Genomic DNA, 57,671 nt, shown 5'->3' with positions numbered 1-57,671 from the left:
CGGATCTTGCCGCGCGGCCAGCGCCAGTCATTGGCCCGCTCATTGACTGCGGCATCGAACCCGGCCGAGACCACGCCCGCAAACAAGCGGGAGGATCCTCCGGCGGTGATCCTGCCGGCGTCAATCATCCGGCCGCCGCCGGCCAAAGACTCCAGGGCCCGTTCACAGGCCGCCGGGAGGTCGTGCAGCGGCAGGCCCAGCGAACGGGCCGTGTCGTTGCCCGTCCCGGCGGGAATGATGCCCAGTGGAACCCGCCGGCGGGCACCGGCACCTGCTCCGGCACCTTCACCTGCTATCGCGTTAAGCCCGAGGTGGACCATGCCGTCGCCGCCCACCACCACGAGGGCATCCACGCCCGACTCCAGCGCAGCCTCAACTGCCTGCGCGAGCCCGGCATAACTGTCCGCGCACAGCAGCAGGACCTCCGCCCCGGCTGCACGGAAGTACGCCGCCGCGTCCTTGCCGGCGTGCCGCGCCCGGCCAAAGGATGCGTGCGGGTTGACGGCGACGGCGATCAGCATGCGCTGAATTATGCCAGCCGCCGGGAACCATCCCTGTGCACGCAGTCGTTATTCCTCCAGCCGGTTAAACTGGGCACGCCGGACGCCCACGAACGGTCCGGCATTCCCACCGCCGGCACCATCAACGAAAAGGATCTCTGTTTGACGCAGGGCAGCAGCTCGCATTACCAGGTCCTCGGGATCCCCGTGACGGCGACGGAGAAGGACATCAAAGTCGCGTACCGCAAGGCCGCCCGGACCGCCCACCCGGACCATGGCGGCGACCCTGCAGCGTTTCGGCGCGTCACGCTCGCGTACGAGACCCTCATCGACACCAAGCGCCGCGCGGACTACGACCGCTCCTACGGCAGCGCATCCGGCGGCGCGTATTCGTCTCCCGCCGGCGATGAGGGCGCCCACTTCGACGCGCCCGCCGCGGGCAGCCGGGCCTCCGCCAACGTGCGCCGGCCGAACACGCCGCGGAATACGGCCGCAGATCCACCCGTCTATGTTCCACCGTTCGAGCAGTTTGACGGCGGGTCAGCGGTGCCGCTGATTCCCGCCAGCGTGGCCCGGCAGCAGGTCCACGGCATGCCCCGCAAGCGCGGCATCTTCGGCGCCGAAGCCCGGATCCAACGCGAGATGCGCACCGTGCAGCTCATCAGCAGGCAGATCCTGACCACCATCCCGGCGGCGCGTCTTGTCAACGGGCTGCAGTCCCCGGCGGACAACAGCCACATCGACCACGCGGTCCTTGCCGGGTACCGTCTCGCGATCGTCGGATCCATGCTCCTGCCGCCGGGTGCCTATGCATGGAACGGCAGCACGTTGACCCACGGCGGACGCTCCGTCGCCCCGCCCCAGCTGGGCCACATCGTGCGCCGGATGCAGGACATATTTCCCGAGCTCAATGTCACCGGCTGGATTGTCGTCCACAGCACGGACGGCAATCTGCATCAACCGGTCATCGACCGGCACCGCCGCGCCCCCGGCGGCCAGGGAAGCGGGTACGGGGAAGGCTCGGGCCTTGTCGAGGTGGTCAACGCCGCGGGCCTGGCCCGCGGCCTGAAGTTGTTCCTCGGCTCGGGACCGGCGCCCAACACCGTCAACGTTCCCGTGCTGGCCCGCCTGCTGCGCGGAATGCACTAGATTCCGCCCAGGCGCTCCCCTGCGCCCCGGGGTAGGGAAGGCCCGAGGCGCGTTCGACGCCGGCGGCTCGCTAGGATGGGACGGTGTTCCGCATCCTCTTCCACACCCCAGAAATCCCCGGCAATACGGGAAACGCCATCAGGCTGGCTGCCATTACGGGGGCCGAACTGCATCTGGTGGAGCCCCTGGGCTTTGACTTCTCCGACGCCAAACTCCGGCGGGCGGGCCTTGATTACCACGACCTCGCCGTCGTGACCGTCCACCCGGACATCGACGCGGCGTGGGCCGCTCTCGAGCCGGAACGGGTATTTGCCTTCACCTCCGACGGCGAGACCACGTACACAGACATCCGCTACCGTGCCGGCGACGTCCTCCTGTTTGGTCCTGAATCCGTAGGCCTGCCCGAGGAAGTCAAACACAGTCCCCGGGTGACGTCCCGGGTGCGCCTGCCGATGCTCCCAGCCCTCCGGTCACTGAACCTGGCCAACGCGGCATCCATCGCCGTCTACGAGGCGTGGCGCCAGAACGGATTTGCAGGGGCCAAGTTGTAGCGGTCCGCCGCGAAGGCCCGCCAGGACGTGCGGCGGCCCCCCGGGCGGCCCGCGGGAAAGAATTCCCGCGCAGCACGCCCATCCAGATGCCGGGGCGCACCGAATCACTTCTGAAGGCGGACACCAATCCGCCCACTCACATTGTGTCTACCGGGCATAGTGCGGAGAAACGGAAGGGAGCGAGGAGCGGCAGGTGAGAACAGTACATCTGGACAGATCCTCTGCCCACGTGGCAGGGGACGGCCCCTCGCCGCATGCCGCACCGATTGGCCCGCGTTGGGCTGCAAGCGCCCTATGCTTGGGAGTGATGGAAACTCCGAATGCCCCGAACCCCGAGGCCGCCGCACCGGCGGACACCTCAGCCGACATCAACGGCCGGCTCAGCAGCCTGCTGGCACTGATTGCCCAGGGCGACCAGACGGCGTTTGCGGAATTTTACAGCCTCACCTCCAGGCGCGTCTTCGGCATGGCACGCCGGGTCCTGATCGATACCGAACTCAGTGAGGACACCACCCAGGAAGTCTTCCTGCAGGTCTGGCAGAACGCTGCCAAATTCAATCCCGCCGCCGGCAGTCCGCTCGCCTGGCTCATGACGATCTCGCACCGACGCGCCGTTGACAAGGTCCGGTCCTCGCAGTCCGCCACCGACCGCGAAGCCAGATACGGTGCCAGCAGCCAGGAGATCGACCACGATTCCGTCTCGGACGAAGTCGGCAGCCGGCTCGAGGCCGAGGCCGTGGTCCGGTGCATGGAGACGCTGACCGATACGCAGCAGGAGTCCGTCCGGCTGGCGTACTACGGCGGCCTCACCTACCGGGAAGTGGCCGAGCGGCTGAATGCCGCGGTACCTACCATCAAGTCCCGCATCCGCGATGGACTCATCCGACTGAAGACCTGCTTGGGGGTGAGCTGAATTGACCGATATGAACGCACATGAGAACAACAACCGCCTCCCCGGCGGCTTCACCGCCGAGATCGCCACCGACCTGTCGTCCGGCCGCGTGGTGGACCTTGCCGAGGTCTATGCCCTCAACGCCGTGGACGACGCCGAACGCGCCGCAATCGAGCAGTTCCTCGCCTCCGCACCGGCAGCAGACAGGGCTGCCTTTAACGAGCGGGTCCGGCAGGCCCGGGAGACCCTGGCCACCAGCTTCACCGCAGAGGAAGAGCCTCCGCCCGGGCTGCTGGACCGGATCATGTCATCCTTGCCTGCGCAGACGGCAGAGCAGGCCGCAGCGCAGTCCCCCGCCGCAGTGCCGCTTCCCGGCACGGGTCCGCAAGCGACGCCGGTGCTGCCGCATCCGGTACGTGACGGCTCCGCGCTGCCCGCCACCGACGAACTCGGTGCGGCCCGCCAGCGCAGGGAAGAGCGCCGCCGCCCGCAGGGCATGCGGAACTGGCTTATCGGCGTCGCCGCAGCAGCCGTGATCGCCCTGGGCGGTGTGGGCGTCGGAGCCTACGTGGCCAACCAGAACGATCCCCTAAATCAGGTGATGCAGGCCAGCGACGTCCGCCAGGCTACTGTCGACGTCAACGGCGGCGGCACCGCCACCGTGTCGATTTCCCCGTCCAAGGATGCCGCCGTCGTCAAAATGAACGGCGTCCCGGCCCCGCCCGTGGGCAAGGTCTACCAGATGTGGCTGATCCCCAAGGACGGCTCGGCCCCGGTCTCGCAGGGCCTCATGGACGCTGAAGCCCTGTCCAAGCCCGCGGTGGTCAAGGGCATCGGTTCCGCGGCCGCGCTGGGCATCACCGTGGAGCCCGAAGGCGGATCCGCGTCGCCTACCCTGCCGACCGTCGCCGCCGCACCGCTGGACGCCTAGCCACCCGCAGGAGACAGCAAGCCACCCGCACACACAAAGCCGCCCGGGCCTTGACTCCTTCCGTAGAAGGACTCAAGGCCCGGGCGGCTTTGTGCTGTGGCCGGCGGACGTCCCGGCAAGCCGGCTTCCCGCCCGGCTAAATGACCAGCGAGAGCAGCATGACCAGGCCGAAGCTCACCACGGAGATCAGGGTTTCCATGACGGACCAGGTCTTGAAGGTCTGGCCCACAGTGAGTCCGAACAGCTCCTTGACGAGCCAGAACCCGGCGTCATTCACGTGCGAGAAGAACAGCGAGCCCGCGCCGATCGCGAGGGCCAGGAGGGCGGCGTGCGTCGGCGACAGCGAGCTGGCCAGCGGTGCCACGATGCCGGCGGCCGTCACGGTGGCGACGGTGGCTGAGCCTGTCGCCAGGCGCAGGGCAACGGCCACGATGAAGCCGAGCACCAGCACGGACATGTTGGTCCCCTCGGCCCAGGCCTTCACCGAGTCACCCACGCCGGCACCAATCAGCGTCTGCTTGAAGCCGCCGCCTGCGCCGACAATCAGGATGATCCCCGCGATCGGGCCCAGGCTGGCAGCGATCTTGCTCGTAATCTTGGCGCCGTTGAGGCCCACGGCGTAGCCGAAGGTCACCATGGCCAGCAGGACGGCCAGGGTCATCGCCACCAGCGGCTGCCCGACGAAGTCGAAGAACATCCGGATCGCGGGGGCCGTCTTGGGGTCCGGCCAGATGATGTCCACAACGGCCCTGAGCAGCATGAGGACCACCGGGAAGATGATGGTCAACAGCGTGACGGTGAAGTTCGGCGGGCGCTTGACGCCCTCCATGTCCGCGCCGTGCACGGTATCGACGCCGCCGGCCACGGCGGGGGCACCCACCGGGACCCACCGGGCCGCCAGGCGGGAGAAGAGCGGGCCGCAGATAATCACCGTGGGGACGGCGATGAGGATGCCGAGGGCCAGGGTGGTGCCCAGTTCAGCCTTGACGGCGCTGATCGCGATCAGCGGTCCCGGGTGCGGCGGCACCAGCCCGTGCAGCACGGACAGGCCGGCCAGCGCCGGGATGGCGATGCGCATCAGGGGCATCTTGGAGCGCTGCGTGACCAGGACGATCACCGGCAGCAGCAGGACGAGCCCGATCTCGAAGAACATCGGCAGGCCGATGATCACGGCTACGAGCGTGATGGACCAGACCAGCTTGTTTCCGGTGGCCTTTGCCAGGAGGGTGTCGACCACCCGGTTCGCGCCGCCGGAGTCCGCTAGCAGCTTGCCCAGCATCGCGCCGAGGGCGACCAACAGACCGACTTCCTTCAGGACGCCGCCCACGCCGTCCTCGAAGTTGATGATCACCTTGGCCGGTTCCACACCGGCAGCGAGGCCGACGAATCCTGACCCCAGAATCAGGGCCAGGAAGGGATGGAACTTGAATTTGGCGATCAGGACCACGAGCAGGGCGATGCCCAGACCCGCGATGATCAGTAGTTGGGTATTGACGCCGGTCCCGGCCTCAACGGCAGCCGGAAGCTGCATTGCTATCAGTGATTTCACAAAAAATTCCTTGGTCGCGGCGAAACGCGGGAAGGCTCAGGGCCTGGCGTCGGCGGCGTCGAGATTAAGTCGGGTGATGATTTCCTGCGCTTCTTCCGCCGGCGTTGCGGAGACGGACAGGGAGATGAAGTTTTCGTCTGCCGTGGGGGCTTCGAGCGCGTCGAACTGGGACTCCAGCAGGGCCGGGGGCATGAAGTGCCCGTGGCGGGAGGCCAGCCGGTCGGAGATCTTGTCCCGTGATCCCTCGAGGAACACGAAAACCACCCCTTCGCCGCGCAGAACGTCCCGGTAGCGCTTCTTCAGCGCCGAACAGGTCACGACGCCGGGATTCCCGGCGCCGGTGTGGGCCCGGATCCAGTCCGCAATGCTTTCGAGCCAGGGCCACCGGTCCTCGTCGGTCAGCGGCTGTCCTGCGTGCATCTTTGCCACGTTTGATTCGGGGTGCAGGTCGTCGCCCTCGGCCAGGTCCCAGCCCAGCCTGCCGGCCAGAAGTCCCGCGACAGTTGATTTGCCGGATCCGGAGACGCCCATGATCACAAGAACGGGGTGTTGCGCAGTCTTCGCCATCAAAGTCTGCCTTCCATCAATAAATATGATTTAAACAGAGGCCAGCATATGGCAGAGGTTGTGCTGCAGCAACACTAGAAACCGGCGATGGTCCCCTGGCCGTTGACTGTTACGACATGGAAGGCCTCGGCGCTGCGCCCGGCGGGAAGTCCGGCCCGGGCCCCGGTGCCGAGCATGAGGGCGCGGACCGTGCGCTCCATGGCGTCGACGTCGGGGTGCTGGCTGACGTGGATGTGGATGGCGGCCAGCTTGCTCTCCACATGCCCGGTGACGTCCACGAAGTGGTTTTCGCGCTCTTCCGGCCCGGCGAAGAGCCACAGCCAGGGCAATTTGTAGGCCTCCAGCCCGGACTCGGCCAGTTCCGGGTATGCGAACGGGTTTTCCAGCGCGGGGTACACGGCGCGGGTCACCGCCTCCCCCACGGCGAGATGATCCGGATGGCTCTTCTGGATCCGGTTCCAGTTGCGTTCCGGATGCATGGAGAGCACGACGTCGGGCCGGAGCTGCCGGATCAGGCGCACCACCTCGCGCATCACCTCATGCGAGGGTTCGAGGTAGCCGTCACGCTGGTGCAGGTAATGGATGTCCGTGACGCCGACCAGGGCGGCGGCGCGCTGCTGCTCCGCAACGCGCAGCCGCACAATTTCCTCGCGCTGCTCCGGATCAAAGCCGCCGGCGTCGCCGTCGGTCATGATGCAGTAGCTGACCTGGACTCCGGCGGCGGTCCAGGCTGCAACCGTGCCGGCTGCGCCGAAATCGATGTCGTCCGGGTGGGCCGTGAAACAAAGCACCCGCTCAATCCGGGTGGTCTCCGGGTCGAACGGGCTTTGTGCCGGGACGGCGGTGGTGCTCATGCGGTCAGCCTCTGCGCTTCTTGATTTCGGCGGTGGCCTGCGGCAGGACCTGGAAGAGGTCGCCCACAATGCCGAAGTCCGCGATCTCGAAAACCGGCGATTCGGCGTCCTTGTTCACGGCCACGATCACCTTCGCGGTCTGCATGCCTGCCTTCTGCTGGATGGCTCCGGAAATGCCCGCGGAGATGTAGAGCTGCGGTGCGACGGTCTTGCCGGTCTGGCCGATCTGCGCGTCGTGGCCGATCCAGCCGGCGTCCGTGGCAGCCCGCGAGGCTCCGATGGCTGCGCCGAGGGCGTCGGCGAGTTCCTCCAGCGGACCAAAGTTGCCGTCCACGCCACGGCCGCCGGCCACGACGATCCGTGCCTCGGACAGATCGGGGCGTCCGCTGGCAGGCTTGTCGGTGCGCGCCGTAACCCGCGCGGCAGCCGCAGTCACGTCAGGAACCTGGACAGTGATGCTCTCCGGCGCCGTGCCGGTGACTGCGGGCTCGGGCGTGATGCTGTTGGGCTTCACGGTCAGCACGGAAACGGGTGTCACCGCCTTCGCGGCGCTGGTGTAGGACCCGGCCAGGACCGACTTGTGCGCCGTTCCGTCGGGATCCACGGCTACGACGTCGGTGATGACGCCGGCGCCGAGCCTGATGCCGAGCCGGGCGGCGATTTCCTTGCCCTCGGCCGAGTTCTCGGCCAGGACCACGCCCGCACCGGCGGCGGCGGCGGCCGCGGCCAGGAATGCCGCCTTGGGTCCGACGAGGTAGTCGTCGAGGTCCGTGGCGGACGGGCGGTACAGTGCCTGGGCGCCGTACGCGGCCAGGGTCGAGGCGGCGTCGTCGTGCAGTTCGCCGTTGACGGCGGCGACGGTCTCGCCCAGGGACCGGGCGATGGTGAGCAGTTCCAGGCTCGACTTCTTCAGCGCCGCACCGGGGTTGTCGATGAAAACGAGTACTTTTGCCATGTTCGGATAATCCCCTTTAGAGCAGCTTCTGGGCGGCCAGGAACTCGACCAGCTGGATGCCGGCGTCGCCTTCGTCGGTAATGATGGTGCCGGCCGTCCGCGGTGGGCGGGCCTCTGCGGTCTCGACTGCGGTCCAGGAACCGGTCTGGCCCACCTGGGCGGCGTCCACGCCGATGTCGGCAAGGCTCAAGGTGGTGATGGTTTTCTTCTTCGCCGCCATGATGCCCTTGAAGTTCGGGTACCGCGGATCATTGATCTGGTCGGTGACGGAAACGACGGCCGGGAGAGTGGCCTCGATGGTGTCCGCGTGGGTGTCGCCGTCGCGGCGGGCGGTGAGCTTGCCGGCGTCGAGCTCGAGGGACGCGGCGAAGGTGACCTGCGGGAGGCCCAGCCGCTCAGCGAGCTGTGCCGGGACCAGCGAGGTCTCGCCGTCCGTGGAGGCCATTCCGGTGAGGATGAGGTCCGCGGGGACATCCGCGCCCAGGTGGCGGATCGCGGCGGCCAGCGCCAGCGACGTGGCCGCGGCATCCGAGCCGGCCAGGGCCTCATCGCTGAGGTGCACGCCTTCCGTGGCGCCGATCTGGAGGGACTTCTTCACCGCATTGACTGCCCCGGCCGGGCCCATGCTCAGCGCAATGACCTTATTGCCGGCCGCTTCTCCGCCGCGGGCCTCGGTCAGCTGCAGCGCAGCTTCCAGGGCGTATTCATCCAGTTCGGACAGGATGCTTTCGGAGCGGTCCACTGTGTTGGCCTCACCTGTGAGGTGGCGGTCGAACTGCGTATCCGGGACGTGCTTGACCAGCACAATGATTTTCAGAGTTTCTTCCACTGTGTCTACAGCAGCCTTCCATGCGGGTGGACAGCCGCCCCTGACGGGGTCATGGCCACGGAATGCCCGGCAGCCGGGCTGTTCCTAGCTAACCATATAGCCGCCGGGCAGCGCGGCCAGGGTTAAGGTCTGTGTCAGTGAACTGGCCCGGGACGGCAAAGGCCGGGCCGCACCTTTTCGGTGCCGCCCGGCCTGTTTGCTGCTGCCTTGATTTACAGCTGCGCTGTTTGCTTTCGCCCAGCTCTACTGCTCGGCTGCGGCGCCGAGCGTCACGTCGACGTCCTTGAACTGGCCACCGCGCAGCACCGTCACCTTGACCGTGGCCCCGGCGGCCTGTTCCCGCACCGCCGCGGTGAGCTGGTTGGGATCGCTGATGGTCAGGTTCTGGAACTTCGTCACGACGTCGCCGACCTTGATGCCGGCCTTGTCTGCGGCCGAGCCGGACTCGACGGTCGCGACCTCCGCGCCCACCGAGAACCCGGAGGAGGACGAGCCTGCGGCCTTGGGCTTCACGCTGACCCCGAACTGCCCGTGGGTGGCTTTGCCGGCGCTGATGATCTCCTGGGCCACGCGCTTGGCGTTGTTGATGGGGATGCTGAAGCCCACGCCGATGTTGCCGCTGCTGCTTCCGCTGGCCGCGTCGCCGCCGGCGGAGGCGATCGCGACGTTGACGCCAATGATTTCGCCCTTGGTGTTCACCAGCGCGCCGCCGGAGTTACCCGGGTTGATGGCCGCGTCCGTCTGGATGACGTTGATCGAGATGGATCCCTGATCCGCGGTGCTCGGAGTCTCGCCGCCGCCGGGGGGCGCGAACTGGAAGCCCTGGTCACCGCCCTGGGAGTTGTCCGCACCGCCCTTCGGCGCAGCCGAGGATGCCACGCTGATGGTCCGGTTCAGGGTTGAGACGATGCCGTCCGTGACTGTGCCGGTAAGTCCCAGCGGCGATCCAATGGCGACGGCGGTGTCACCGACGTTCAGCTTGCCCGAGTCACCGAGAGTTGCCGGGACCAGTCCCGAGGGGTTGTCGATCTTGATCACGGCGAGGTCGGAAAGCGGGTCGGTACCGACGATCTTCGCGGAGTAGACCTTGCCGTCGCTCGTCCGGACCTCCATGGTGGCGTTCGCGGCCTTGCCGTCGAGCGTCACCACGTGGGTGTTGGTCAGCACATGGCCCTGGGTGTCGAGGATGATCCCGCTGCCGGTGCCGCCGTCGCTGCCGCTGGTCGCTTTGATGGTCACCACACTGGGGGAAGCCTTGAGCGCGGCGGCGCTGATAGCGTTGACGTCTTCCCTGTTGTTGACGATCACCGGACCGGCCTGGCTCGTGTTGCTCGCGGCGGACGGGGAAAGGCGATCGCCCAGCAGGGCGTTGCTGCCGGCCACCACGCCGCCGCCGATCAGGCCGGCGGCCACGATGCTGGCCACGAGGGTGGGGACGCCGAATGCCGCCTTGCGTTTGGGGGCGTGCGCCGGGTCGTTCGCAAAGCCGGGGCCGGAAGGGTAGGACGGACCCGGCTGCGGCTGGCCGCCGTAAGGGTTGGCGCCGTAGTGGGCCTGGCCGTACTGGGTTTGCGGCGACTGCCCGTACGGGGTTTGCTGGGACTGGCCGTAGGGCGGGTGGCCGGGCTGGGCGGGCTGGCCCTGGCCGGACTGGGAGAACCCGCCGTACGGGCCGGTTTGCTGGGCCGGGGCGCCGATCTGCTGGGTATCCGCGGCGGAGGGCTGTTGCTGCTGGTACACCGGACGCGGCGCGCCGTCCTCGGCGCGGTCCAGCCGGAGGGTCGGGTTCTCGGGCGCCGGGCTTCCGACTACTGAGTTTTCGGACGTCGTGCTTTCGGATGCCGGACTTCCCGGTGCCGCCTCAGGCGCGCGGCCGGCATGCGGCTGCTCCGGCGAGCCCTCCCGCACTCCCGCCGGTTCCTGGTTCTGTTGTGTCGGCTCCGGTGACACACCCGGCACTGGGTTCTCAGTCATGAGACTTCCTTTCGTCCTCGTCTGCCTATAACTATGAACGCTCAGGCTGACACTAGAGCGGACATTTGCTGGGAGGTTCCTGAACGGACTGTTTGCGGCCTGCGGGCCCGTGTTTCCCAGTTTAAGCCCGTTTCGCTGGTGGCATATTCCCCTAGGTGGACTGCCTTTTGGGTGCACCATAGAATCAAATGGAAATGCCACAGCGACCTGCGGCTTTACATCTGCGTGGGGGCGCTGCTGCTTTCTGTGACGGCTGGTTCGACCGAACCGGTCCCAGAAGTGCTGAAGGGTTGCACATGCGGTCTAAGTTGAATCGTTTCCTCGCCGTCCTTGGCGTCGCTGGATTGTTGGCGCTCCCCGCCGCTCCGGCCCTGGCCGAAGATCCGGTGACCATTCCGTCCGGGCAGAACATCGTGGACAGTGCGAACGTGCTCGGCAGCCGCAAGGCCGAAGTCCAGGACGCCATCCAGAAGCTCCTCAAGGACCACAAGTACAACCTCTACGTCATCACGGCAAAGACGTTCGAGAATCCGGCCGAACCCAAGGCGTGGGCCCAGGCCGTCGCGACCAACAAGGGCATGGGCAAGGCCGACGTCATCCTGACCATGTCCGACGACGGCAAGTACTACTTCTCCCCCAGCTCGGCCAGCGCCATCTATCCCAAGACGTCCACCATCGTCCAGAACGCCATCGTGCCGAACCTGGCCGGCGGAAAGCGCGACTTCGCCCAGGCAGCCATTGATACGGCCGCTGCGGTGGGCGACGCGGCGGGCGGCGGCAGCGGAACGGTGCCGTCCGGCGCCGGAGCGGGCAGCGCCGTCCTCGTGGGAGTCGGCGTCGTGGCTGTGGGCGGTGCGGGAACGTACCTGTACCTGCGCAGCCGCCGGAAGAAGGCCCTGCAAAGTTCGGGGGCGTCAGCCGGGGCCCAGGGCGGGCAGCCGGACCCGCTGGCGGGGCTCAGCGTGGCCGAGCTGCGCCGGAAGAGCGATTCGCTGCTGATCGAGGCCGATGACGCCATCAAGTCCAGCGAGCAGGAGCTGGGATTCGCCCAGGCCCAATACGGGGACGCCGCGGTGGGCAATTTCACCAAGGCTCTGCAGGAGGCCAAGGGCCACATGACGGAATCGTTCAAGCTGCAGCAGCAGCTTGACGACCACATCCCCGACACCGAGGAGCAGCAACGGAGCTGGCTCGTTGAAATCATAGGCCGCTCCGAAGCCGCGCTGGCATCGCTGCAGGAACAGAAAGCCGATTTCGATTCCCTCCGGGAGCTGGAAAAGAACGCCCCGCAGGCCCTCGCCGCCGTCGGCGCCGGCGCCGCGGACGCCCAGGCAAAGCTTGCCGCCGCCGAACAGTCACTGACCGATCTGCGGGCCAAGTACGCCGAGAGCGCCCTGGTCCAGGTCGCGGACAACATCAAACAGGCCAAGGAACGTCTCGATTTCGTGCAGAACGCCTCCACGGCGGCGCAGGAAAAGCTCGCCGCGGGTGAAAGCAGCCTCGCCGCGGTCGCCGTCCGCGCCGCCGAGGAAAGCCTGCACCAGACGAACGTGCTGATCGGCGCCATCACCAAGGTGGCCGGTAGCCTCGACGGGGCACGCAACAGCCTGGAAGCCGCCGTCGTCGATACCGCGCAGGACCTGGCCCAGGCGAAGGCGATGATCCAGTCCGGCGCCCATCCGGAACTTGCCGGCCCCGTGGCTGCGGCGGAAGCCGCGCTCGCCCAGGTCAAAACGGAAATCCAGGGCGGCAAGATTGATCCGATCGCGACGCTGGAACGGGTCGTCACGGCCCACCAGGCACTCGACCAGTCCCTGGCCGGAATCCGCGACCAGCAGGACCAGGCGCGCCGGGCCCAGGCCTCACTGCAGCAGAGCATCATGTCGGCCCAGGCCCAGATCAGCGCGACGTCGGACTACATCACCGCCCGCCGCGGCGGCGTAGGCACCGACGCGCGCACACGCCTGGCGGAAGCCCAGCGGAACCTGGACTATGCGCTCTCCATTTCCCGCACCGACCCCGTCACGGCCTTGCAGTACGCACAGCAGGCCTACGCGCTGGCGGCACAGGCCGCGCAGCTGGCCCAGTCCGACGTCGACCAATTCGGCGGCTACGCCAACCAGGGCCAAGGCTACGGTCGGGGCGGCATGTTCGGCGGCAGCGGCGGGGGCGGCCTCGGCGGCGCGATCCTCGGCGGAATCCTCATCAACTCGATCCTCCACGGCGGAGGCGGCGGAGGCTGGGGCGGCGGCGGAGGCGGCGATGACTCCGGCGGCGGCTGGGGCGGCGGCGGCGACTTTGGCGGCGGCGGAGACTTCGGTGGCGGGGACTCCGGAAGTTTCTAGCCTGTTCGCCACCCCGCAGGGGACATAGTGGGAAAGCAGTAGCAGGAAACTCGACAGACCACGCGCCGGCCGCAAGGGCCCGGACAGCGGATAGATGCGATACATCATCGATCACTGGAATCAGTGAGACAACGGAGCAGGACGAAAGGTAACACCATGGTTAAGCAGTCCATTTTCGGCCGCATGGCGCAGCTGGCGAAGGCAAACATCAATTCGCTGCTGGACCAGGCCGAAGATCCGCAGAAAATGCTGGACCAGATGGTCCGTGACTACACGAACAACATCGCGGAGGCGGAGTCCGCCGTGGCCCAGACCATCGGCAACCTGCGCATGCTCCAGGACGACTACAACGAGGACGTCCGCAACGCCCAGGACTGGGGCAGAAAGGCCCTCGCAGCCTCGCGCAAGGCCGACGAATACCGGGCGAAGGGCGACGTCGGCGATTCCGAGAAGTTCGACAACCTGGCCAAGGTGGCCCTGCAGCGCCAGATGGGTTCCGAGAACGAGGCCAAGGCCGCCGAGCCGAGCATCGCGTCCCAGACCGAGGTGGTGGACAAGCTCAAGCACGGCCTCGACCAGATGAAGGGCAAGCTCAACGAACTGACCAGCAAGCGCAATGAGCTGGTGGCCCGGTCCAAGACCGTGCAGGCCCAGAGCCAGGTCCACGATGCCCTCAAGAGCATCAACATCATGGACCCCACCTCCGAGGTGGGCCGCTTCGAACAGAAGATCCGCCGCGAGGAAGCCAAGGTCCGCGGCCAGCAGGAGCTCGCCGAGTCGAGCCTGGACGCCCAGTTCAATTCGCTGGAAGATCTTGGCGAGCAGACCGAGATCGAAGCCCGGCTGGCAGCGCTGAAGTCCGGCGGCGCCCCCGCTGCCATCGGCACCGGCGAAAAGAGCGCCGAGTCCGGTTCCACGGTCGAGGAGGCCGACTTCGACAAGCTCTGACCCGCCGGTCCGGCGCTTCCGCAGGACTGCTGCACGCTTCGGGCCCGGGGCCGGGCTCCGGCGGACGAACCTGACACCTCAGGATCGCCCGCCGGGGCCCGGCCCTCGTTGTGCCCTGCATGGCCCCATGTCTCACCGCACAGGCGCCCGCGGCGGCGGGCGCGCGTGTACCGTGGATCCATGTCTGCGACCCTTGTGTGGCTCCGTGATGACCTCCGGCTGGATGACAATCCGGCTCTGGCGGAGGCCGCTGCCCTGCACCAACCCCTGACCGTCGTCTATGTCCTGGATGAGGAGTCACCCGGCATCCGGCCGCTGGGCGGCGCGGTGAAGTGGTGGCTCCACCATTCCCTGGCCGGCCTGGCCGCCGCGCTGGAGGCCACTGGCTCGCGGCTGGTGCTCCGCCGCGGCCCCGCCGCCCGGGTCATCCAGGACCTCGCGGTGGAAACGTCGGCAGACGCCCTGCTGTGGAACCGCCGCTACGGCGGCCCTGAACGCGCCGTCGACGCCGGCCTGAAGAGCTGGGCCGGCGGGGAGGGCCTCAACGCCACGAGCTTCCAAGCGAACCTCATGTTCGAGCCGTGGACCGTGCGCACCGGCGGCGGGGGCCCCTACAAGGTCTTCACGCCGTTCTGGAAGGCCTGCCTGGCCGGTGCCGAGCCCCGGCAGCCGCTGGCGGCTCCGGACCAGCTGCCGGGCCCTGCACGCACCCAGAGCGGCGGCCTGCCGGCGAGCGAACCGCTCGAAAGCTGGGGCCTGCTCCCCCGGAACCCGGACTGGAGCCCGGGGCTGGCCGACACCTGGACGCCGGGAGAAGCCGGCGCCCTCAGCCGCCTCGAGGACTTCGTGGATGGCCCGGCCGCAGAGTACGGCACCGGCCGCGACGTCCCGGGCGTCGAGGGCACCAGCCGGCTCTCCCCGCATCTGCGCTTTGGCGAAATCAGCCCCTTCCGGATCTGGCACACGCTGCGCCACAGCTTTGCGGCGGGGGCGCCGGCCGACGTCGGGATCTTCCGTTCCGAACTTGGCTGGCGGGAATTCTGCTGGCAGCTGCTGTACGAGAATCCGGATCTGGCGACACAGAACTACCGGCCGGAGTTCGACCGCTTTCAATGGCAGCCGGCGTCGGGCGACGAGCTCCAGGCCTGGCAGCAGGGCCGTACGGGCTACCCGATGGTGGACGCGGGCATGCGCCAGCTCTGGCAGACGGGCTGGATGCACAACCGCGTGCGGATGGCGGCCGCGTCCTTCCTGGTAAAGAACCTGCTGGCCGACTGGCGGCTGGGCGAGGCCTGGTTCTGGGACACGCTGGTGGACGCCGATGCCGCGAGCAATCCGGCCAACTGGCAGTGGGTGGCGGGCTCGGGTGCCGACGCGTCACCGTACTTCCGGATCTTCAACCCGGTCACGCAGAGCAAGAAGTTCGACGCCGCCGGTCGTTACCTGCGCGGGTACATTCCCGAGCTCGCCGCGCTGGATGACAAAACCGTCCACGAGCCCTGGAAAGCCGACAGCGCCGCCCCCGGCTACCCCGCACCGATCGTGGACCTTGCCGAGTCCCGGGCGCGGGCGCTGGCAACCTATCAGCGGCTCAAGGACGGCTGAGAGCCGGCACGGGGGCGGCTCAGGGCAGACGCAGCGCAGGCCGCCGCCGCGGACTTAAAACGAAAGGTCCGGAACACTGTTTCCAGTGTTCCGGACCTTTTCTCCAGTTGCGGGGACAGGATTTGAACCTGTGACCTCTGGGTTATGAGCCCAGCGAGCTACCGAACTGCTCCACCCCGCGTCGCTTGATCAACTCTACCCTAGTTTCCGGACCGCCTTGACCACGTGCCCGGCCGCCGTCCAGTCCGGCACATCCAGATCGATGGACTGCGAGGCGATGGTCTGCGGGGCGAGCCGCTCGAGCGGTCGCCCCTTTGTCCTATGACCGGTTTCCCGGTTCCCGGCTTCCGGACCGCCCCCCAGCGGCTTAAAGCAAAAGGTCCGGAACACTGTTTCCAGTGTTCCGGACCTTTTCTCAAGTTGCGGGGACAGGATTTGAACCTGTGACCTCTGGGTTATGAGCCCAGCGAGCTACCGAACTGCTCCACCCCGCGTCGCAAGATCAACTCTACCTGCCGGTGAACTTGAGGCCAAATCGAGGCGACGTGATGTGCATCTCGCCGCCGACCCGGAGCGTCCGCCCCGGTCTCCCGGGCCCGGCCGGCCATGGCCGCACAGGGATCGAATCCGCTCCGTCTACGCCACAGGCCGGGTTTGCCCCTCCGTAGGGGCAAACCCGGCCTGTCGCACCGTTCACAGCCTGCGCCTGGCCCTCTCGCAGCGCGCAAGGACCTGCCAGGGTCAGCTGCGCAGCGTTAGCCGCCCGCCGTCGCCGACGGTGTGGGCGACGGTGTGGCGGTGCCCGCCGGCGCGGCCGGGGTTTCCAGCTTTGCTTCGGCCTCAAGTGCCTTTTGCAAGGCAGCGTTCAGCTTCTTTTGCTGCTCACCGTAGGTCGCGAAGTCGCCCTTCGCGAGGGCGTCCTGGCCGGCCTTGATCGCGGCATTGGCCTCGTCCAGCGCGGCCTTCAGGTCTGCCTTCGCGTCGGTAGTGCCGGGCGGCGGAGTGGCACCACCTGGCGTGGTGGGCGTGGCCGGTGTTTGTCCCTTGTTGGCCGAGTCACCTGCTGCGGCACCCGAATTTCCGCCGAAGAGCTGGTTCAGGGCCTCGTCCAGTGTGGGCGCGAACCCGATCTTGTCGCCGAACGCCACCAGGACCCGCTGCAGCGTCGGGTAGGAGGTCTCCCCCGTGGAGCGAAGATAGACGGGTTGGACGTACGCCATGCCGCCACCGACCGGCAGGGTCAGGAGGTTGCCGTTGAGCACCGCCGACGCACCCTGGCGCAACAGGTTAAGGGCCTGCGAAACGGTGGGGTCGGAGTTGAACTTGTTCTGCGCCTGGCCCGGTCCGGGGACCTGGGTCTCCGGCGGGATCTGCAAGAGCCTCAGCTGGCCGTAGCTGTCCGCTTTGACGCCCTTCTGGTTGCCGGCGTCGGAGTCCGCGGCCAGGAAGCCGTAGAGCACGTTGCGGGCGTTGCCGTTGACCACCTGCGGGATGAACGACGAGGTCAGCTGGAACGCCGGCTTGTCCTGGTCGGGCATCTTCAGCGACATGTAGTACGGCGGCTGTTTGACTTCGTCCTTGACGGTGGGGTCGTTGGGAACGGACCAGGCGTCAATGTTGGTGTAGAAGCTGTCCGGGTTGGTCACGTGGTAGCGGCCCAGAAGCTCGCGCTGGACCTTGAACAGGTCCTCCGGGTAGCGCACGTGGCTCATGAGCGCACCGGACATCTCCGAATACGGCTTCACCGACGTCGGGAAGATCTTCTGCCAGGCTTTCAGGACCGGATCCTGGTCGTCCCAGGCGTACAGCGTCACGGAACCGTCATAGGCGTCCACGGTGGCCTTGACCGAGTTGCGGATGTAGTTCACCGAGCTGTTTGGCAGGGCTACTGTCCGGTTCGCGGCGGTCTGTGAGTCGGCCGTGGCGGCCGAGAGCTGCTCCTGCTGGGAGTACGGGAAGTACGGGCTGGTGGTGTATCCGTCCACGATCCATTTCACCCTGCCGTCGACGACGGCGGGGTACGGATTGCCGTCAACAGTCAGGTAGGGCGCCACCTTTTCGACGCGGTCCCGCGGGTTGCGGTCGTAGAGGATCTGGGACTCGGCGTTCACGCCGTCGGAAAGCAGCAGGTCCGAGGACTGGAACTTGATCGCGTAAAGGATCTTGTTGAAGAAGCTGCCCACGTTCGGGCCGCCGTTGCCGGTGAAGGTGTACTGTGTCTCGCCGTCGCCTTCCTTGGCCGCGGGCCGGTCCTGCTCACGGTGCGGTGCACCGTCCGGGGCGCCCACGATCGAGTAGTCGGGCGAGTCCTGGCCGAAGTAGACGCGGGGCTGGTAGGTCGAATCGTTGCCGAGCGCGCCGGTGGACGGGATGCCCGCCTGCAGGAAGTCCGGCTTGCCGTCCACGGTGAACTTGTTGCCCTTGGCGGCGACGACGCCGTAGCCGTGGGTGTAGACCACGTGCCGGTTCAGCCAGGACTGCTGGTTCGTGGCGAGCCCGTCCGGGTTGAGTTCGCGGACGGCGATGACCGTGTCCTGGATCTTGCCGTCGATCTCGTAGCGGTCCACGTTCAGGGCGCTGGGGAACTGGTAGTAGGGCCGGTACTGTTCGAGCTGCGAGAACGCATCCGAGATCAGGTTCGGATCCAGCAGCCGGATGTTGGCGGTGGTCTGCGCATCGGGGGCCAGCGCGCCGGTGGTGGCGTTGGTGGTGGCGTTGTACCGCTTTTCCTGGACCTTATCCAGGCCGTAGGCGGCACGGGTCATCGCGATGTTCCGCTTGATGTATTCGTTCTCCAGCGTCTGCTCCGAGGGCCGGACCTGGAACTGCTGGATGACCCACGGGTAGACGCCGCCGGCCAGGATGGCCGTGATGATGAGCATGGCGGTGCCGATCACCGGCAGCCGCCACTTGCCGATGACCGCGGCGACGATGAACAGCACGGCGACGATGGCCGCGGCCACGGCCAGGATGGCCTTGGTCGGAATGACGGCGTTCACGTCCGTGTACAGCGCACCGGCCCAGCGCCCGCCGTTATTCTGCACCGTGGAGTAGCGGTCCAGCCAGAAGTTGAGGCCCATCAGCACCAGGAAGGCGGCGCCCGTGACAGCCAGGTGGATCTGTGCGGCGCGGCTGGTGAAGATCCCGCGTTCCATGATCCGGATGCTGCCGTAGAGGTAGTGGGTGAGGATGCCGGCAAGGCCAGCGATCACCGTGACGCTGATGAGGAACCCGGTGACGAAGCCGAGGAAGGGAAGAGTCATGAGGTAGAAGCTGATGTCGAGCCCGAACTGCGGATCGTTCTGGCCGAATGCCTCCTGGTTCAGGAACAGGAGGACTTTCTGCCACTGGCTGGCCGCGGCGCTGCCGGCGAACAGGCCAAAGAGGATGGGAAGCCCCACCATCACGACGCGGCGGATCGGTTCTAGCTGCGCCTGGTAGCGGTTGAGGTTGTCCCGGATTTCCGAATCGGGGGCGTACACCGGCCGCGCATGGTAGGCAATCCTGATGGCGAAGAAGACGGCCAGGAACATGACAGCGAAACCTGTCAGGAAGATCACGATCCTGGCCAGGTTCTCGGTCAGGAACACTTCGAAGTAGCCGAGCTGCTGGTACCAGAGGACATCCGTCCAGACATTGGCGAAGAAGATGAATCCGACCACGATCAGGGCCACGATGATCAGCGTCGGCGTCAGGGCGCCGCGTCGTGTCTGGGGTCTTCCGGGCGGGACAGTGCTGGCGGGACGGGACAAACTCGGTACCTCATAGCTGGTCGTCTACTGCTGGTTTTTAGTTATCAGTCGCTGCTGTGGCTCAGTCTGGCGACCAAGTGCCGGTGTTGCAGGTTGATGCATTCTAACGGCCGTCACCGCCGTTCCGTCAGGGCCCTGCAGCAGGGTCCCGGCGGGACGGCGCGGCCGTCAATTAGTGCCACGAGTGGGGACGGCGCTTAGTTCCGCGGCCAGTCTAGTTGTTGGTGCAGACGGGCAGTCCCGATGTGTCGCCGCCTGACGCGGCCAGTTCAACTGCCTTGCGGGCCTCGGTGAGGTTCTCGACCCGGACCACCTGCAGGCCGTCGGGGATGTGGCCCAGAACGTCTTCGCAGTTGGCCGCCGGGGCCAGGAACAGCGTGGCCCCGCCGGACCGCGCCCCCTGCATCTTCTGGGCGATCCCGCCGATGGGTCCTACGGCGCCGTCCGGGGTGATGGTTCCGGTTCCGGCGATGTGCTTGCCGCCGGTCAGGTCCCCGGGAGTGACGGTGTCAATGATGCCAAGCGCGAACATCATGCCCGCACTGGGGCCACCGACCTTGTCGAGCGAGATGGTGACATCAAACGGGAAGGTGAACTTGTACTGCAGCAAGACGCCCAGGATGTAGCGGCCCGCACTGTTTTTGGCCGGCGTGATGGTGACTGGCACCCGGGCGCCGGCGCGTTCGACAATAACCTTGGCGGGCTTGCCGTTGCCGGCGGCCAGTTCCGCCTGGACCACGCCGAGCGCAGTGATGGGCTTGTCATTGATGGAGACAAGTTCGTCCCCTGCCTGCAGCAGTCCTTTCGAGGCGGAGTCGTCCGGGAGCCCGGCCACCTGCATTTTCTGCCCGAACGGAATCTTCAGTTCCTTCAGTGCCGAGGCGATGGCGTTCTCCTGGGAGGTGGTCATCGCGGTGGCGCTCTCCTGCTGGGACTGTTCCTTGGTGACGCCGGTGGGGAAGAGCAGTTCCTGGGGGTAGACGGCCTTGGTCCCGTTCAGCCATGCCGAGAACGCCTCGAAGACGCTGACCGGACCGTTGGGACCGCCGTCGACATAGACAGTGGTCAGGTCCAGGCTGCCCTTGGCGGGAAACGACTCATGGCCGCTGACGCTGATCACCGGTTTGCCGTTGTCCTGGCCGATGGTGTTGAAGGTGGGGCCGGGAGACTCGATCACGTAGGGCACGGGCAGGCTCACCGCGGTGATGCCCAGTGCGGCGGCAAGCAGCCCCGAGACAAGCATGGCTGAAGACCGGTTGTTGCGCGGGCGCCGCACGCCGGCGCCAGCCAGTCGCGCCCACCTGCCCCGGGCAGGGCCGGCCGCTGGGTCGCTGGCGGGCTGCTCACCGTGGGTGATTGTCATTGAACGACCTCTCCGTGCCGGCACGAGGGCTGCGGCCCTGCCAGGACAAGCCCGAAAGGACACCGCGACCACGCACCAGGGCCGCAGCCTAACCCGAGGCTGCCGCGTGCAAATATTCCAACTTCCAAGCCTACGCGCTTGGGACCCCGGACCGCTCTTTGCCTACAGCGAACGTGGCGCGGTTTCGGCAGACAGCCACTCTTGCACAGGGGTACCGTGAAGTTGAGAAGCAGCCACACCGACGATCGGCGGGATCATGACCTCCAACCCACTCAATCCGTCCAATGGCGACGAGGAGCCCAAGGATCCTTTGGCCGAAATGCTCAAAAACTTGATGGGCGGGCAGGGCATGGGCAATATCGACCCCGCCGAGCTCGCCAAGGCAGCAGGCCTCCCGGACGATCCAAACCTCCTGGCCCAGATGTTCTCCCAGGTGCAGGCGATGATGAGTGCCCCCTCGGAGGGGCCCGTCAATTGGCAGCTGGCACATGACAACGCCCGGCGCGTCGCCGCCAGCGGAACTGACCCCTCGGTCACGGCGCATCAGTCGCGGGAGGTCGATGAGGCCCTTCGGCTGGCCGAACTGTGGCTCGACCAGGTCACCGGGCTTCCGGCCACGGGACTGATCGGCCGGGCGTGGTCCCGCGCCGAATGGGTCGAGGAAACCCTTGGGACGTGGAAGCGGCTGACCGAGCCCGTGGCCAACAGCATTGCCAATGCGCTCTCGGCCGCCATGACCGAGCAGATGCCCGAGGAAATGAAGTCCATGATGGGCGGCGCCTCCTCGATGATCCAGAACATGGGCGGGGCGATCTTCGGCATGCAGCTCGGCCAGGCGATCGGCGCGCTGTCGGCCGAAGTGGTCAGCTCGACGGACATTGGCGTGCCCCTCGCAGACCTCGAAATGGCGCTCCTGCCGGCCAACGTGGCGAAATTCGGTGAGGGCCTCAGCCTGCCGGAAAACGACATCCGCCTGTTCCTGGCCGTGCGCGAAGCGGCACACGCCCGTCTCTTCGTCCAGGTCCCCTGGCTGCGCGGGCACCTGCTCGGCGCGATCGAGGCCTACGCCCGCGGCATCCACATCGACACGTCCAAGATCGAAGAACTGGCACGCGAGATCGATCCCAGCAACCCCGAGGCCATCCAGGAGGCGCTGTCGCAGGGAGTCTTCATGCCGCAACGCACTCCCGCCCAGGAGCAGGCCCTCGAAAAGCTGGAGACCGCGCTGGCCCTGGTGGAAGGCTGGGTGGACGAACTCACCTGGGGTGCAACCGAGAAGATGTTGCCGTCCGCGGCCGCGTTGCGCGAAACCGTCCGGCGGCGCCGGGCCACTGGGGGCCCCGCGGAGCACGCGTTCTCCTCCCTCGTGGGACTCGAACTGCGGCCGCGCCGGCTCCGCGAGGCCGCCACGCTGTGGGCCTTGCTCAAGGAAGAGCGTGGGGTCGACGGCCGCGACGCCGTTTGGCAGCATCCCGACCTGCTTCCCACGGCAGAGGACCTGGAAGATCCGCAAGGCTTCAGCGAACGCCGTAAACTCGCCGAAGCCAGCGACAGCGAAGTGGACGACGCCCTGCAGAAACTGCTTAGCGGAGGGTTCGACGAGCCGGCCGGCGCCGACGCCACGGACACCGAAGGCACGGCGGATTCAGAGGGCACTCCGGATTCAGAGGGCACCACGGACACCGAGGGCACCGCGGATTCAGAAGGCACGGCGGATTCAGAGGGCACGGACGAACCGGCGGCCAAGGACGACGACCGTCAGGACGGCGGACCGGACGACGGCGGCACGCCCAAGGCCTAGCCGAACGCTAGTAGGCCCCGGCCGGGATTTCGGTTCCGTCCGGGGCTTCGTCGTATCCGCCGTCGGGCGCCAGGCCGCGTGAGGTCGCGAACGAGACCCCTTCCAGGAAGGCCTTGGCACGCTCAGTCTCCGGGTACGCCGTCAGCAACCGCCAGAAGGCGGCATCGTGGCCGGCCACCAGGAGGTGGGCCAGTTCGTGAAGCAGCACGTAGTCGATCACCCACTGCGGCATGGGCTGCAGCTTCGCCGAGAGCCGGATGGTCCCTTCGGACGGCGTCGCGGAACCCCAGCGCGAATTCTGGTTGGTGACCCAGCGGACCGAGGAGGGCACCGCCCTGCCGCCCAGGTACTTCGCCGACAGATCCGCGGCGTGGGCGGCAAGGTCGGCATCGCTGCGGGGGCGGCGCCGGCCGGAACCCCGCGCCGCCCGGTCCCCCTGGCGCCGGAGTTTCTCCAGCATGCGATGGACCCACTCCCGTTCCTGCGCCCTGCTGAAGGACGCGGGGATGGCGACGACGGCGGTGCCGTCCTCCCAGAACGCGGCGACCGTGCGGCGTCGGCGCGCAGAGCGGCGGACCACTACCGGGGCGCCGTCGGCGGTGGTCAGCGGTGTGGCCGCCGGAACTGAACCGGACATCACTGAACTGGGCATCACTGAACCGTGCTTTCGGCCAGGACTGTCAGAACGGCCTCGCCGTACTTCTCCAGTTTGGATGGACCCACGCCGGCGAGTTTGGCCAACTGCTCCAGCGACTCGGGGCGCGCCTCGGCGATGGCGGTCAGGGTGGCATCGGTGAACACCACGAATGCCGGGACGTCCGCCTCAAGGGCCACGTCCTTCCGCCACTGCCTGAGCGCGTCGAACGTCTGTTCCTCGTAACTGGGCGGGCACTGGTTGCAGCGGCCCACCTTGCGCTCCGCGCCGCTGGAGAGCATGCTGCCGCAGACCCGGCACGACGCCGGAACGGCCGCCTTCCGGCGCGGCGCCGGGCCCTTGCCCCGCAGGTGGGAGCTGGCCACCGAGTCGGGGCGAAGGCCGTCCAGGAAGCGCGAGGGCTTGCGGTTGGCGCGTCCGCCGGGTGTCCGGGCAGTGGACCAGGACAGGGACAGGTGTTCGCGGGCGCGGGTGATCCCGACGTACAGGAGCCGGCGTTCCTCGTCCACCGCTTCAGGAGTGTCCGCGAACGAGATCGGCACGAGGCCCTCACTCAGCCCGACCAGGAACACGGCGTCCCATTCCAGGCCCTTGGCGGCGTGCAGGGATGCCAGGGTAACGCCCTGCACAGTCGGAGCGTGCTGGGCCAGGGACCGTTCCTGGAGCTCGTTGACAAAGTCCGGGAGCGAGAACTGCGGGCCCCTGCTGATCACGAGTTCGTCGGCCAGCGCCACGAGGGCGGCCAGCGATTCCCAGCGCTCCCGGAGAGCGCCGCCGCTGTGCGGCGCCGCGTCCGTGTAGCCCAGGGAGGCGACGATGTCCCGGACCAGCTGCCCGAGCGGCTCGGGCGTGGCAGTTTCAGCCACCGCCCGGGTCGCGGCCCGGAGCTGCAGGATGGCGTCCCGGACCTCCTTCCGCGCGAAGAACCGCTCACCGCCGCGCAGCTGGTAGCCGATCCCCGCCGAGGCCAGCGCCTGTTCGTAGGCTTCGGACTGCCCGTTGGTGCGGAAGAGCACGGCGACCTGGCTCGCCGGTGTTCCGGCGTCGAGGAGTTCACGGATCCGCGCGGCGACAGTGGCGGCCTCCGCCTCGTCATCCGAGCATTCGGTGAACCGCGGCACCGGGCCCGCCGGCCGCTGCGCCACGAGCTGCAAAGGCGTGGCCCAGGCGGCGTCCGCCACCGGGCCGCCGCTGCGCCGGCCGGCGAGGAGGTCGTTGGCGAGCCTGACGACCTGGGGCGTGGACCGGTAGTCCCGGATCAGCTTAACGACGTGGGCCTCGGGATACATCGCTTTGAACCCGAGCAGGTGCTTCGGGGAGGCGCCGGTGAAGGAGTAGATGGTCTGGCTGGCGTCGCCCACGACGCAGAGCTCGTCGCGTCCGCCGAGCCACAGCTCCAGGAGCCGCTGCTGCAGCGGCGAGACGTCCTGGTACTCGTCGACGACGAAGTGCCGGTACTGTTCCCGGACGGTCGCTGCCACCTTTGGGTCCTCCTGCAGGATCCCCACGGTGATCAGCAGCACGTCCTCGAAGTCGATGACGTTGCGGTCGGTCTTGACGTCCTCATAGGACTGGAAGACCCGTGCCACGGCCGTCAGGTCGAAGCCGCCCGGATTGCCCCGGCCCTGGGCGTTCTCCAGATAGTTCGCCGGGGTCAGCATGGATACCTTGGCCCACTCGATTTCGGAGGCGAGGTCCCGGATGGAGGCGCGGTCCGTGCTGAGCCGGAGCCGCCGCGCGGCCTCGGCAATCATCTGTGCCTTGTGGTCCAGCAGATTGGGCAGGGTGCCGCCGACAGCCTGCGGCCAGAAGAACTGCAACTGGCGCAGCGCCGCGGCGTGGAAGGTACGGGCCTGAACGTTGCCGACGCCGAGGTCACGGAGCCGGCTGCGCATCTCGGCGGCAGCCCGGGCCGTGAAGGTGACAGCGAGGAGCCGTTGCGGGCTGTACACCCCTGAGTGCACGCCGTAGGCGATCCGGTGCGTGATGGCGCGGGTCTTGCCGGTCCCGGCACCGGCCAGGACACACATGGGCCCCTGGAGGGTGCTGGCAACCTCGCGTTGCTCAGCGTCGAGGCCGCCGAGGATCCGTTCCTCCAGCGAACGGCCGTCAGGTTCCGGGGCATCGGCAGGCGGGGCATCGCCCGACGTCGTGCCGCCCGACGGTTCCCCGCCGGGGATGGTGCTGAAGTTCAATTTCTCTGTGGTCACTTTTGCTGCTCAGTCGGTAGTCGGTGTCCTGCGGATAGGGGCAGGCGGTGTCAGCCTGTATGGGGCAGTGTCAGGCGCTGTCCGCGGCGTCCTGAATGATGCCGCCGTACCAGTGTTCAATAAGGGACCGGGCGATGGAGAGCCTGCTGGAAATGACGATCTCGCCGCTGAGGACGGCGTCCTGCAGTTCGCTCCGGCTGAACCACCGTGCCCTGGTGACCTCGACGCCGTCGGGCCGGGCTTCGGTGTCCGGCGTGGTGGCCGTGAAGCCGAGCATCAGGGAGGCGGGAAACGGCCAGGACTGCGATCCAAGGTACTGGGACGCGGTGACGCGGACCCCGACTTCCTCGCTGATTTCGCGCTGCACGGCCTGTTCGAGCGACTCCCCCGGTTCGACGAAGCCGGCGAGGGTCGAATAGTTCCGGGCGTCGAGTGGGCCGCCTCCGCCCAACAGCAGTCTCCCGTCGGGGCCCACCACGGTGACGATGATGGCCGGATCCGTCCGGGGGAAGTGCTCGGAGTTATCGGCCGGGCAGCGCCGGACCCAGCCACCGGCTTCCGGCTGCGTGGGAGTGCCGCAGCGCGGGCAGTGAGTGTGGGTGGAATGCCAGTTGGCGATGGCGCTGGCTTCGATGAACAGCGCAGTGTCCGTGGCGTTCAGGCGTGCCGCGACTTCGCGGAAACCCACCCACTGCGCATCGCTCGGAACGCCGGCCACGTGAGCCTCGAATTCCTCGGCCTGGACTTCGAACTGAAGCGGGAGGACAAAGAGGACAAGCTCGGTGCCGGCGTCGAGGTCCGAACCGGCCAGGGCGGAACCGAGGTAAATCACGTGTTCGGGAGCGTACGGGGTGTTGGCCAGGTGCCCGGAGAGCTCGGCCGCGTTGAGGAGCACGAGGCTGTTGCCGCTGACGAGGGCCTGCCTGCCGGAGAGCACCACGGCCTGCGCCGCGCCTGAACCGACCAGCTCCGCGAGCATTCCGGGTTTCACCCGCGCGGCGGATCCGCGGTCGATCAGGGCCGGGCGCACGGGAAGGACCGTCTCCATGAGGTGGTTTGCCGGCAGGAGATGCAGCGGCGGCGCCGCACCGTCGGATGCCGGGGATTCGGAGGGTGTTTGCTGTGATGCCGATGAAGATGCCGCTGACTCCGCAAGACTCATACACCCACCGTACTGACTCGGGCAGACAATTGACATTTGCCGACCATGCCGCCGGGCGCTCCACAGCATGTGCGGGACAGGCCGCCTGCCCCGGATTCAGCGCCTATTTCCCTCCGATTTGTCCCCGATCTCAAGACTCGCCGGAGTGCATCGCCGACTTGGGCGCCGCTCAATCTACCGTGGAAGGGTGAGAAGGAAACCAATCGAACTGGCAGCTGTAGCAACGGCGGCGGTACCCGGCCTGACCCCGACCGCCGTCAGCTCTGCGCCCGACGATCCGGCGGACTTCGACGCGGCCCTCCTGCTGGATTCTGAGGGCAAGCGTTGGCGCGTCCGCTCCCCCCGGCATGCCGAAGCGAGCGCCCGGCTGGAAACCGAATTCCTGGTGCTGCGTGCGTTCGCTCCCGGCATCCGGGCCGAGCTCCCGTTCCTCATGCCCACAGTGGCGGGAACGGTCCGGCAAGGCCAGCTCAGCACGTTTGTCTATTCGCACCTGGCCGGCGCCACCCGCTCCCTGGACGAGCTCAGCAACGGCTCTCCCGCGCTGGCCCGCGAAATCGGGGCGGCCCTGGCCGCGATCCATGACCTCCCACGGTCAATCGTGAGCAACGCCGATCTGCCCAGCTACACGCCCAACGAATTCCGCCAGCGGCGCCTCAATGAACTGGACCAGGCGGCCACGACCGGAAAAATCCCGCCGCTGCTGCTGCGGCGCTGGGAACACGCCATGGAAGACGTCTCGCTCTGGCGCTTCAATCCCTGCGTCGTTCACGGCGACCTCCACGAGGACAACCTGCTGGTCGAGGGTGAGCGTGTGACCGCAGTGACGGGCTGGACCGACCTGCGCATCGGTGACCCGGCGGACGACATGGCCTGGCTGGTCGCCTCCAACGAACAGGACTTTGTGAATGCGGTCCTGGATCACTACACCTCCAGCCGGCGCGACGCGCCCGATGTGCACCTGTTGCGGCGGGCCGCGCTCTCCGCCGAATTCGCCCTGGCGCAGTATCTGGTCAAGGGCATGGCCGCCGGCAACCAGGAAATGATCGACGAGGCGGAATCCATGCTCGCCACACTGGCCGAGGACGTGGCCGAACACGGCGGCCAGCCGATCAGCGTGGAACCGCTGCCGCAGCCGGTCGCGGCACCCGAACCCGGCACCGAACAAGCCATTGCCGACGCCGGTGCTCATGTCGATGCGCCGACGGTCCCGGCCGCGCCGGCCCCAGCGGCCAACGGGACGGCGCCCGCCGTCAGCAAGGTCACGCTGCTGCCTATGGAGCCGGTCACGGGCAGCGCTCCGGCTGATGATGCCACTGCCGGCATCAGTGCCAGGCCCGCTGTGCACGTCACGCCTATCCCCCGCGAAACGGGGGCTGACGAACCGGCGGCTGTCCCCCAGCCCATCGCAGACACAACCGCAGCCGCAGCCGCAGCCGCTGAAGCAGGCGACCAGGCAAGCGCCGAGCCGGGCGCCGGTAAGGCCGCAGGTGCGTCCGCCGACATCACCGCAATCCCCGGCGCCGCCAAGTCCTCCGAGCCCTCCAGCGCTGATGCCGCGCTGGACGGCGCCCCGCAGGCGGCGGCCCCCGACCCGGACTCCGGGAAGGTCAGTGAGGCCGGTGACAGCGACGCCGGGGCCGCGGTTCCAGCCGGTACCGACACATCGACGCAATCGATCGCCGTCGTCCAGCCCGGGTCCGGTGACAACACGTCAACCGCCGCGATCACGGTGGTCGACTCCGCGTCCCGCTAGCGCCGGCTGCCGGCCGGTTCAGGTGTACTGCCCCGCCCGGATCGTTCGGCGGGCTTTCTCCGGCCGGCTGACATCCGCTAGGCGCCGCTGTGCGTCGCTGTCCTCCCTAGCGCCGCCGACACGATTTCCTCAAGCTTTTCCGCTGATCCGAGGTCATGGGGGCGGACCACCTGGTTGTCGGCCACGTAGTAGAAAGCGGCCCGGACGTCCTCCAACGGGACCCCCTTGAGCCGGGCCCAGGCCAGCCGGTAGACGGCGAGCTGGACTGCCTTGACCTTCAGTTGGGCCGCCGAGGGGCGGCGGCCGGTCTTCCAGTCCACAAGATCCCAGCGGCCGTCGGCGTCGCGGAACACGGCGTCGATCCTGCCCCGGACCACGACGTCGCCGATCCGTGTCTCGACCGGGACCTCGACGTGGGCGGGGGCGCGGTGGGCCCACTCGGACTGACGGAAAGTCTCCACCATGGAATCCAGGCCGTAGGCCTCGTCGATGTGGTCGTCAGCGCCGGCTGCCTCACCCAGGTCCAGCATCCCGGCGGCGCCGAAGTATTCCTCCACCCAGGCGTGGAAGGCCGTGCCCTTGCGCGCCGACATCCCCGGTTCGCGCGGGATCGGCCTGCGCAGGCGGGCCACAACGGAGCCTGGGTCATCTTCCAGGTCCACGAGAGTCGACGCCGAGATGTGCCCGGGCAGATGCACATCCTGGACCACCGAACGCCGGGAGCGGCGTTCCAGCAAAGTGGCCGCCTCCTGCGCCCACCCGGCGGCGGGACCGCGCAGGATGGGACGTTTTCCGGCGTCCGCGCCATCCGGGCCGGATGCCATTGCCTCCAGGACACGGGCCGCTGCGGATTCCATGGCCGCCCGCCGGCCCGGGACAAGCCGCAGCCGTTTTCCCGTCCGGGGGTCATGCGGGCCCTCCAGCGGATCATAGGGCCAGGCGGCGACTTCGAGTTCAGAGGTCAGGGGGCTTTCGGCCGGCAGCGCGTCCTCGCTGACGGACAGCGGATGGATTTCGGCCGCGCCGTCGGCGGTGAGGCCCTCGAGCCCGGCAAGGAAGGGAGACATCTCCGCCAAACCGGCCCGGGACCCCACCCACGCCGCACTCGATAGCCAGAGCACGTGTTTGGCACGGGTGTACGCCACGTAGGCCAGGCGCCGTTCCTCGGCCTCGCCGTGCGCCTGGACGGCAGACTTGAACTCCTTCTCGGCGTCAAGCCAGCCTTTTTGGTCCGGCTGGTCCAGGTCCCACTGGGGCAAATCGGTGCGATCGCCGCGCAACGGCCACGGCAGTGCCGCACTGCCGCTGCTCCACCGCGAGTCACGACTGCTGGGGAACGCCCCGGAATTGAGCCCGGGAACGAACACGACATCCCATTCCAGCCCCTTGGAGGCATGCACGGTCAGCAGCTGGACGGCTTCGTGGTTCACCTCCGGCGCTGCGGCATCCAGACCGTTTTCCTCGGCCGCCGCAGCTTCCAGCCATGCGAGAAACGCCATGACATCTACCCGCTGGGAGGTGTGCAGGAACCCGGCCGCCGCGTCCTGGAAGGCGTCCAGGTTGCGGCGGGCCTGATGGATGCTGATCCCGGGCCGGGCCGCAACTTCGATGTCCAGGAGCATCGCCCGTTCGACCTCCCCGAGCAAAGTGGTGAGGTCGTCCCCCATGTAGCTGCGCAACTGCCGGAGCTCGTCCGAGAGCCGCTGCAGACGGTCCCGGGCCTCCGGGCTCAGTCTGCGTCCGTGCGCCGAGGTCCAGCCGTCGCGGGGCAGCCAGTCCAGGGCCTCGACCAGACTGGCGGCGTCCGTGATGTCGCCTTCGATCACAGCGTCATCCAGCGCGTCCTCGGCGGCACGCCCGTCATCCTCGGCACCCTGTCCGGCGTCGCCGGCCTCCAGGCCGCCGGGGCGACCCCGACGGCGGGCCAGGAAACTCGACCAGTCCCGCAGGGCCATCAGGTCCGCCGGGCCGATCCGCCACCGCGCGCCGGCCAGCAGGCGCATGAGGGAGTCCGAGCGGCCCGGGTCGGCCAGGACCCGGAGCGTAGCGACAAGATCGATGATTTCCGGCGTGTCCAACAGCCCGCCGAGCCCAACGATTTCATAGGGAATGCCCCGGACTTCGAACTCGCGGCGAATGCATTCCATCTGTGCCCGGCGCCGGCACAGCACAGCCATGGCCGGCGGAACCGGGTCGGCGGAGTGCGCGGCGTCGAAGTCCGTCACGCGAAATTTCAGCACGTCGCCTGCGATCGCCGCGGCCTCGGCTTCGTCCGTGGCGAACCGTCCCATCACCACCCTGCCGTCCACCGCGGCCGGGCTGGGCTGCAGTGGCGGGACCTCGACGGCATCGGCGCTTTCCCGGGCCCCGGCGGCCCCGAGGTTCGCCGCCGCTTTGCTCAGCGGCGCCGAAATGAGGTTGGCCGTGGCCAGGATGTTGCGTCCGTTGCGCCACGCTGTAGTCAAGTAGGAGGTGGGCGCCACGGCAAAGCGCCGGGCCTGCCCGCTGCCCCGGTCCCCCTCGCCGCCGTGGGCGGTGCCGGTGCCTTCGCTGCTGACGAGGATCGGGAATTCGCGGACGAAATGGAAGAGTTGCCCGGCGGACGCTCCCCGGAATCCGTAGATGGACTGGTTCGGGTCCCCCACCGCGGTAACCGCATGGCCGTCGCCGAAGAGCCGGGAGAACAGCACCAACTGGGCGTGCGAGGTGTCCTGGAACTCATCGAGAAGCACCACCTTGTAACGCTGGCGCTCTGTTTGGGCGGCGACCGGAATCTCACTGGCCACCCGCGCCGCCAGGGCCACCAGGTCACCGAAGTCCAGGGCGCCGCGGGCGCGCTTCGCCTCGGAATAGCGGCCCACCATGTCCGCGACGCTGGCCCGCGTGCGAAGCATCGCGCTGAGCTCGCCCGCAGCCTGGGTGGGGTTCTTCTTGGCTTCTGCGACATACGGGAGCGACTCGAACGCGGCGACCCGCTCCAAGAGCCAGCCACGGACCTGGGCCGGGTCCTGCAAATGCTCGGAGCACTCTCCCGCCAGCTGGATCACGGCCTTGACGAGCGTTGATTTGGCGGACCGGAAGTGTTCGTAGTCCCCGTCAAAGGCTTCCACCACCTCGCTGGCGAGCTGGAACGACTGGGCGCCGCCGAGCAGCACGACGTCGCGTTCGACGCCGAGGCGGAGACCGTAGTCGGACACAATGCCGCTCGCATACGAGTGGTAGGTGGAGACCTTGGGTTCGAGCGCATCCGCGCTCAGCAGCCCGGCAGGGAAGAGCGTGTTCCCGGTGTCGGCCGCCGCGATGCGCGCCAGCGCGGCCAGCTTGGCCCGGATCCGCGAGGCGAGTTCACCGGCGGCCTTGCGGGTGAAGGTGACGCCGAGGACTTCCTCCGGCCGGACCCAGCCGTTGGCGACGAGCCACACTACCCGATCCGCCATGGTGGCGGTCTTCCCCGAGCCCGCCCCGGCGATCACGAGCCGCGGCGTGAGGGGCGAGGAAATGATCAGGGACTGTTCGGCCGTGGGGCTGTTCCCCTCCCCCAGCAGTGCCGACAGCTCTTCCGGGCTGAACCGCGGCTCAGGAAGGGGCTCGGGGAGGGGAGCCGGAGCCGGATGCGGGTCGGTCGGGCCGCTTGCCGGCGCCTCGGGGCTCATTCAGTAACCTGCTTTCCCCGCACGCACAGCGGGCACACTTCAGGGAGCCGGCAGCCGTGGCCGCCGTGGCCTCCCTTGGACGGATCGTGGCGGGCCTGGAAAACGCTGCCGGACATCACGCGGGCCGCGTCGCCGACCATCTCCAGTGCCCAGTTGTCCTGCGGATCCAGCGGTGCCTGGGCCTGGATGCCGGGGCTCTTGGTGGTGGTGCCCAGCTGGGCCAGGACGGCGCCGCCCGGCAGCGGCGGCGGACCGTCGTCGGGACCCGCGAAGCCGCCGGCCAGCACGGCGGCCTGGTAGGCACCGAGCTGCGGGTGCCGGTCCAGATCCGCTTTGCCGGGCTGGCGTTTGCCGGTTTTGAGGTCGATGATCACCAGCCGGCCCTCGGCGTCGATCTCCAGCCGGTCGACCTGGCCCCTGAGCACGGCGGGCCGCGCCGGACCGGCGCTTCCGCCCTCGCCCGGATCGGATCCGGCCTGTGTGGAAGCGGCCTCCGCCGGAACGTCCGGCAGCTTCACCTCAAAGTCCTGTTCGACGCCGATCAGGCTCCGGCCCTCGCTGCGCATCACGAGGACATACTGGGCGAGCTTGCGGACCATGGACTCGGCTCGCTGGAAGTCCAGTTTGCCTTCCCAGTTGTCCTTCATCCCCAGCGTGGGCCAGCGCCGGACGAGTTCGGCGACATACTCGCTTCCCGAGGCGTCCGGGAGGTCCTGCGCAATGGCGTGGACCAGCGTTCCGAGGCTGCGGGCAAAATCGGTGGCGGCTTCACCGCCGGCGGCTTGGACAAACCAGTCCAGCGGAGATTTCTGCACGGTTTCGACCTTCGAGGGCGACACGAACACGGTACCGCCCGGCGGAACCACCGCCTCCTCCGAGGACAACTCCGCCAGCCCCCACCAGCTCGCGGGGTGCGCGCCCGGAACCGGCGGCTGGGCCGTGGCCAGGCCCCCCAGGACGGCCGCGGCTTCCGCCGATTCGGCCGCCCTCGGGTCGAGCTGGGCGTACTGCCGCAGCTCCGCTACCAGCGCCCGGAGCGTCAGCGGACGCTCGACCGGGGTAAAGCCCCGGCGGTCCTGCCCGGACCGCAACGGCGCCACATAGTCCAGGAACGAGGACGGCTGCTCATCCTCCGAGGACACCGCCGTGCAGATCAGCACCTCCCGGGCGCGGGAGACTGCCGTGGAAAAGCTCCGGAGCTCGTCATAGCGTATTTCGCGCAGCCGGCTCTGCGGATCCAGTCGCAGGGCATACTCCACGCCGTGCTCGACGGCGTCGGCGAACAACGTGCTGCCGAGCAGTTCGCCGCGCAACCGGGTGTTGGGCCACACGCCTTCCTGAAGTCCGGGCACAATGACCACCGGCCATTCGCGGCCGGCCGCGCTGGCAGGGGTCATGAGCTCCACCGCGTCTTCCAGCTGCGCCCGGGCGGCCAGGGTATCCATGGGAAGTTCCTGGCTGAGCAGGTATTCAAGGAACTGCTCCGGGCCGGAACCCGGCAGCTGGTCCACAAAGCGTTCCGCGGTATGGAACAGCGCCATCATGGCATCAAGGTCACGGTCGGCCCGGGCACCGGCTGAGCCTCCGGCGAGGGCGGCGTCGGTCCAGCGGGAGGCCAGGCCGGTGGAATGCCAGAGCGCCCAGAGCACCGTCTCTGCGTTGCCTCCGGCGGCACCGGCGGCGTCCCGGCCCGCTGCGATCATCCGGGCAATCCGGCGGGCCGAGTGACCCTCGATGCCCAGCGTTGCGAGCGCTCCCGGCTCCAGCAGGGCTTCGACCAGGAGCGCGTCGCTGGTGCGCCCGCCGCCGCCCAGGAGTTCCTCCCGGCGCAGCGACTGCCGCAGCCTCCGCAGTTCAATCGCGGTGGCGCCGCCTATCCGGGACGTCAGCAAGGACACCGCTGACTCGGGTGTGAGCACGGCAGGGTCCAGGGCCACCGCATAGGCATCGAGCAGCGGACGGACCGCGACCTCGTCCCGGACGGCGGATTCGGCGACGGGAATCCGGACCGGGATCCCCTGGCCGGCCAGGTACCGCTGCAACTGGCTGAGCTGGCCGCCGTTGCGCACGATCACGGCGATGTCCCCGAGTTCCCGGGCGTCGTTCAGCTGGGCTTCGAGGATCCGCTGGGCCACATACCGCAGCTCGTGGACCGGGGACGGCAGCAGGTGGGCCTCGACCGTCCCCGCGCGGGCGCCGGCGGCTCTGTCCGGTGTCGGGACTGGTTGCCCGTCCGGTGCCGGCACCGGTCCGGGCTGTTCGAGCCGGCGGGCGGACTGCCCGCCGGACCTGCGGGAGATGCGCCCGGCCACTGACAGCCATGCCTCCGCCACTGCCGGGTCCTGCCGATGCGCCGTCCACAGGGGTCGTTCCAGGATCGTCCCGTCAGGTGCCAGGAGGCCGGGAAGCTCCGCCACGAGATCGGGGCGTGCCCCGCGGAAGCCCTGAACCACGGTGTCGGGCGAGGCAGTGATGATGGCATCCTTGCCGGCGGCGATGTCGGCGAGCAATTCGAAGACCGCCGGGTTCGCCTCCTGGATGTCATCCACGAGAATCAGCTGCAGGCGGTCGCGTTCGGCGGCGAGGAAATCGGGTGAGTCCTGGAAGATCTGGCGCGCGGCAGTGATGATGCCGGCGGGGTCGAAGGCCTCGGGCATGCGCAGGTCCAGGACATCGCGGTATTCGGAGTACAGGGCGGCCGCCGGAATCCAGTCCGGCCGGTTGCACTGCCGGGCCAAGGCCACAAGGTCCTCGGCGGTCCGCCCGGATTCGATGATCCGGTCAAAGAGCTGGCGCACTTCCTGCCGGAAACCGCGGGTCTGCAGGGCGGCGCCCAGGTCCTCGGGCCAGGGCAGCTCGAGGCCGGGCAGCGCATGGCCCTCCAGCAGTTCCTTGATGATCAGGTCCTGTTCCGGGCCGGAGAGCAGCTTCGGCTGGCGCGGAAGCGGCAGGAGGCCTTCGGCCTTGGCACGGCGGATCAGATCGAAGGCATATGACGCCCAGGTCCGTGCCGGCGTCGTGCTCAGGCTCCGGTCCAGGCGGGCCGTGAACCGGTCGCGGAGCGTATCCGCGGCGAGCCGCCCGGGAGCCAGGATGAGCATCCGCTCCGGATCCAGACCATCGCGCAGGGTGCGGCGGACGGCAGCCTCGACAAGGACCGTCGACTTGCCGGTGCCGGGCGCGCCGGGCACCAGGACGGGGCCGGAGCCGGGCGGGACCTCGACGGCGGCAAGCTGGTCCGGTGACAGCACCGGCACCGCGCTGTGCTGGGTCCGGGGCGGCAACAGGCGCAGCCCCGCTCCCGTTGCGCGCCCCGCCCCGGGAAGGGGACGGGACCCGGACCGCTGCAGGCTTGGTTCAAGGTGGCTGGGGGTACTCACACAGTCATTTCATCATCGGGTACCGACAATTTATGCGACTCCCGCTCGAGCCGCTCCGCGATGGCATCGATCCGGTCGAAATCGGCGTCGGTGGGCGTCCACCGGCCGGAGGCCAGGTCAACACGCCAGCGCCCCTCGCCGGTCCGGCGGAAGTCCTCGTAACGGCCCAGCAGCGGCGTCCCCTCCTGCAGATAAAGGCCCAATGCCTCGTGCTCCAGGCCGGGCGGGGCGTCTCCGCTGGATTTCAGGACGCGCCACCAGGGCACGCTGCTGCCATAGTGGCTCATGACCGATCCGACCTGGCGCGGGCCGCCGGCGCCGAGGAGTTCCGCAACGTCGCCATAGGCCACCGCCGTGCCGGCCGGGATCAATGCCACGAGCTCCAGCACCGCCTCCACATACTCCGTCCGCATCGGTCCAGCCTAGCCGTTCCGGACTCCGGAACAGCGCCGGGACGGCAGGCGGAGACGGCACGCCGCCACCCCGGTCAGGAACTGTCAGTGGCAGCAGGTAGCGTTGAAGCATGAGCACTTGGAACACCCTCCCCCGCGCAGCCTTCGACCTCGAAACCACCGGGCGGAACTCCCGCGCGGCGCGGATTGTCACAGCATCCATCACCGTGGTGGACTCCGACGGCGGGATTGTCCAGGAACACGAGTGGCTCGCGGACCCCGGGGTTGAGATTCCCACCGAGGCCAGCGACATCCACGGCGTCACCACCGAGAAGGCCCGCAGCGAAGGCCGCCCCGCCGCGGAAGTGACGCGGGAGGTCGCCGCCGTGCTCCAGGAGCTTTTCGACACGGGTGTGCCGGTCATCGCCTTCAACGCCAGCTACGACTTCACGGTGCTCGCCGCCGAGTCTGCCCGCTACGGCGTCCCTCAGTTGAGCCGCTTCCCCGTGCTGGATCCGTACGTCATGAACAAACAGGTGGACCGCTACCGCAAGGGCAAGCGCACGCTCACCGCCTTGTGCGAGGAGTACGGCGTCAATCTGGACAACGCGCATACCTCCGCGGCCGATGCCCTGGCAACCCTTCGGATGCTCGATGCCATGGCCGGAAAATTCCCCAAGCTCAGGATGCCGGCGGGCAACCTGCACCAACTCCAGGTCGAATGGGCCTCTGCCCAGGCCGCGGACTTCCAAAGCTACCTGCGCAAGACGAAGCCGGCCGCCGTGATCGAAGGCGACTGGCCCGTCCTGCCTCCCGAGGACGCCAGCCGGGGCGACTTCTAGGATTTCCGGACGCCGGGATTCCGGACGCTGGGCCCCGGCGCGGGAGCACTTCTTAAAACGAAACGTTCGCCGGCGGAACGGCTTAACTAGTCCCCCGCTGCGCGCAAATCCAGTGATTGCGACGGAGGTCACACGGCCCGGGGCTTCCACTTGCCGCCCGCTCCGGCGCCGATGATTCCGCGCCACCCCGCCAGCACTATCAGGATCAGCGCCGATCGCACGCGATCCTGAAGATAGTTCGCAGAACGCACACATCATCTCTGATTTGTTCGGATTGAATGGGCGCCCACGTCGGATGACACAATTATCTTTCGCGGCGTGTCTGCTCCACCCGGCGCCCAAGCCAGCGGCCGGGGGCCCGATGAGCCTCCCGCGACCCACTGAATTTCAGACGAAAGTGATTGCGTGATGAAAAGCAAAGCCTTGAAGTGGCTGACCACCGTTCCCGTGGCCATCGCCGTGGCGGTTTCCCTTGCAGCCTGCGGCGGCGGTTCGGCCCAGTCAACGGCGTCACCGACGGATGCCCTCCAGGGCAGCGACCAGAAGTCCCTGGACAAATACACGACCAAGGACGTCACTCCCCTGGACCAGATTGACAAGTCCAAGCTCGGCCTGATCAGCGACGGAACCCTGACTGTGGGCACCCTTTCGGACGCCCCGCCGAACATCTACATCGACAAGTCGGGCAAGTTCACCGGCTACGACAACGAGCTCCTGCGCGCCATTGCGGACAAGCTGGGCCTCAAGGTGGAGTTCAAGGCGACCGGCTTCGCCTCGCTGCTCGCCCAGGTTCAGAACAAGCAGTTCGACCTCGGGTCCTCCTCGATCTCCACCACTGACGCGCGCCGCAAGACCGTGGGTTTCACCAACGGTTACGACTTCGGCTACATGGCCGTGGTCGCCAAGAAGGACTCCAACATCAAGGGGTTCAAGGACCTGACCAAGGACACCCGCATCGCCGTGGTCCAGGGCACGGTGCAGGATGACTACGTCACCAACACCCTCCAGATCGAGCCCGTCCGCTTCGAGGACTACAACACCGCGTACGCCAACTTGAAGAACGGCCAGGTCGACGCCTGGGTCGCTCCGTCCCAGCAGGCTACCGGCCAGGTCAAGGAAGGCGACGGCACGGTCATCGCCGAGTCGGTTGTAAACACCCAGAACTTCACCGCGTACGCCGTGAACAAGGAAAACCAGCCGCTCATCGACGCGCTGAACTCCGGCCTCGACGCCGTGATTGCCGACGGCACCTGGTCCAAGCTGACCAAGGAATGGTACCCGGACCGCGAGACCCCGGCCACGTGGTCCCCGGGCTCCAAGGCTGTCACCGTTCCGAAGTCCTAGTCCATGGATGCACTCGATCAACTCGTAAAGACCTTCTTTGACTGGGAGGCGATGGCAGCCGTCCTGCCGAACATGATTATGTTCGGCCTGCCCAACACCCTGATCCTGGCGGTTTCCTCGGGCGTGCTCGGGTGCATCCTGGGCATGGTCCTGGCCGTCATGGGCACGTCCCGCCTGACGCCGCTGCGGTGGCTCTCCCGGATCTACACGGACATCTTCCGCGGCGTTCCGGCTATTGTCATCATCCTCCTCATCGGCCTCGGGCTCGGACCCATAGTCCGGGTAGCGACCGGATCCACGAACCCGTTCCCGCTGGCCATCTTCGCCCTGACGCTCATGGCGGCGGCCTACATCGGCGAGATCTTCCGCTCGGGCATCCAGAGCGTGGAAAAGGGCCAGCTGGAGGCGTCCCGGGCCCTGGGCTTCAGCTATGGCTCGTCTATGCGCCTCGTGGTGATTCCACAGGGCGTCCGGCGCGTGCTCCCGGCCCTGGTCAACCAGTTCATCGCGCTGATCAAGGACTCGTCCCTGATCTATCTGCTGGGCCTGATCGCCAGCCAGCGCGAGATCTTCCGGATCGGTAACGACGCCGCCGCCAATACGGGAAACCTCTCGCCACTGGTTGCCGCCGCGTTCATGTACCTCATCCTGACCGTTCCGCTCACCCACTTGGTCAACTACATCGACAAGCGTCTGCGCACCGGCCGTCCGGAGAAGCGTCAGCCTGACGACGCCGCGGCCTTGATCGGGAAGGGAGCACAGCCATGAGCGAATTCGCCTCCGGCTCGCTGACCGGCAAGAACCTGCACTTGTCCTTCGGCACGAACCATGTCCTCCGCGGCATCGACCTTCATGTCGAGAAGGGCACCACTGCCTCGGTGATCGGGCCCTCCGGCTCAGGAAAATCGACGCTGCTGCGTGTCATGAACCGTCTGATCGAACCGGACCAGGGCGACATCCTGCTCGATGGCCGCTCGGTCCTGAAGGACAACCCGGACGAGCTGCGCCAGCGGATCGGCATGGTGTTCCAGCAGTTCAACCTGTTCCCGCACAAGACCGTGGTGGACAACGTCTCGCTGGCGCTGCGGAAGCTGCGCAAGCTGCCGGCGGAGCAGGCCCGGGCCGAGGCACTCGAGCAGCTCGACCTGGTGGGGCTCAAACACAAGGCCGACGCGCGTCCCGCCAACCTCTCCGGCGGCCAGCAGCAGCGTGTCGCCATTGCCCGCGCCCTGGCCATGAAGCCGGAGGTGATGTTCTTCGATGAGGCCACCTCCGCCCTCGACCCCGAGCTCGTCAAGGGTGTGCTGGCGCTGATGGCCGACCTCGCCAAGGGCGGCATGACCATGGTGGTGGTGACCCACGAGATGGGCTTCTCCCGCAATGTCTCGGACACCGTGACGTTCATGGACGCCGGCGTCGTCGTCGAGTCCGGTCCCCCGGAACAGATCTTTACCAGCCCGCGGACCGAGCGGCTGCAGGGGTTCCTCGCGGACGTTCTGTAGTTCGCTCCAGCGTCACGGCAGCTTAAATGACTGATGGCACCCGCAGCGGCGGGTGCCATCAGTCATTTAAGGGCTGAGGCTACGGCTTGGCGCCGGCCGCCGCCTTAGCCGCTGCCGGCAGGGCGTCGAAGATCCGGTTCATCGCGGCGTCGTCGTGCGCGGCGGAGAGGAACCAGGCCTCGAAGACCGACGGCGGCAGGTAAACGCCGGAGTCCAGCATGGAGTGGAAGAACGGGGCGTAGCGGAACACTTCCTGGCCCTGGGCGTCCTCGTAGTTGTGGACACCCCGGGCGCCCGTGCCGAAGGCCACGGAGAACAGGTTGCCTGCGCGCTGGATGGAGTGGTCCACGCCGGCCGCATCGAGTGCGGAGGACAGCGCCGCGGAGAGTTCCAGCGAGCGGGCATCCACGAACGAATAGACCTCGGGGGTGGCGTGCGTGAGGGTCGCGACCCCGGCGGCCATGGCCACCGGGTTACCGCTCAGAGTCCCGGCCTGGTAGACGGGGCCCAGCGGCGCCAGGTAGTCCATGACCTCCGCGCGTCCGGCGAGAGCCGCCGTCGGCATGCCGCCGCCAATCACCTTCCCAAATGTCAGCAGGTCCGGGGTCCACGGCTGGGCGGCACCGGCGGCGCCGCCGGTGAGGCCCCAGTAGCCGGAGTAGCCGGTGCGGAAGCCGGTCAGGACCTCGTCGAGGATCAGCAGGGCACCGTGTTCGCGGGTAATCCGGGAGAGGCCGGCGTTGAAGCCGTCGCCGGGGGCGACCACGCCCATGTTGGCGGGAGCGGCTTCGGTGATGACGGCGGCAATGCTGTCACCGTGCTTGGCGAAGGCGGCTTCGACGGCGCCGAGGTCGTTGTAGGGCAGCACGAGCGTCTCGGCGGCGGTCGCGGCGGTGACCCCGGCCGAGCCGGGCAGCGCGAGGGTCGCCAGGCCGGAGCCTGCGGCGGCGAGGAGGCCGTCGAGGTGGCCGTGGTAGCAGCCGGCGAACTTGATGATCAGGTTGCGGCCGGTGAAGCCGCGGGCGAGCCGGACGGCCGTCATGGTCGCCTCGGTGCCGGTGGAGACCATCCGGACGCGCTCGGCGGCCGGGACGCGCTCCTTGACGATTGCGGCAAGGTTGGCCTCGTCCGGCGTGGAGGCGCCGAAGGAGAGACCGCGGTCGACGGCGGCGTGCACGGCCGCCAGGACCTCCGGGTGGGCGTGCCCCAGCAGCGCCGGGCCCCAGGAGCAGACGAGGTCGACGTAGTCGGCACCATCGGCGTCGGTCAGGTAGGCACCCTTGGCGGACACCATGAACCGCGGCGTCCCGCCCACGGAGCCGAAGGCGCGCACGGGCGAGTTCACGCCGCCCGGCATCAGCTGGCGGGCACGGTCAAAGAGTTCCTCGTTGCGAGGCATGCTGGAAGTCATGGTTCCTATTCTTTCAGTTCGCGGCGAGGTCTGTTCGCGGCCAGTTCAGTTGGCGCCAAGCAACGCGGCCACGCGGGGCGCCACTTCGGTGCCGAACAGCTCAATGGAGCGCATCATGGCCGTGTGCGGCAGGGTGCCGTTGCTGTACTTGAGGTCAAAGCGGTCCACGCCCAGGTTCTTTTTGAGCAGGGCAATCTTCGCGGCCACGGTTTCCGGCGACCCGACATAGAGGGCTCCCTCGGGCGTACACATCGCGTCGAACTCGCCCCGGCTGGCGGGGCCCCAGCCGCGTTCGGCCCCGATCCGGTTCCGCTGCTGTAGCCAGTGCGGGAAGAACTCCTCGCGGGCGTCCTCATCCGTGGCGGCAACGTGGCCGGGCGAATGCGTGGCCATCTGCTGCATCGGGTGCCCGTACTTGGCCATGGCCTCACGGTAGAGGTTGGCGAGGGGCGCGAACGACCGCGGCTGGCCGCCGATGATCGCGAAGATGATCGGGTAGCCGTACTCGGCACAGCGCAGCACCGACTCGGGCGTGCCGCCGACGCCGATCCACGTCGGCAGAAGGTGGTGTTCCAGCGGCGGATAGACGCTCAGGCCGCTGATGGCCGGCCGGGTGCGTCCCTCCCAGTGGACCGGTTTCTGCGCCCGGACCTTGTCGAAGAGCTCGAGCTTTTCCTCGAAGAGGACCTCGTAGTCCGCCAGGTCCAGGCCGAACAGCGGGAAAGACTCGATGAAGGACCCGCGGCCCAGCATGACCTCTGCCCGGCCGCCGGAGATGGCGTCCACGGTGGCGAAGCGCTGGAACACCCGTATCGGGTCATCGGAGCTGAGCACTGTCACGGCGGAGCCGAGCCGGATGTTCTTGGTCCGGGCAGCCGCCGCGGCCAGGAATACCTCCGGGGCGGAGACAGCGAAGTCGCGGCGGTGGTGCTCCCCCACCGCGAAGGCGTGCAGGCCGACCTGGTCCGCGAGTTCGGCCTGTTCCAGGAGCTGGCGCAGCACCTGGGCGTGCGGGACGGGATGGCCGTCCGGGAAGACCCCGACATCGCCGAACGTGTTCAGGCCCAGGAGGATGCGGTTGGGCCCCACCGGCGCGGTGGGTGTGGACTTGAGCGGGGCGTCCGCGGATTCGGGGGCCGTGTTCATCGGGTTTCCTTCAGCCAGCCGGCGAGCTCGCTCGCCCAGTAGGTCAGCACCATGTTGGCGCCGGCACGTTTGATGCCCAGGACGGACTCGGTGATGGCGGCCCGGCGGTCGATCCAGCCGTTTGCGGCGGCGGCCTCGATCATCGAGTACTCGCCGGAAATCTGGTAGGCAGCCACGGGGACCGGGCTCATGGCGGCGACGTCGGCGAGGATGTCGAGGTAGCTCATGGCAGGCTTCACCATGACCACGTCGGCGCCTTCGGCCAGGTCCAGGTCCACCTCGAGGATGGCCTCCCGGCGGTTGGCGGCGTCCATCTGGTAGGTGCGGCGGTCGCCGGTCAGCTGTGAGTCGACGGCCTCGCGGAACGGGCCGTAGAACGCGGAGGCATATTTCGCGGCGTAGGCCACGATCGCGGTGTTGGCGTGCCCGGCGTCCTCGAGGGCCTGCCGGATCACGGCGACCTGGCCGTCCATCATGCCCGACGGGCCCAGGACGTGGGCGCCGGCGTCGGCCTGGGCAACCGCCATCTGGCCGTAGATTTCCAGGGTGGCATCGTTGTCGACGTAGCCGTTGGCGTCCAGGACACCGCAGTGGCCGTGGTCGGTGAATTCGTCGAGGCACACGTCGCTCATGACCACGAGGTCGTCGCCGACCTCGGCGCGGACGTCCCGGATGGCCTTGTTCAGCACGCCGTCGGGGTCCAGCGACGCCGTCCCGCGCGCGTCCCGGACGGCGGGGACGCCGAACAGCATGATGCCGCCGACGCCCAGCTGGACAGCCTCGGCCGCGGCACGCCTGAGCGAATCGGTGGTGTGCTGCTGCACGCCGGGCATCGAGGCGATCGGGTTGGGCTCACTCAGGCCTTCGCGGATGAAGGCCGGCAGGATGAGCTCCGAGGCTGAGAGCCGGTGTTCGGCCGTCAGCCGGCGCATGGCCGGGGTGGTGCGGAGCCGGCGGGGGCGGTGGGTCGGGAAGCTCATATGGTGTCCTTTGCTGAGGGCTCTACGGCTGACGGAGGCGGTGGGGGCTGCTGGTGGTCAAGGGACCGCACGACGGCGGCAACCAGGCCGGACGCCGTCGGCTCTTCGGCGACGGCGTCGACGCTGAGTCCGAGGGAGGCCGCCTCGGCCGCCGTCGAGCGTCCGATGGCGACGAAACGGCAGGTGCCCAGCGGGCCGAGGTCCGCGTGGATGCGGCGGGCGGCGCTCGGGGAGGCGGCGACGACGGCGTGCAGCCGGCCGGCCCCGATTTCGGCTTTCGCCTCGGCCGTGGTGAGCACGGTGGGCGGCGGCGCGTCCTGCCCGGCCGGACTGATCCCCTGCGACAAGGTCGCCTGCGGCGGGGCCGGCGGGAATGCGGGCAGGGCCCGGCGCGGATCGGCAGGATAGTCGACGGTGTTGTACGCGGTGACGGCCTGGACGGCCGCACCGCGGGCCTCGAGGCCCTTGCGGAGCCGCGGGTCCGCTATGTCCGCCTGGGGCAGGAGCACGCTGCCCTGGTTCGCGGGCCAGATGTCGAGCAGGCCCGTGCCGGATTGCTGGCCCGTGGGCGCAAGGTCGACGCTGATGCCCCGGGACTCCAGCTCACGGCGGGTCGCCGGGCCGATCGTGGCCACGAGGATGCTGCCGGGCAGCCAGCTGCTGAGGGAGGCGCCGCGTTCCGCGGCTTTCGCCTCAAGTGCCTGGACTGTGGTCACGCTGCTGATCACGAGCCACGTGTAGGCCCCGGCGCCGAGGGCGTCGAAGGCGACGTCGAGGGAGTGCTGGTCGCTGGCCTGCTCAAAGTCAATCAGCGGGAGCAGCAACGGCTCGGCGCCGACACGGCGGAGGGCCGTGACGAGTTCCCCCGCGCGGTCCGGGCTGCGGGCAACCAGCACGCGGGCGCCCTCCGGCACCCTCATGCCGGTTGGGCCGCCCGTGTGGTTGCGGTCGCTGTGCCGTGCCATGAAGTGGTGGATCCGCAGTTCAGGAAGCTGCCAGGTCCGCGATGTCCGCGGCGCCGCGGGCCAGCAGGACTTCCGCCAGCTCGATCCCGAGCAGCGTTGCCCCGACTTCGGTGAGGCCGTCGGTGGCTTTCTTGTCGCGGACGGTTGCCGTGCCGTCGACGGCGCAGACCACCGCCTCGAGGTGCAGCATGCTGCCCTTGCGGTAGGCGTAGGCGCCCACCGGGGCGGCGCATCCGGCCTCCAGCCGGGCCAGCAAAGCCCGTTCGGCCGTGACGGCGAGCCGGGTGTCCGGATCATCGAGGGCCGCGAGGGCCTGCGCCAGCACGCCCTGGGAGCCTTCCGTGGACCCGGCCCGGCGGGGAGCGTCGGCGGTGCGGCATTCGATCGCCAGGGCACCCTGCCCGGCGGCTGGCAGCATGATGTCCGTCTCGAGGTATTCGCTGACCGCGTCGAGCCGGCCGATCCGGTGCAGTCCGGCGGCTGCGAGCACGACGGCGTCGAGGTCGTTTGACTTGCCGTCAACGACGGCGTCGTTCGTGTTGCCCGACAGCCCGGGGACGCGTCCCAGCCGGGTGTCCACGTTCCCGCGGATGTCGCGGATGTCCAGGTCCGGACGCACGGCGCGGAGCTGGGCCGCGCGGCGCGGGGAGCCGGTGCCGACGCTCGCGCCGCTCGGCAGGTCGGCGAGCTTCAGCCCGTCGCGGGCGCACAGCACGTCCCGGACGTCGACGCGTTGGGGTGTGGCCGCGAGGCTCAGGCCGAGGGCCGGACCGGTCGGGAGGTCCTTGAGCGAATGCACGGCGATATCGCAGATGTCCTGCAACAGGGCGTCGCGGAGCGCGGCGACGAAGACGCCGGTACCGCCCATCTGGGACAGCGAGCCTTTGAGGACGTCGCCGTCGGTCCGGATATGGACCAGCTCCACGGGGAACCCGCCGACGGCGGCCAGCTGGTCCGCGGTCTGCTGGGTCTGGGTCAGGGCGAGTTTGCTGGCGCGCGTGCCGATCCGGACGCTCATGCGGTTCCCTGGCCCGCCGCCGCAACAGCCGTGCCCGAAGCCACAGGGGCGGCCGGGTAGGGATCGTGTCCGGTCCCGACGGTGGTGTCGGCTCCGGCGATGGTGGGCTTTTCGCCGCGGAAGTTAGCGCAGCAGCCGGGGCGGCAGACGTCGTACCAGGGGCCGAGCTTGGTCAGGTGCGGCCGCTCGGCAATGTTGTTCGCGACGGTCCGCTCGCAGATGAGGTCCACAAGTCCGGCGACAAACTTGCGGTGCGTTCCGGGTGTGGGGACGCGCGTTGCGGCCAGTTCCAGCCGGGCGCAGGTCTCAAGCGCCTCGGTGTCCAGATCCCAGACCACTTCCATGTGGTCGCTGACAAAGCCCAGCGGCACAATCACGATGCCCTTGACGCCCTGGCCTGCGAGCTCCTCGATGGCGTCGTTGATGTCCGGTTCGAGCCACGGCACGTGCGGGGCGCCGGAGCGGGACTGGTAGACGAGGGACCAGGGTGCGGTCAGGCCGGTCGCGTCTTCCACCCGGCGGATGATCTCGGTGCCGGAGGCCAGGTGCTGTGCGGCGTAGGCGGAGTCTTCCTCAAAAGTGCGCGGCTCGCCCTCGGACCGGCCGGCGGCCTCGGCATCGCGGGTCGGGATGGAGTGCGTCGCGAACAGGATGTGCACGGGGGCGTCCGGGGTGCCGGCGGCGGCCAGCTGGGCACGGACGTCGGCGAGGCCGGCGGCGGTGCCCTCGATGAAGGGCTCCACGAACCCGGGGTGGTCGAAGTACTGGCGCACCTTGTCGACCTCGAGCTTGCCGTCGAGCCCGGTTTCGGTCAGCGCCATGCCGATGTCCTCGCGGTACTGGCGGCAGCTGGAGTAACAGGAGTAGGCGCTCGTGGTGAGCATGAGCACCTTGCGGTGGCCGGCGTCGTACATCTCCTGCAGGGTCTGCGGGATGTACGGATCCCAGTTGCGGTTGCCCCAGAACACCGGCAGCGCGATGCCCCGGGCTGCAAGCTCGGCCTCGATGCCGGCCTTGAGCTGACGGTTCTGTCCGTTGATGGGGCTGATGCCGCCGTTGGCGCGGTAGTGGTGCGAGACCTCTTCGAGCCGTTCGTCGGGGATGCCGCGGCCGCGGGTGACGTTGCGGAGGAACGGGATGACGTCCTCCTGGCCTTCGGGTCCGCCGAACGAGGCGAGGAGCACGGCGTCGTACTCCTTGGGGGCCATCCGGCCGGCCTCGGTGACGGTGTTCACGGCGGTTACCGGGGCGGCGGATTCCTGCGGATCGAGCGGGCTCATGCCAGGACCTCGGCAATCTCGGCGGCGGTGACGCGGCGGCCGGTGTAGAAGGGGATTTCCTCGCGGACGTGGTGCCGGGCTTCGGTGGCGCGCAGGTGGCGCATCAGGTCCACGAGGTCCACGAGCTCGGGGGCTTCCAGCCCGAGGATCCATTCCCAGTCGCCGAGGGCGAAGGAAGAGACGGTGTTGGAGATGACCTGGGGGAAGTCGCGGCCCAGCATGCCGTGGTCGCGGAGCATGGCGCCGCGCTCGGCGTCCGGGAGCAGGTACCACTCGTAGGAGCGGACGAAGGGGTAGACGCAGAGCCATTCCGCCGGTTCCACGCCGCGGGAAAACGCCGGGGTGTGGCTCTTGGCGAACTCGGCCTCCCGGTGCACGCCCATGGCGGACCAGACGATCTCGGTGCCGGCGAAAAGTTTGCTGCGCCGGATGTCCCGCACTGCCCGCTGCAGCGCTTCCGGCCGGGGACCGTGCAACCAGACCATAATGTCCGCGTCGGCCCGCATCGCCGAGACGTCGTAGCTGCCGCGGTGGACAACTCCGGCGTCGGCGAGGCTTTTCATCAGGGCCTCGAAGTCCTCAGCGGCATCGGCGCCGCGCAGGATGTCCGCTGACCGCTTGAATACGGTCCAAAGGGTGAAGAACTGCTCAGTTGAATCTTCGGGCGCCGATGCCCCGGCGACTGATTCTCCGGGGGCTGACATTCCGGTTTTAGTGACAGATTCGGCAGAAGTGTGGCTCATGCATACCAGTCTGCCTCCTCTCCCCAGCTAAGTCGAAAAAAGGCACTTCTACAGCGCGTAGAAGTGCTTTATTTCACATGCGGGGCGCGGGAGGTGGGGGCGCATCCGCCGGAGGCGGGTCTGCGGGAGGGGGTGCGTCCGCGGGAGGCGGGTCTGCGGGAGGGGGTGCGTCCGCGGGAGGCGGGTCCTCTCAGCTCCGGCGCATCCGGAGGACCGCGGCGCCGGCGCCGAGCGAGAGCGCCACCAGGCCAATGCCCCAGCCGACCAGCGGGGACAGGCCGGCCGGTTCCAACGTCGAGGTTGCCTCGAGGGAGGAGTTGCCGGAGTGGCCCTTGGCCGGAGCCGGCGCCTGGGTCCAGCCGGCTGTGTTTGAACCCGCTGGGGACGGGTGCGGTGTGGCCGACTTCGAGGCCGACGCCTGCGCGCCGGCACTGTTGCCCGCGGCCGCCACCGCGGTGCCGGACTGTGGGTCGGCGGCCAGGTCGGCGGCCGCGCTGCCCGGTGCCGGCCGGCCGGGGGCCTGTCCGGTGGGGGCAGACCCGGCGGATCCGCCTGCGGCGGGAGCTCCCGGAGCCGGGGCGGCGGGCGGCGCGGCGGGGTCCTGCGGCCCGGCGGGCGGCGCAACCTTCGCGGGCGGGGTGCTCGACGCCGGTGGGGTACTGGTGCGCGGGGCCGTGGGTTCGGGATTGCTGGGCTCGGGGTCGCTGGGTTCCGGGTCGCTGGGTTCCGGGTCGCTGGGCTCGGGGTCGCTGGGCACCGGGCTGCTGCCGTGCGACGGCGACGGGGAGGACTCGCCCGAGCCGGCGGACGGCGAGGGGCTCGGCGTCGTCGAGGAACCCAGCAGGCTGTCCAGCACGTCGCCGAGGCCGAGGGTCAGCGAACCCTGCGCGGACGGTGCGGTGGACGCCGCCGCGGACAACCCTGCGGCCGCCTGCGAGGCAGGAGCCCCGGCGGTGCCAGCCAGTACGGCCCCGAGCGCGACCGCCGCCGCGCCGCTTCGAAGGCCCCGATGGCGGCCGGTCTTCGTTGTTGACACCTTGGACCTGAAAATAAACATGGTCATCGAGCCTAGCCGGAATCGACCAGCAGGAAAAACTTGCAAAAACCGCGAATTTCCGGCACGAAACCGCCGTGACCGGAGGGGTTCAGGGTGCCTTTGGAACCGCTGTGATTCCTGTGACTGAAGGTGTGCTTGGGACTCGTAAACCTCGTTCGGAACAGCCAGATTCAGGGTCACCGAATTCAGCGCAGCCACATTCAGGCAACCACATTCAGGCAACCGCGCTGAGGACAACGTTCAGGACAACAGGGTGCGGACCTGCTGCGGGGTGTCGGCCACGATCGCTGCCAGGCCATTGCCGGACAGCCAGCCACCCACCACGGCAAGCGTGCCGTCCGCGGCACAGACGCTCCGGACGGCCGCGACGCGCTGCCTGTGGCCCAGGGACGCAAACGGCAGCGCGCCGGCCCAGCGGACCACGTCCCAATCGGCCACGTCCCCGGCGCCGACTGGCACCGCCAGCAGGGCCGACGCATCAGCCAGGGCTGCGCGGAAAAGTTCATCGTCGGAGCGCGGCGCCGCGGCCAGTCCGCCGCCGCGGGGCTCGGGCAACGCCCCGGGAGTAACAGCCCCTGGAGCTGCACTCCGCCCGTAGGAGAGCCGGAGCACATGCCGTCCCGGGCCTGCATGCTCCGCCAGCCACGCCCATTTGGCGGTGGCGTGCGTCAGCGCCTTGGCCTGCACACCCGGGCTCTGCGGCGCAACAAGCACGCCGGTGCCGCGTGGCGCCGCGTCAAGGGCCGGGAGGTCCACCACGAGCGTGACAAGGCTGACGTCGGGTCCGGCATCGGGGCGGTGGCCGGCAAGTTCCGGCAGGGACTCCTCAAGCAGCCCGACGGCGGCGGGACCCTCGACCGCAACCGCGAGGAGCCCGGCGTCGAAAGTGGCCTCGTCCGTGGCCACGCGCCAGCCGTCGGCTGTGCGCCGCACTGACCGGGCCGCGGTGCCGGGCAGCAGGGTGACTCCGCGCTGACGCAGATCGGCCAGCAGGGCGGCGACGAGGGTGTGCATGCCGCCGCGCAGCCCGGCGACGGCGGAACCGGCCTTCTGGAGCCCGCCGGCCTGGCCTGTTCCGGACGGTCCGGCTGTTCCGGCTGGTCCGGGGGGTCTGCCCGTGGCGGCCGCCGCTCCCCTGCGCTGGGCCGCGACGGCGGCGGCGAGGGAACCGTGCTGGCGGATGCCGGCCCGCAGACCGGGGGCCACCATGTCGACGTCGAGCACTGAAGGGTCGGCCGAGTGGACGCCGCCGACCACCGGTGCGACGAGCCGGTCCAGGACCCGCCTGCCCATCCGCCGGCGGACCAGGGCTGACACGCTCGTTGCCCCGGCAGCGGTGCCCAGCGAGGCCGGCAGCACGGCGTCGACGGAGGCGCGGAGCGATCCCAGCAGGCCCAACGACCGGCGGACTTCCGGGTCCCACGGGCTCGCCGGGATGCCCAGCACACCGGTCTTAGGCAGTTCCCTGGGGCCGTCAGGCAACTGGACCCAGGCCCCGCCGGGGTTCGGCGCAACGACCTCGCCGGCCAGCCCCAGCTCCGCGGCGAGATCAGCTACGGCGGCGGTGCGGGTGGCGAAAGACTCCGCGCCGCTGTCCAGGGTCAGTCCGGCCACGACATGGCTGCCGACGCAGCCGCCCCAGGCCTCGCCGGTTTCCAGGACGGTGGTGCGGACCCCGGCCCGGGCGAATTCCCGTGCCGCAAGCAGTCCCGAAATCCCGCCCCCGATCACGACGGCGGTGCCTTCCACGCGAGTCCCGGCGGCGCCTGCGTCCACGCCCCTACTCCGGAGCGATGGAGTGGATGAGTTCGACGACGCGCGTGAGCACCTCAGGGTCCGTCTCCGGCGGCACGCCGTGGCCGAGGTTCAGGACGTGCCCGGGCGCCGCGGAGCCGGCCGCGATCACCTCTCGGACGTGGGCTTCGAGGACTTCCCACGGTGCCGAAAGCAGTGCCGGGTCGATGTTGCCCTGCAGCGGGACGGTGCCGCCGAGGCGGCGGTTGGCTTCGTCCAGCGGCAGCCGGTAGTCGACCCCCACGACGTCAACGCCGACGTCGCGCATCGCGACGAGCAGTTCCGAGGTGCCGGTGCCGAAGTGGATCAGGGGTGCACCCAGGTGCCGGACATGGTCCAGGGCACGGGACGACGCCGGCGCAACGAAGCGCTGATAGTCGGCAAGTCCCAGCGAACCGGCCCAGGAGTCGAAGAGCTGGCCGGCGGAGGCGCCGGCTTCCAGCTGTGCGCGGAGGAACATCCCCGAGGCATCGGCGGCCCAGTTGGCCAGGGCAGTCCAGGTTTCGGGGTCGGCGTGCATCATCGTGCGCGGGCCGAGGTGGTCGCGGGAAGGCTTTCCTTCCACCATGTACGCGGCGAGGGTAAAGGGCGCACCGGCGAAGCCGATCAGCGGGGTGCTGCCGAGCTCGGCCACCGTGAGCCGGACGGCTTCGCGGATGGGCTCCAAGGCCTCCCAGGTCAGCTGCGGCAGGGCGGCAACGTCCGCGGCCGTGCGGACCGGTTTGTCCAGGACGGGTCCGACGCCGGGCACGATGTCCACTCCGACGCCGGCCAGCTTGAGCGGGATGACAATGTCCGAGAAGAAGATGGCGGCATCGACGTCGTGGCGGCGGACCGGCTGCAGGGTGATCTCGGAAGCGAGCTCGGGGCGCAGGCACGAGTCCAGCATCGCGACGCCCTCACGGACCTTGAGATATTCGGGCAGTGAGCGGCCGGCCTGGCGCATGAACCAGACGGGACGGCGGGAGGGCTTGCCGCCGCGGTAGGCGGTGATCAGCGGCGAATCCGCGGTGCGGCCGTCCATCAGCGGGTGGCCGGCATCGAGGCCGCGGGCGGCGACGTCTGTGGCGGCGCCGTCAATGGCTGCATTGCCGGCTGTGCCGTTGTCGGACGTACTGAATGTGGTCGTGCCGGCACGTGCCGCAGCGCTTGGAGTCATGACTTCGATTGTGCCCAAATTTGTGCCCAAAAGATAACGACAGCCTGTCACGCCGGCTCTGACACCGGCCCCGAGTGCCACGTCGTGGCGGGAATCACAGGCCAGGGTGCCTGAGCCCACGCCCGGGCAGTTGTTCTACACGGGCGCGAAAAAGCTATGATGGTGATGCTGTGGTTCTTTTTTCATTGGTGGCTACACACGCCGACATCGACCTCGAAACCGTTGCTCAGTTGAGCACCGGTGCTTCAGGGATCGCCACATCCGCCCTCGCCGGATCGCCGGCCGTGGCGGGTGCCGTTGTCCTTGCCACCTGCAACCGCCTTGAAATCTACGGCGAAGCCCCCCATCCGGACGCCGTCGCCGCCGCCCGGGCGGCCCTCATCACCCACATCAGCGGCGCCAGCGGACTCAACGATCAGCTCGTCTCCCGCGCCTTCAGCACCCGCACCGGCGCCGAGGTCAGCCAGCACCTCTTCTCGGTCAGTTCCGGTCTGGACTCCGCTGTGGTGGGCGAACGGGAAATTGCCGGGCAGGTCCGCCGCGCCTTGATCACGGCCCAGCACGAGGGCACCGCCAGCTCCGGCCTGGTCAGGCTGTTCCAGGCCGCGTCCAAGACCGCGAAGGACGTCGGCGCCCAGACGGCGTTGGGTTCGCGCGGGCTCTCCATCGTTTCCGTGGCCCTGGACCTCGCCACTGACCTGTCGGAAAACCCGGACTGGTCCGCCAAGAAAGCCGTCGTCTTCGGGACCGGCGCCTATGCCGGTGCCACCATGTCCCTGCTGCGTGAACGTGGCTGCACCGATGTCTCTGTTTATTCCTCCTCCGGCCGCGCCGCCAGCTTCGTCGCCACCCGGGGCGGCACGGCACTGAACGAGGACACGCTTCCGGGCGCAGTTGCCGGGGCCGACGTCATGATCGGCTGCAGCGGCTCCGACAGCCGGGTCGAAGCGGACGAACTCGCCCGGATCCGGGCGAACTCGCCCCAGCCGCTGATCGCGATCGATCTCGCTTTGACCCATGACTTCGACCCCGCCGTCGGCGACCTCGACGGCGTCGAACTGCTGACGCTGGAATCGGTCCGGCTGGCCGCACCGCAGGAACAGGCCGAGTCGCTCGAACAGGCCAGCAGCATCGTGGCCGGGGCGGCCAGCGCCTTCGAGCAGGAGCGCGAGGCCAGGAGCGTCGACTCGGCGATCGTCGCCTTGCGCCGCCACACGATGAACGTCCTGGATGCGGAAATGGAAAAGGTCCGGGCCCGGCATGGCTGCACGGCCGCCGCCGAAGAAGTCGAATTTGCCCTGCGCCGCATGGTGAAACAGCTTCTCCACGTCCCCACCGTCCGGGCCCGCGAACTGGCCTCCAACGGACAGCAGGACGCCTACATTGCCGGTCTTGAGGCGCTGTACGGCATCACGGTGGAGCCCACCGCCGGCGCAACGGTTGCAGGTGCCGCCGGTTCCGGGGCCGCGTGCCCCGTGGACCACTACGCCGCTGTCCACAACCCCGGTGCCCACAACCCCGGCGACCCCGGCCCTGCCGCGGGCGACATCCGCGAAACCGCGTAGCTGCCCCGCGCGTTCCCGCGCCGCGGTTTATCCCTGGATTATCCGGGGAAAGCGTTGATCCCGGTCATTTCGGCCGACACCTGCCACAGCCTAGTGGCCGCCTCCCGGTCCACCGCGTGGGCATCCACTCCCCTGATCCTGGCTTCGGGCGATCCCGGCACCGTGGCTTCGGCGATGTCGCAGTCCTCGCAGTAGACGCCGCCCATTCCTTCGAGCGCCGGCGCGGTTGCGGCCCAGACCGAGGTGGCGGCGCCCTGCGCGGGTGTCTTGAAGCGCGGGTCGAGTTTGCCGTGCTCGTCCATCCAGCCCGCGGCGATCATCTCCTCCCGCGGCAGGTGCCGTTGCAGCTCCGTCATGATCCCGCCGGGATGTACTGCGAAGGCGCGCACGCCAAAGTTCCGGCCCAGGGCATCGAGCTGGACGGCGAAGAGCGCGTTCGCCGTCTTGGCCTGGCCGTAGGCACGCCATTTGTCGTAGCCGGCGTCGAAATTGATGTCATCGAAGCGAATGGCCGAGAGCTTGTGGCCGGTCGAGGACAGCGAGACCACGCGGGCTCCCTGCGCCGCGGCAAGCGCCGGCCACAGCAGGTTGGTCAAGGCAAAATGGCCGAGGTGGTTCGTGGCGAACTGTGATTCCCAGCCGGGTCCCACCCTTTGCTCCGGACTTGCCATGATGGCGGCGTTGTTGATGAGGATGTCCAGGCTGCGGCCTGAGCCCGGCGCCGCGCCAAGTGCCGGACCGGCCAGGAAGCCGGCGGCGAACTCCTTCACACTGTCCTGGTCCGCCAGGTCCAATTCGGCAACTTCCAGTTCGGCAACGCTGACGCCGCCGCCAGCCGTTGCCGGCGTCAGCCCCGCCGCGGCCAGGACGTCGCGGGCATGCTCGGGCCGCCGGGCCGGCACCACGACGGTGGCGCCGGCGGAGGCCAGCGCCCGCACGGTCTCCAGGCCCAGCCCCGAGTAGCCGCCCGTGACAATAGCGGTCTTCCCGGTCAGGTCGATGCCGGCAATGACGTCGGCCGCCGTCGAATCCCGGCCGAACCCGGAGCCAATCTTGCGCTGGGACGTCACTGTATTTTCCTGGCTCACGGCGTCTTCCTCTCTCACGACATTTTCCTCGCTCATGACCAGGCCTTTCGTTTTAGGGCGCCGCTCGGCGGAGCATGTTGTGCGGTATCGCGGCCTTGCTGGCCATATGGGCCGCCGCGGCTCAATACACCGGTTTCCCGGGCTCCACGTCCCGTACCCAGGCGAGAATGCCGCCTTCGAGGTGGCTGACGCGCTCGTACCCGGCGGCGCGGGCTGCGGACAGGACGGCGGCGGATCGTGTTCCGGCCTTGCAGTGGAAGACAATTTCGGCATCCTGGGGCAGTTCCTGCCACGCCTCGCCGGCAAGGATGCGGCCTTGCGGGATCAGCTCCGACCCCTCAATGCGGACGATTTCGTATTCTCCCTGCTCCCGCACGTCCACGAGGTGGAAGTCTTTGAGGCCGGCCTTGCGGGAGGCCAGCATGGTGGCGAGCTGGGTCGCCGTCACGGTGTGCTCGGTACCGGCATCCGCCGTTGGAGTGATCCCGCAGAAGGCCTCGTAATCGGTGAGTTCGGTGATTCGTGCTGCCGCCGGGTCCTTGGTCACCTTGATCTCGCGCCAGGTGCCGCCCAGAGCGTCATAGAGCGCCAGCCGGCCCAGCAGGGACCGGCCGACGCCGGTGATCAGTTTGACCGCTTCGGTCACCATCAGCGCTCCGACGGCGGCGCACAGCATGCCGAACACGCCGCCTTCGCCGCAGGACGGCACGGATCCGGGCGGGGGTGCCTCCGGGTAGAGGTCCCGGTAGGTGGGCCCGAACTGTTCCCAAAAGACGCTGACCTGGCCGTCGAAACGGAAAATCGATCCCCAAATGTAGGGCTTGCCGAGGATGGCGGCGGCGTCGTTGACGAGGTAGCGCGTGGCAAAGTTGTCGGCGCCGTCGAGGATCAGGTCGTAGCCGGCAAAGAGCTCCAGTACGTTGGACGCGTCGAGCCGGACGTTGTGCAGCCGGACGTCCACGAGCGGGTTCAGGGCCTTAATGGCGTCGCGGGCGGACTCGATTTTCGGCCGGCCCACATCCTCGACACCATGGATGATCTGGCGTTGGAGGTTGCTGAGGTCGACGTCGTCGTCATCGACGATGCCAAGGGTGCCGACCCCCGCGGCGGCGAGATAGAGCAGGGCCGGGGAGCCGAGGCCACCGGCACCGATCACCAGGACTTTTGCGTTCTTGAGGCGTCGCTGGCCGATCGCGCCGATCTCCGGAATGATCAGGTGCCGCGAGTAGCGTTCCACCTCGTCCGGCCTGAGGTCCGCAGCCGGGTCGACCAGCGGTCCGGGCTGCGGATCCAGCTTCGTCTGGGGGGTTGCGGGGGCACCGGCGGCGGTGAACTTGGAAGCCATACTTCAATCTATGCCCGAAGATACCACCAGGTCATATTACCCGCGCGTAAGGTGTAATTGAGTGCAAGGTAGTTCAGTACAAAATGCAAATGATTGCCATTGCGCGCAATGGGGTGGATAAGGGAAAGAAGGCCGACAGTGGTTCATCAGGCACCGTTGGAGCGGGACGAGTCCGGCAAGCCGACGGCAGGGCAGCCCCGGAGCGGACAACGCTCGGCCCGCCTCCCCCGCGACGAACGCCGGGCTCAGCTGCTGGCGGCCGCGCAGGAAGTTTTCGTGGCGAACGGCTACCACGGTGCCGCCATGGACGAGATCGCCGAGACCGCCCACGTCAGCAAGCCGGTGTTGTACCAGCACTTCCCCTCCAAGCGGGACCTCTACCTGGCTCTGCTGGACAGCCACCTCAGCAAGCTGACCGACCTCCTGCTTGGCGCCCTGAACTCCACCACCGACAATGACGAGCGCGTCCAGGCCGTCATGCGCGCCTACTTCCGCTTCATCGCGCACGACGACCAGGCCCACCGGCTCGTCTTCGAGTCGGACCTGATTAACGATCCCGACGTCAGCGCGCGGCTGGAAACGTTCAACAAGACCTTCGCCGACGCCGTCGCTCACGTCATCGCCGAGGACACCAAACTGCCTGAGCTGGAGGCCCAGCTGCTGGGCCGCGGACTCGCCGGCATGGCCCACGTGAGCGCACGGTATTGGCTGGAAACGGACGGGAACCTGGATCTCGATGTAGCCAGTGACCTCATCTACCGTTTAGCTTGGCGCGGAATCTCCCGCTTCCCCAAAGAGACCTAGACTACAACTAGAGATTGACCTTAGACATTTTTTGGACGTTGATTGGCTGGGAGGCCTTGCTGTGGAAGTAAAGATTGGTATTCAAAACATTGGCCGCGAAATTGTCCTCGAATCGGCGCAGGATGCCGAAGCCGTCGCCAAGGTAGTTGGCGACGCGATCGCCAAGGGCAGCGAACTGCGGCTGACGGACGACAAAGGCCGCCTGGTGATCGTCCCCGCCAATGTTCTGGGCTACGTGGAAATCGGCGCAGAAGAGGCCCGCCGCGTCGGCTTCGGTGCCCTCTAGCCCCGTTCTTCCCACCACCGTCCTTCATCGCAGTTCTACATCGTGAGGTGTCCTGAATGCTTTCCCTGATTGTGGTCGCCATGGTGACCGTGGCTGCGGGTTTCGTGGTGTGGGCCAACGACAAGCGGCACCAGAAGTACGGCGTCGCCGTCCCCGCGGGAGTCGCTGCATCCGTCGGTATGCTCAGCTGGATCATCTTCATAGCGGCCGGATTCGGCTACCAGCCGGGCCTGACCTGGATCCCATGGATCCTGCCGATGGTCCTGGGCACTGCGGCCTCGATCGCGGCCGTGGTGTACCTCGGCAGGGCCCGGACGCGGCAGGACACCGAGCGACTCACGGGCATCCTGAAGCTCTAGTTCGTTAGCCCCGCGCAGCTGTTTTCGGCGCGCAACTGTGACCACGCACCCAACGGGGTGCGTGGTCACAGTTCATTTGGGGTTCGGCCGAGTGCGCCGTACCGGAGTCATTCCGAGGCGGAACTGTGCCCATCACTTTTGTCGGAGCCCTCAAATAGACTCGAGCCATGGAAGCCGTCAGGGATTTCATCAGGGATTTCACCGCCTGCGGGGACGAGGCGCAGGGCACGGAGCGGGGTGCAGCCCCGGTCGGGCAATCCGGTATGGACGCCGCCCTGGCCGCGCTGCGGGCGGTGGGTTCGACGGCCGCGGAGGATGCGGGGTCGTGGGGCTTCCGGGCCGCGTCGGACTTCGCCGGCAGCGTGGAGGAAGTCTCCCGCGCGGTGGAGTATCTGCAGCTCGTCGCGGCGGCCGCCGTGGACCGGACCAGGAAGCAGCCCGCAGCCGCGGCCGCGGGGGCTGTAACGGGGGCGGTCACCGGGTGGACCACCGGCTGGCGTGAGAGCGGCGGCGGGTGGCAGACGGGCACACCCGGAACCGCGGAGCCTGCCGGCGCCTCCTTGGCCTCGGCTCCCGCCGGCGGGCCCCGTTCCTCGGCTCCCGCCGGCAGGTCTGTTGGGGCGGTTCCCGCCGGCACGTCCTTGTCCTTGGCTCCCGCCGGAAGCCCCGGAACGGGTGAGCCGGCCGCGCCGGAATTGGTGCTGGATGACGGGTACCGGAACACGGTGGAGTTCCTGCGGGCGCGGTTGCGGATCGGCGCCGCGGAGGCCAGGCGCCGGCTGACGCTGGCCGCCGAACTGCTGCCCCGGCAGGGACTCGCCGGCCGGCCCATCGCGCCCGTGCACCCGGAGCTCGGAGCCGCCGTCGCGGCCGGCGAGGTCGCGTCCCGGGCCGCGACCGTCATCACGCTCGCCCTGGACCGGGTCCGGCACAGCTGCCTCCCGGAGGCAGCGGCGGCGATGGAGCACGCCCTGACCCGCACCGCGGCCGAGAACGACGCCGACTTCCTGGCCCGGTTCGCCCGCCGGTGGACGGAGGCGCTGGACCAGGACGGCGCCGAGCCCTCCGAGGAACTGCTCCGCCAGCTCCAGGGCGCCTTCCTCCGCAAACCCCGGCACGGCCTGCAGCACCTGGAAATCTTCGCCACCACGGACCAGTTCGAACACCTGATCACCGTGATGAACACCGCCACCAACCCCCGCACCGGCCC

44 protein-coding genes, 2 tRNA genes and 1 pseudogene (1 of these 47 running past the window's edge) are annotated in these 57,671 nt (G+C 68.5%); 18 read left to right on the top strand and 29 right to left on the bottom strand.

The features are described 5' to 3' along the window. On the bottom strand, window positions 1–521 hold the 5' portion of the coding sequence (locus AC1DNG_RS11540) for a diacylglycerol/lipid kinase family protein (protein WP_476887376.1). 397 nt of this gene lie to the left of the window's left edge; the window shows 521 of its 918 coding nt (coding positions 1–521); the start codon lies at window positions 519–521; the stop codon falls past the left edge of the window. 141 nt (window positions 522–662) lie between these two features. Between AC1DNG_RS11540 and AC1DNG_RS11535 the strand changes: the two genes are divergently transcribed. From AC1DNG_RS11535 to AC1DNG_RS11520, 4 genes are all read left to right on the top strand, one after another. Continuing rightward, window positions 663–1,649, top strand: coding sequence for a J domain-containing protein (locus AC1DNG_RS11535; RefSeq protein ID WP_476848771.1), 987 nt, complete (start codon window positions 663–665; stop codon window positions 1,647–1,649). An 83-nt stretch (window positions 1,650–1,732) separates the two neighbouring features. After that, window positions 1,733–2,200 carry a tRNA (cytidine(34)-2'-O)-methyltransferase gene (locus tag AC1DNG_RS11530; protein ID WP_026538402.1) on the top strand — a complete coding sequence of 156 codons (468 nt, stop codon included), beginning with the start codon at window positions 1,733–1,735 and terminating at the stop codon, window positions 2,198–2,200. 307 nt (window positions 2,201–2,507) lie between these two features. Beyond that, window positions 2,508–3,113: an ECF RNA polymerase sigma factor SigK gene (sigK, locus tag AC1DNG_RS11525; protein ID WP_223913940.1), complete on the top strand. Its 606-nt coding sequence runs from the start codon at window positions 2,508–2,510 to the stop codon at window positions 3,111–3,113. 10 nt (window positions 3,114–3,123) lie between these two features. Further along, window positions 3,124–4,023: an anti-sigma factor gene (locus AC1DNG_RS11520; RefSeq protein ID WP_043436603.1), complete on the top strand. Its 900-nt coding sequence runs from the start codon at window positions 3,124–3,126 to the stop codon at window positions 4,021–4,023. A 136-nt stretch (window positions 4,024–4,159) separates the two neighbouring features. On the opposite strand, the gene AC1DNG_RS11515 is transcribed toward AC1DNG_RS11520, so the two are convergent. From AC1DNG_RS11515 to AC1DNG_RS11490, 6 genes are all read right to left on the bottom strand, one after another. Next, entirely contained in the window at window positions 4,160–5,554 is a 1,395-nt protein-coding gene (locus AC1DNG_RS11515; RefSeq protein WP_223913985.1) for a GntT/GntP/DsdX family permease, read from the bottom strand. A gap of 54 nt (window positions 5,555–5,608) precedes the next feature. Continuing rightward, window positions 5,609–6,139 carry a gluconokinase gene (locus AC1DNG_RS11510; protein WP_028277966.1) on the bottom strand — a complete coding sequence of 177 codons (531 nt, stop codon included), beginning with the start codon at window positions 6,137–6,139 and terminating at the stop codon, window positions 5,609–5,611. Window positions 6,140–6,213: 74 nt separating this feature from the next. After that, the gene (locus tag AC1DNG_RS11505) at window positions 6,214–6,993 is read right to left on the bottom strand and encodes a PIG-L deacetylase family protein (protein ID WP_459385285.1); all 780 of its coding nucleotides are present in this window, start codon (window positions 6,991–6,993) and stop codon (window positions 6,214–6,216) included. Between the two features lie 4 nt (window positions 6,994–6,997). Continuing rightward, window positions 6,998–7,948, bottom strand: coding sequence for an electron transfer flavoprotein subunit alpha/FixB family protein (locus tag AC1DNG_RS11500; protein WP_223913937.1), 951 nt, complete (start codon window positions 7,946–7,948; stop codon window positions 6,998–7,000). Window positions 7,949–7,964: 16 nt separating this feature from the next. Continuing rightward, the gene (locus AC1DNG_RS11495; protein ID WP_476887427.1) at window positions 7,965–8,765 is read right to left on the bottom strand and encodes an electron transfer flavoprotein subunit beta/FixA family protein; all 801 of its coding nucleotides are present in this window, start codon (window positions 8,763–8,765) and stop codon (window positions 7,965–7,967) included. Between the two features lie 255 nt (window positions 8,766–9,020). Beyond that, a complete protein-coding gene (locus AC1DNG_RS11490) occupies window positions 9,021–10,751 on the bottom strand; it encodes a S1C family serine protease (protein ID WP_476887375.1) in 1,731 nt (576 codons plus the stop codon). 296 nt (window positions 10,752–11,047) lie between these two features. Between AC1DNG_RS11490 and AC1DNG_RS11485 the strand changes: the two genes are divergently transcribed. The 3 genes from AC1DNG_RS11485 to AC1DNG_RS11475 all read left to right on the top strand — a co-directional run bounded on the left by AC1DNG_RS11485 (window position 11,048) and on the right by AC1DNG_RS11475 (window position 15,649). After that, a complete protein-coding gene (locus AC1DNG_RS11485) occupies window positions 11,048–13,096 on the top strand; it encodes a TPM domain-containing protein (RefSeq protein ID WP_476887374.1) in 2,049 nt (682 codons plus the stop codon). A 156-nt stretch (window positions 13,097–13,252) separates the two neighbouring features. Further along, window positions 13,253–14,044 carry a PspA/IM30 family protein gene (locus AC1DNG_RS11480; protein ID WP_476887373.1) on the top strand — a complete coding sequence of 264 codons (792 nt, stop codon included), beginning with the start codon at window positions 13,253–13,255 and terminating at the stop codon, window positions 14,042–14,044. A gap of 180 nt (window positions 14,045–14,224) precedes the next feature. Beyond that, window positions 14,225–15,649, top strand: coding sequence for a cryptochrome/photolyase family protein (locus tag AC1DNG_RS11475; RefSeq protein ID WP_476887372.1), 1,425 nt, complete (start codon window positions 14,225–14,227; stop codon window positions 15,647–15,649). Between the two features lie 107 nt (window positions 15,650–15,756). On the opposite strand, the gene AC1DNG_RS11470 is transcribed toward AC1DNG_RS11475, so the two are convergent. The 4 genes from AC1DNG_RS11470 to AC1DNG_RS11455 form a co-directional block, all read right to left on the bottom strand. Then, window positions 15,757–15,830, bottom strand: a tRNA-Met gene (locus tag AC1DNG_RS11470). A 239-nt stretch (window positions 15,831–16,069) separates the two neighbouring features. Continuing rightward, window positions 16,070–16,143: transfer RNA gene (locus tag AC1DNG_RS11465), tRNA-Met, on the bottom strand. A 261-nt stretch (window positions 16,144–16,404) separates the two neighbouring features. Continuing rightward, window positions 16,405–19,401 (bottom strand): UPF0182 family membrane protein, encoded by a 2,997-nt coding sequence (locus tag AC1DNG_RS11460; protein WP_476856666.1) that lies wholly within the window; start codon window positions 19,399–19,401, stop codon window positions 16,405–16,407. Window positions 19,402–19,615: 214 nt separating this feature from the next. Further along, window positions 19,616–20,764, bottom strand: coding sequence for a YlbL family protein (locus tag AC1DNG_RS11455; protein WP_476858897.1), 1,149 nt, complete (start codon window positions 20,762–20,764; stop codon window positions 19,616–19,618). 256 nt (window positions 20,765–21,020) lie between these two features. Between AC1DNG_RS11455 and AC1DNG_RS11450 the strand changes: the two genes are divergently transcribed. Then, entirely contained in the window at window positions 21,021–22,565 is a 1,545-nt protein-coding gene (locus tag AC1DNG_RS11450; protein ID WP_476887371.1) for a zinc-dependent metalloprotease, read from the top strand. Between the two features lie 7 nt (window positions 22,566–22,572). Here the strand turns inward: AC1DNG_RS11450 and AC1DNG_RS11445 are convergent, their stop codons facing one another. The 3 genes from AC1DNG_RS11445 to nudC form a co-directional block, all read right to left on the bottom strand. Next, window positions 22,573–23,217: a M48 metallopeptidase family protein gene (locus AC1DNG_RS11445; RefSeq protein WP_230010553.1), complete on the bottom strand. Its 645-nt coding sequence runs from the start codon at window positions 23,215–23,217 to the stop codon at window positions 22,573–22,575. Then, window positions 23,217–25,319, bottom strand: a complete 2,103-nt coding sequence (locus AC1DNG_RS11440; RefSeq protein ID WP_223913982.1) for an ATP-dependent DNA helicase UvrD2 — start codon at window positions 25,317–25,319, stop codon at window positions 23,217–23,219. The genes AC1DNG_RS11445 and AC1DNG_RS11440 overlap by 1 nt, the downstream gene beginning before the upstream one ends. A gap of 181 nt (window positions 25,320–25,500) precedes the next feature. Beyond that, window positions 25,501–26,592: an NAD(+) diphosphatase gene (gene nudC, locus AC1DNG_RS11435; RefSeq protein WP_476856662.1), complete on the bottom strand. Its 1,092-nt coding sequence runs from the start codon at window positions 26,590–26,592 to the stop codon at window positions 25,501–25,503. 187 nt (window positions 26,593–26,779) lie between these two features. Here nudC and AC1DNG_RS11430 point away from each other — a divergent pair. After that, a pseudogene (locus AC1DNG_RS11430) lies at window positions 26,780–28,048 on the top strand (macrolide 2'-phosphotransferase); the annotation flags it as partial. 377 nt (window positions 28,049–28,425) lie between these two features. On the opposite strand, the gene AC1DNG_RS11425 reads toward AC1DNG_RS11430, so the two are convergent. From AC1DNG_RS11425 to AC1DNG_RS11415, 3 genes are read right to left on the bottom strand one after another with little or no spacing between them, the layout of a single operon-like run. Continuing rightward, window positions 28,426–32,001, bottom strand: a complete 3,576-nt coding sequence (locus AC1DNG_RS11425; protein WP_476887370.1) for an ATP-dependent helicase — start codon at window positions 31,999–32,001, stop codon at window positions 28,426–28,428. Next, a complete protein-coding gene (locus AC1DNG_RS11420; protein WP_476873250.1) occupies window positions 31,998–35,351 on the bottom strand; it encodes an ATP-dependent helicase in 3,354 nt (1,117 codons plus the stop codon). The genes AC1DNG_RS11425 and AC1DNG_RS11420 overlap by 4 nt, the downstream gene beginning before the upstream one ends. 26 nt (window positions 35,352–35,377) lie before the next feature. Continuing rightward, window positions 35,378–35,794 (bottom strand): MGMT family protein, encoded by a 417-nt coding sequence (locus AC1DNG_RS11415; protein ID WP_476856660.1) that lies wholly within the window; start codon window positions 35,792–35,794, stop codon window positions 35,378–35,380. Window positions 35,795–35,904: 110 nt separating this feature from the next. Between AC1DNG_RS11415 and AC1DNG_RS11410 the strand changes: the two genes are divergently transcribed. The 4 genes from AC1DNG_RS11410 to AC1DNG_RS11395 all read left to right on the top strand — a co-directional run bounded on the left by AC1DNG_RS11410 (window position 35,905) and on the right by AC1DNG_RS11395 (window position 39,461). Next, the gene (locus AC1DNG_RS11410; RefSeq protein WP_028277186.1) at window positions 35,905–36,615 is read left to right on the top strand and encodes a 3'-5' exonuclease; all 711 of its coding nucleotides are present in this window, start codon (window positions 35,905–35,907) and stop codon (window positions 36,613–36,615) included. Between the two features lie 408 nt (window positions 36,616–37,023). Continuing rightward, window positions 37,024–37,959 (top strand): ABC transporter substrate-binding protein, encoded by a 936-nt coding sequence (locus AC1DNG_RS11405; RefSeq protein ID WP_223913927.1) that lies wholly within the window; start codon window positions 37,024–37,026, stop codon window positions 37,957–37,959. 3 nt (window positions 37,960–37,962) lie between these two features. Continuing rightward, entirely contained in the window at window positions 37,963–38,727 is a 765-nt protein-coding gene (locus AC1DNG_RS11400; protein ID WP_028277188.1) for an amino acid ABC transporter permease, read from the top strand. Further along, window positions 38,724–39,461, top strand: coding sequence for an amino acid ABC transporter ATP-binding protein (locus AC1DNG_RS11395; protein ID WP_028277189.1), 738 nt, complete (start codon window positions 38,724–38,726; stop codon window positions 39,459–39,461). Before AC1DNG_RS11400 ends, AC1DNG_RS11395 begins: the two co-directional genes overlap by 4 nt. Window positions 39,462–39,540: 79 nt before the next feature. On the opposite strand, the gene hemL is transcribed toward AC1DNG_RS11395, so the two are convergent. From hemL to hemE, 10 genes are all read right to left on the bottom strand, one after another. Beyond that, entirely contained in the window at window positions 39,541–40,872 is a 1,332-nt protein-coding gene (hemL, locus tag AC1DNG_RS11390; protein ID WP_476887369.1) for a glutamate-1-semialdehyde 2,1-aminomutase, read from the bottom strand. 45 nt (window positions 40,873–40,917) lie between these two features. After that, complete coding sequence (locus tag AC1DNG_RS11385) at window positions 40,918–42,018, bottom strand: LLM class flavin-dependent oxidoreductase (RefSeq protein WP_476887368.1); 1,101 nt, start codon at window positions 42,016–42,018, stop codon at window positions 40,918–40,920. Next, window positions 42,015–42,998: a porphobilinogen synthase gene (hemB, locus tag AC1DNG_RS11380; protein WP_476887367.1), complete on the bottom strand. Its 984-nt coding sequence runs from the start codon at window positions 42,996–42,998 to the stop codon at window positions 42,015–42,017. Before hemB ends, AC1DNG_RS11385 begins: the two co-directional genes overlap by 4 nt. Next, window positions 42,995–43,963 carry a uroporphyrinogen-III synthase gene (locus AC1DNG_RS11375; RefSeq protein ID WP_476887366.1) on the bottom strand — a complete coding sequence of 323 codons (969 nt, stop codon included), beginning with the start codon at window positions 43,961–43,963 and terminating at the stop codon, window positions 42,995–42,997. Before AC1DNG_RS11375 ends, hemB begins: the two co-directional genes overlap by 4 nt. Before the next feature lie 19 nt (window positions 43,964–43,982). Next, window positions 43,983–44,981, bottom strand: coding sequence for a hydroxymethylbilane synthase (hemC, locus tag AC1DNG_RS11370; RefSeq protein WP_476858905.1), 999 nt, complete (start codon window positions 44,979–44,981; stop codon window positions 43,983–43,985). Beyond that, entirely contained in the window at window positions 44,978–46,261 is a 1,284-nt protein-coding gene (locus AC1DNG_RS11365; RefSeq protein ID WP_476887365.1) for a ferrochelatase, read from the bottom strand. Before AC1DNG_RS11365 ends, hemC begins: the two co-directional genes overlap by 4 nt. Next, entirely contained in the window at window positions 46,258–47,004 is a 747-nt protein-coding gene (gene hemQ, locus AC1DNG_RS11360; protein WP_476887364.1) for a hydrogen peroxide-dependent heme synthase, read from the bottom strand. Before hemQ ends, AC1DNG_RS11365 begins: the two co-directional genes overlap by 4 nt. 190 nt (window positions 47,005–47,194) lie before the next feature. Next, complete coding sequence (locus AC1DNG_RS11355; protein ID WP_476887363.1) at window positions 47,195–48,061, bottom strand: hypothetical protein; 867 nt, start codon at window positions 48,059–48,061, stop codon at window positions 47,195–47,197. 240 nt (window positions 48,062–48,301) lie between these two features. Beyond that, window positions 48,302–49,837 (bottom strand): protoporphyrinogen/coproporphyrinogen oxidase, encoded by a 1,536-nt coding sequence (locus AC1DNG_RS11350; RefSeq protein WP_476887362.1) that lies wholly within the window; start codon window positions 49,835–49,837, stop codon window positions 48,302–48,304. A gap of 4 nt (window positions 49,838–49,841) precedes the next feature. Continuing rightward, window positions 49,842–51,014 carry a uroporphyrinogen decarboxylase gene (gene hemE / locus AC1DNG_RS11345; RefSeq protein ID WP_476858909.1) on the bottom strand — a complete coding sequence of 391 codons (1,173 nt, stop codon included), beginning with the start codon at window positions 51,012–51,014 and terminating at the stop codon, window positions 49,842–49,844. 170 nt (window positions 51,015–51,184) lie between these two features. Here hemE and AC1DNG_RS11340 point away from each other — a divergent pair, with 170 nt between their 5' ends. After that, a complete protein-coding gene (locus tag AC1DNG_RS11340) occupies window positions 51,185–52,579 on the top strand; it encodes a glutamyl-tRNA reductase (protein WP_476887361.1) in 1,395 nt (464 codons plus the stop codon). A gap of 38 nt (window positions 52,580–52,617) precedes the next feature. On the opposite strand, the gene AC1DNG_RS11335 is transcribed toward AC1DNG_RS11340, so the two are convergent. Next, window positions 52,618–53,703, bottom strand: coding sequence for an SDR family NAD(P)-dependent oxidoreductase (locus AC1DNG_RS11335; protein WP_476887360.1), 1,086 nt, complete (start codon window positions 53,701–53,703; stop codon window positions 52,618–52,620). An 85-nt stretch (window positions 53,704–53,788) separates the two neighbouring features. Continuing rightward, window positions 53,789–55,012 (bottom strand): molybdopterin-synthase adenylyltransferase MoeB, encoded by a 1,224-nt coding sequence (gene moeB, locus AC1DNG_RS11330; protein WP_476887359.1) that lies wholly within the window; start codon window positions 55,010–55,012, stop codon window positions 53,789–53,791. Between the two features lie 108 nt (window positions 55,013–55,120). On the opposite strand from moeB, the gene AC1DNG_RS11325 reads away from it, so the two are divergent. The 4 genes from AC1DNG_RS11325 to AC1DNG_RS11310 form a co-directional block, all read left to right on the top strand. Beyond that, window positions 55,121–55,816 (top strand): TetR/AcrR family transcriptional regulator, encoded by a 696-nt coding sequence (locus tag AC1DNG_RS11325; protein ID WP_374208359.1) that lies wholly within the window; start codon window positions 55,121–55,123, stop codon window positions 55,814–55,816. A gap of 61 nt (window positions 55,817–55,877) precedes the next feature. Next, window positions 55,878–56,102, top strand: coding sequence for a DUF3107 domain-containing protein (locus AC1DNG_RS11320; protein WP_028278253.1), 225 nt, complete (start codon window positions 55,878–55,880; stop codon window positions 56,100–56,102). Window positions 56,103–56,158: 56 nt separating this feature from the next. Then, on the top strand, window positions 56,159–56,461 hold the full coding sequence (locus AC1DNG_RS11315; protein WP_476848746.1) for a hypothetical protein: 303 nt from the start codon (window positions 56,159–56,161) through the stop codon (window positions 56,459–56,461). Window positions 56,462–56,628: 167 nt separating this feature from the next. After that, window positions 56,629–57,671 (top strand): DUF222 domain-containing protein (locus tag AC1DNG_RS11310; RefSeq protein ID WP_476887358.1); only part of this gene is annotated, 1,043 nt, incomplete at its 3' end.

The sequence above is a fragment of the Arthrobacter sp. 01T425 genome (assembly GCF_056398725.1).
The sequence above is the reverse complement of the archived record's forward strand: the minus strand, read 5'-3'. Positions and strand labels throughout refer to the sequence as shown.

Coding starts and splice junctions, on each gene's coding strand:
- sigK (WP_223913940.1), top strand. CDS start 2,508: ATGGAAACTCCGAATGCCCCGAACCCCGAGGCCGCCGCACCGGCGGAC.
- AC1DNG_RS11520 (WP_043436603.1), top strand. CDS start 3,124: ATGAACGCACATGAGAACAACAACCGCCTCCCCGGCGGCTTCACCGCC.
- AC1DNG_RS11515 (WP_223913985.1), bottom strand. CDS start 5,554: ATGCAGCTTCCGGCTGCCGTTGAGGCCGGGACCGGCGTCAATACCCAA.
- AC1DNG_RS11510 (WP_028277966.1), bottom strand. CDS start 6,139: ATGGCGAAGACTGCGCAACACCCCGTTCTTGTGATCATGGGCGTCTCC.
- AC1DNG_RS11505 (WP_459385285.1), bottom strand. CDS start 6,993: ATGAGCACCACCGCCGTCCCGGCACAAAGCCCGTTCGACCCGGAGACC.
- AC1DNG_RS11500 (WP_223913937.1), bottom strand. CDS start 7,948: ATGGCAAAAGTACTCGTTTTCATCGACAACCCCGGTGCGGCGCTGAAG.
- AC1DNG_RS11490 (WP_476887375.1), bottom strand. CDS start 10,751: ATGACTGAGAACCCAGTGCCGGGTGTGTCACCGGAGCCGACACAACAG.
- AC1DNG_RS11485 (WP_476887374.1), top strand. CDS start 11,048: ATGCGGTCTAAGTTGAATCGTTTCCTCGCCGTCCTTGGCGTCGCTGGA.
- AC1DNG_RS11480 (WP_476887373.1), top strand. CDS start 13,253: ATGGTTAAGCAGTCCATTTTCGGCCGCATGGCGCAGCTGGCGAAGGCA.
- AC1DNG_RS11475 (WP_476887372.1), top strand. CDS start 14,225: ATGTCTGCGACCCTTGTGTGGCTCCGTGATGACCTCCGGCTGGATGAC.
- AC1DNG_RS11455 (WP_476858897.1), bottom strand. CDS start 20,764: ATGACAATCACCCACGGTGAGCAGCCCGCCAGCGACCCAGCGGCCGGC.
- AC1DNG_RS11450 (WP_476887371.1), top strand. CDS start 21,021: ATGACCTCCAACCCACTCAATCCGTCCAATGGCGACGAGGAGCCCAAG.
- AC1DNG_RS11445 (WP_230010553.1), bottom strand. CDS start 23,217: ATGCCCAGTTCAGTGATGTCCGGTTCAGTTCCGGCGGCCACACCGCTG.
- nudC (WP_476856662.1), bottom strand. CDS start 26,592: ATGAGTCTTGCGGAGTCAGCGGCATCTTCATCGGCATCACAGCAAACA.
- AC1DNG_RS11425 (WP_476887370.1), bottom strand. CDS start 32,001: ATGAGCCCCGAGGCGCCGGCAAGCGGCCCGACCGACCCGCATCCGGCT.
- AC1DNG_RS11415 (WP_476856660.1), bottom strand. CDS start 35,794: ATGCGGACGGAGTATGTGGAGGCGGTGCTGGAGCTCGTGGCATTGATC.
- AC1DNG_RS11410 (WP_028277186.1), top strand. CDS start 35,905: ATGAGCACTTGGAACACCCTCCCCCGCGCAGCCTTCGACCTCGAAACC.
- AC1DNG_RS11405 (WP_223913927.1), top strand. CDS start 37,024: ATGAAAAGCAAAGCCTTGAAGTGGCTGACCACCGTTCCCGTGGCCATC.
- AC1DNG_RS11400 (WP_028277188.1), top strand. CDS start 37,963: ATGGATGCACTCGATCAACTCGTAAAGACCTTCTTTGACTGGGAGGCG.
- AC1DNG_RS11395 (WP_028277189.1), top strand. CDS start 38,724: ATGAGCGAATTCGCCTCCGGCTCGCTGACCGGCAAGAACCTGCACTTG.
- hemL (WP_476887369.1), bottom strand. CDS start 40,872: ATGACTTCCAGCATGCCTCGCAACGAGGAACTCTTTGACCGTGCCCGC.
- AC1DNG_RS11385 (WP_476887368.1), bottom strand. CDS start 42,018: ATGAACACGGCCCCCGAATCCGCGGACGCCCCGCTCAAGTCCACACCC.
- hemB (WP_476887367.1), bottom strand. CDS start 42,998: ATGAGCTTCCCGACCCACCGCCCCCGCCGGCTCCGCACCACCCCGGCC.
- AC1DNG_RS11375 (WP_476887366.1), bottom strand. CDS start 43,963: ATGGCACGGCACAGCGACCGCAACCACACGGGCGGCCCAACCGGCATG.
- hemC (WP_476858905.1), bottom strand. CDS start 44,981: ATGAGCGTCCGGATCGGCACGCGCGCCAGCAAACTCGCCCTGACCCAG.
- AC1DNG_RS11365 (WP_476887365.1), bottom strand. CDS start 46,261: ATGAGCCCGCTCGATCCGCAGGAATCCGCCGCCCCGGTAACCGCCGTG.
- hemQ (WP_476887364.1), bottom strand. CDS start 47,004: ATGAGCCACACTTCTGCCGAATCTGTCACTAAAACCGGAATGTCAGCC.
- AC1DNG_RS11355 (WP_476887363.1), bottom strand. CDS start 48,061: ATGTTTATTTTCAGGTCCAAGGTGTCAACAACGAAGACCGGCCGCCAT.
- hemE (WP_476858909.1), bottom strand. CDS start 51,014: ATGACTCCAAGCGCTGCGGCACGTGCCGGCACGACCACATTCAGTACG.
- AC1DNG_RS11335 (WP_476887360.1), bottom strand. CDS start 53,703: ATGAGCGAGGAAAATGTCGTGAGAGAGGAAGACGCCGTGAGCCAGGAA.
- moeB (WP_476887359.1), bottom strand. CDS start 55,012: ATGGCTTCCAAGTTCACCGCCGCCGGTGCCCCCGCAACCCCCCAGACG.
- AC1DNG_RS11325 (WP_374208359.1), top strand. CDS start 55,121: ATGGGGTGGATAAGGGAAAGAAGGCCGACAGTGGTTCATCAGGCACCG.
- AC1DNG_RS11315 (WP_476848746.1), top strand. CDS start 56,159: ATGCTTTCCCTGATTGTGGTCGCCATGGTGACCGTGGCTGCGGGTTTC.